This window comes from Nostoc sp. (assembly GCF_036917755.1).
Lineage (GTDB): Bacteria > Cyanobacteriota > Cyanobacteriia > Cyanobacteriales > Nostocaceae > Nostoc.
In genome coordinates, this window is sequence record NZ_JBALFC010000142.1 from 1 (window position 1) to 57671 (window position 57671).

52 protein-coding genes and 1 pseudogene (1 of these 53 running past the window's edge) are annotated in these 57671 nt (G+C 42.2%); 28 read left to right on the forward strand and 25 right to left on the reverse strand.

Going from position 1 to position 57671, the window contains the following annotated elements; all coding sequences use genetic code 11:
- Positions 1–99 precede the first annotated feature (99 nt).
- Entirely contained in the window at positions 100–618 is a 519-nt protein-coding gene (purE, locus tag V7L05_RS29750) for a 5-(carboxyamino)imidazole ribonucleotide mutase (protein ID WP_335169585.1), read from the reverse strand.
- A 152-nt stretch (positions 619–770) separates the two neighbouring features.
- Here purE and nagA point away from each other — a divergent pair, with 152 nt between their 5' ends.
- Positions 771–1976: an N-acetylglucosamine-6-phosphate deacetylase gene (gene nagA / locus V7L05_RS29755; RefSeq protein ID WP_335169685.1), complete on the forward strand. Its 1206-nt coding sequence runs from the start codon at positions 771–773 to the stop codon at positions 1974–1976.
- 91 nt (positions 1977–2067) lie between these two features.
- Here nagA and V7L05_RS29760 read toward each other — a convergent pair whose 3' ends face one another.
- The 4 genes from V7L05_RS29760 to V7L05_RS29775 form a co-directional block, all read right to left on the reverse strand.
- Entirely contained in the window at positions 2068–3192 is a 1125-nt protein-coding gene (locus tag V7L05_RS29760) for a site-2 protease family protein (protein WP_335169686.1), read from the reverse strand.
- 420 nt (positions 3193–3612) lie between these two features.
- Positions 3613–5325 (reverse strand): putative bifunctional diguanylate cyclase/phosphodiesterase, encoded by a 1713-nt coding sequence (locus tag V7L05_RS29765; RefSeq protein ID WP_335169587.1) that lies wholly within the window; start codon positions 5323–5325, stop codon positions 3613–3615.
- Between the two features lie 659 nt (positions 5326–5984).
- Positions 5985–6674 carry a 5'-methylthioadenosine/S-adenosylhomocysteine nucleosidase family protein gene (locus V7L05_RS29770; protein ID WP_335169589.1) on the reverse strand — a complete coding sequence of 230 codons (690 nt, stop codon included), beginning with the start codon at positions 6672–6674 and terminating at the stop codon, positions 5985–5987.
- Positions 6667–6870 carry a hypothetical protein gene (locus tag V7L05_RS29775; RefSeq protein ID WP_335169690.1) on the reverse strand — a complete coding sequence of 68 codons (204 nt, stop codon included), beginning with the start codon at positions 6868–6870 and terminating at the stop codon, positions 6667–6669. Before V7L05_RS29775 ends, V7L05_RS29770 begins: the two co-directional genes overlap by 8 nt.
- Here V7L05_RS29775 and V7L05_RS29780 point away from each other — a divergent pair.
- The 4 genes from V7L05_RS29780 (at position 6840) to radC (ending at position 13060) form a co-directional block, all read left to right on the forward strand.
- Positions 6840–9581 (forward strand): efflux RND transporter permease subunit, encoded by a 2742-nt coding sequence (locus V7L05_RS29780; protein ID WP_335169591.1) that lies wholly within the window; start codon positions 6840–6842, stop codon positions 9579–9581. The genes V7L05_RS29775 and V7L05_RS29780 overlap by 31 nt on opposite strands.
- Positions 9581–10564 carry a hopanoid-associated sugar epimerase gene (gene hpnA / locus V7L05_RS29785; protein ID WP_335169593.1) on the forward strand — a complete coding sequence of 328 codons (984 nt, stop codon included), beginning with the start codon at positions 9581–9583 and terminating at the stop codon, positions 10562–10564. The genes V7L05_RS29780 and hpnA overlap by 1 nt, the downstream gene beginning before the upstream one ends.
- Before the next feature lie 387 nt (positions 10565–10951).
- On the forward strand, positions 10952–11971 hold the full coding sequence (gene hpnH, locus V7L05_RS29790) for an adenosyl-hopene transferase HpnH (protein ID WP_335169595.1): 1020 nt from the start codon (positions 10952–10954) through the stop codon (positions 11969–11971).
- Positions 11972–12328: 357 nt separating this feature from the next.
- Positions 12329–13060, forward strand: coding sequence for a RadC family protein (gene radC / locus V7L05_RS29795; RefSeq protein WP_334947159.1), 732 nt, complete (start codon positions 12329–12331; stop codon positions 13058–13060).
- 231 nt (positions 13061–13291) lie between these two features.
- Here the strand turns inward: radC and V7L05_RS29800 are convergent, their stop codons facing one another.
- Positions 13292–14836 carry a hypothetical protein gene (locus V7L05_RS29800; RefSeq protein WP_335169598.1) on the reverse strand — a complete coding sequence of 515 codons (1545 nt, stop codon included), beginning with the start codon at positions 14834–14836 and terminating at the stop codon, positions 13292–13294.
- A gap of 265 nt (positions 14837–15101) precedes the next feature.
- The gene (locus tag V7L05_RS29805) at positions 15102–15272 is read right to left on the reverse strand and encodes a hypothetical protein (RefSeq protein ID WP_335169600.1); all 171 of its coding nucleotides are present in this window, start codon (positions 15270–15272) and stop codon (positions 15102–15104) included.
- 270 nt (positions 15273–15542) lie between these two features.
- Here V7L05_RS29805 and V7L05_RS29810 point away from each other — a divergent pair, with 270 nt between their 5' ends.
- The 5 genes from V7L05_RS29810 (at position 15543) to pstB (ending at position 20562) form a co-directional block, all read left to right on the forward strand.
- Positions 15543–16700, forward strand: coding sequence for a sulfate ABC transporter substrate-binding protein (locus V7L05_RS29810; RefSeq protein WP_335169602.1), 1158 nt, complete (start codon positions 15543–15545; stop codon positions 16698–16700).
- Between the two features lie 84 nt (positions 16701–16784).
- A complete protein-coding gene (locus V7L05_RS29815) occupies positions 16785–17786 on the forward strand; it encodes a PstS family phosphate ABC transporter substrate-binding protein (RefSeq protein ID WP_335169604.1) in 1002 nt (333 codons plus the stop codon).
- 49 nt (positions 17787–17835) lie between these two features.
- Positions 17836–18777 carry a phosphate ABC transporter permease subunit PstC gene (pstC, locus tag V7L05_RS29820; protein ID WP_292768598.1) on the forward strand — a complete coding sequence of 314 codons (942 nt, stop codon included), beginning with the start codon at positions 17836–17838 and terminating at the stop codon, positions 18775–18777.
- 6 nt (positions 18778–18783) lie between these two features.
- A complete protein-coding gene (gene pstA, locus V7L05_RS29825) occupies positions 18784–19683 on the forward strand; it encodes a phosphate ABC transporter permease PstA (RefSeq protein WP_335169606.1) in 900 nt (299 codons plus the stop codon).
- Positions 19684–19734: 51 nt separating this feature from the next.
- The gene (pstB, locus tag V7L05_RS29830) at positions 19735–20562 is read left to right on the forward strand and encodes a phosphate ABC transporter ATP-binding protein PstB (protein WP_335169608.1); all 828 of its coding nucleotides are present in this window, start codon (positions 19735–19737) and stop codon (positions 20560–20562) included.
- Positions 20563–20767: 205 nt separating this feature from the next.
- Here pstB and V7L05_RS29835 read toward each other — a convergent pair whose 3' ends face one another.
- Together V7L05_RS29835 and V7L05_RS29840 are read right to left on the reverse strand one after the other, a co-directional pair.
- The gene (locus V7L05_RS29835) at positions 20768–20932 is read right to left on the reverse strand and encodes a UPF0175 family protein (protein ID WP_335169610.1); all 165 of its coding nucleotides are present in this window, start codon (positions 20930–20932) and stop codon (positions 20768–20770) included.
- A 17-nt stretch (positions 20933–20949) separates the two neighbouring features.
- Positions 20950–21120, reverse strand: coding sequence for a hypothetical protein (locus V7L05_RS29840; protein WP_335169612.1), 171 nt, complete (start codon positions 21118–21120; stop codon positions 20950–20952).
- A gap of 205 nt (positions 21121–21325) precedes the next feature.
- On the opposite strand from V7L05_RS29840, the gene V7L05_RS29845 reads away from it, so the two are divergent.
- Positions 21326–21751, forward strand: a complete 426-nt coding sequence (locus V7L05_RS29845; protein WP_335169614.1) for a hypothetical protein — start codon at positions 21326–21328, stop codon at positions 21749–21751.
- Between the two features lie 114 nt (positions 21752–21865).
- Positions 21866–23965 (forward strand): single-stranded-DNA-specific exonuclease RecJ, encoded by a 2100-nt coding sequence (locus V7L05_RS29850; RefSeq protein ID WP_335169615.1) that lies wholly within the window; start codon positions 21866–21868, stop codon positions 23963–23965.
- 85 nt (positions 23966–24050) lie between these two features.
- Here the strand turns inward: V7L05_RS29850 and psb30 are convergent, their stop codons facing one another.
- A complete protein-coding gene (gene psb30 / locus V7L05_RS29855) occupies positions 24051–24182 on the reverse strand; it encodes a photosystem II reaction center protein Ycf12/Psb30 (RefSeq protein ID WP_335169616.1) in 132 nt (43 codons plus the stop codon).
- A 240-nt stretch (positions 24183–24422) separates the two neighbouring features.
- Between psb30 and V7L05_RS29860 the strand changes: the two genes are divergently transcribed.
- The 3 genes from V7L05_RS29860 (at position 24423) to V7L05_RS29870 (ending at position 26078) form a co-directional block, all read left to right on the forward strand.
- Positions 24423–24773 carry a YkgJ family cysteine cluster protein gene (locus V7L05_RS29860; RefSeq protein WP_335169617.1) on the forward strand — a complete coding sequence of 117 codons (351 nt, stop codon included), beginning with the start codon at positions 24423–24425 and terminating at the stop codon, positions 24771–24773.
- Between the two features lie 386 nt (positions 24774–25159).
- Positions 25160–25591 (forward strand): TMEM165/GDT1 family protein, encoded by a 432-nt coding sequence (locus V7L05_RS29865; protein ID WP_335169618.1) that lies wholly within the window; start codon positions 25160–25162, stop codon positions 25589–25591.
- A gap of 184 nt (positions 25592–25775) precedes the next feature.
- Positions 25776–26078 carry a TMEM165/GDT1 family protein gene (locus tag V7L05_RS29870; protein WP_335169620.1) on the forward strand — a complete coding sequence of 101 codons (303 nt, stop codon included), beginning with the start codon at positions 25776–25778 and terminating at the stop codon, positions 26076–26078.
- Positions 26079–26269: 191 nt separating this feature from the next.
- On the opposite strand, the gene V7L05_RS29875 is transcribed toward V7L05_RS29870, so the two are convergent.
- A complete protein-coding gene (locus V7L05_RS29875; RefSeq protein WP_335169622.1) occupies positions 26270–27196 on the reverse strand; it encodes a cobalamin-binding protein in 927 nt (308 codons plus the stop codon).
- Between the two features lie 252 nt (positions 27197–27448).
- Between V7L05_RS29875 and V7L05_RS29880 the strand changes: the two are divergent.
- Positions 27449–28684 (forward strand): annotated as a pseudogene (locus V7L05_RS29880) (sensor histidine kinase); the annotation flags it as partial.
- A 113-nt stretch (positions 28685–28797) separates the two neighbouring features.
- On the opposite strand, the gene V7L05_RS29885 reads toward V7L05_RS29880, so the two are convergent.
- Both V7L05_RS29885 and pruA read right to left on the reverse strand, forming a co-directional pair.
- Positions 28798–29244, reverse strand: coding sequence for a GNAT family N-acetyltransferase (locus tag V7L05_RS29885; protein ID WP_335169624.1), 447 nt, complete (start codon positions 29242–29244; stop codon positions 28798–28800).
- A 342-nt stretch (positions 29245–29586) separates the two neighbouring features.
- On the reverse strand, positions 29587–32556 hold the full coding sequence (gene pruA / locus V7L05_RS29890; protein WP_335169626.1) for an L-glutamate gamma-semialdehyde dehydrogenase: 2970 nt from the start codon (positions 32554–32556) through the stop codon (positions 29587–29589).
- Between the two features lie 86 nt (positions 32557–32642).
- On the opposite strand from pruA, the gene V7L05_RS29895 reads away from it, so the two are divergent.
- Both V7L05_RS29895 and V7L05_RS29900 read left to right on the forward strand, forming a co-directional pair.
- Complete coding sequence (locus V7L05_RS29895) at positions 32643–32810, forward strand: hypothetical protein (protein WP_335169628.1); 168 nt, start codon at positions 32643–32645, stop codon at positions 32808–32810.
- A 31-nt stretch (positions 32811–32841) separates the two neighbouring features.
- Positions 32842–33492, forward strand: a complete 651-nt coding sequence (locus V7L05_RS29900; protein WP_335169687.1) for an HD domain-containing protein — start codon at positions 32842–32844, stop codon at positions 33490–33492.
- Positions 33493–33616: 124 nt separating this feature from the next.
- Here the strand turns inward: V7L05_RS29900 and V7L05_RS29905 are convergent, their stop codons facing one another.
- From V7L05_RS29905 to V7L05_RS29935, 7 genes are all read right to left on the reverse strand, one after another.
- Complete coding sequence (locus V7L05_RS29905; RefSeq protein WP_335169630.1) at positions 33617–34345, reverse strand: HEAT repeat domain-containing protein; 729 nt, start codon at positions 34343–34345, stop codon at positions 33617–33619.
- A gap of 169 nt (positions 34346–34514) precedes the next feature.
- Positions 34515–35360: a HEAT repeat domain-containing protein gene (locus V7L05_RS29910; protein ID WP_335169632.1), complete on the reverse strand. Its 846-nt coding sequence runs from the start codon at positions 35358–35360 to the stop codon at positions 34515–34517.
- Between the two features lie 20 nt (positions 35361–35380).
- Positions 35381–35617, reverse strand: a complete 237-nt coding sequence (locus V7L05_RS29915; RefSeq protein ID WP_335169634.1) for a phycobilisome linker polypeptide — start codon at positions 35615–35617, stop codon at positions 35381–35383.
- A gap of 134 nt (positions 35618–35751) precedes the next feature.
- Positions 35752–36621, reverse strand: coding sequence for a phycobilisome linker polypeptide (locus tag V7L05_RS29920; protein WP_335169636.1), 870 nt, complete (start codon positions 36619–36621; stop codon positions 35752–35754).
- Positions 36622–36738: 117 nt separating this feature from the next.
- Entirely contained in the window at positions 36739–37551 is an 813-nt protein-coding gene (locus tag V7L05_RS29925; RefSeq protein WP_335169637.1) for a phycobilisome linker polypeptide, read from the reverse strand.
- Between the two features lie 166 nt (positions 37552–37717).
- Positions 37718–38209, reverse strand: a complete 492-nt coding sequence (cpcA, locus tag V7L05_RS29930; protein WP_334947110.1) for a phycocyanin subunit alpha — start codon at positions 38207–38209, stop codon at positions 37718–37720.
- An 86-nt stretch (positions 38210–38295) separates the two neighbouring features.
- Positions 38296–38817, reverse strand: a complete 522-nt coding sequence (locus tag V7L05_RS29935) for a phycocyanin subunit beta (protein ID WP_265273265.1) — start codon at positions 38815–38817, stop codon at positions 38296–38298.
- 586 nt (positions 38818–39403) lie between these two features.
- On the opposite strand from V7L05_RS29935, the gene V7L05_RS29940 reads away from it, so the two are divergent.
- Positions 39404–40060 (forward strand): class I SAM-dependent methyltransferase family protein, encoded by a 657-nt coding sequence (locus V7L05_RS29940; RefSeq protein ID WP_335169639.1) that lies wholly within the window; start codon positions 39404–39406, stop codon positions 40058–40060.
- Positions 40061–40277: 217 nt separating this feature from the next.
- Here V7L05_RS29940 and V7L05_RS29945 read toward each other — a convergent pair whose 3' ends face one another.
- From V7L05_RS29945 to V7L05_RS29955, 3 genes are all read right to left on the reverse strand, one after another.
- Positions 40278–40925 (reverse strand): hypothetical protein, encoded by a 648-nt coding sequence (locus V7L05_RS29945; RefSeq protein WP_335169641.1) that lies wholly within the window; start codon positions 40923–40925, stop codon positions 40278–40280.
- A gap of 236 nt (positions 40926–41161) precedes the next feature.
- Positions 41162–42250, reverse strand: coding sequence for a DNA-methyltransferase (locus tag V7L05_RS29950; protein ID WP_335169643.1), 1089 nt, complete (start codon positions 42248–42250; stop codon positions 41162–41164).
- 4 nt (positions 42251–42254) lie between these two features.
- Positions 42255–43442, reverse strand: coding sequence for a cysteine desulfurase family protein (locus V7L05_RS29955; RefSeq protein WP_335169688.1), 1188 nt, complete (start codon positions 43440–43442; stop codon positions 42255–42257).
- Between the two features lie 371 nt (positions 43443–43813).
- Between V7L05_RS29955 and V7L05_RS29960 the strand changes: the two genes are divergently transcribed.
- Positions 43814–45445 (forward strand): DUF655 domain-containing protein, encoded by a 1632-nt coding sequence (locus V7L05_RS29960; protein ID WP_335169645.1) that lies wholly within the window; start codon positions 43814–43816, stop codon positions 45443–45445.
- A 285-nt stretch (positions 45446–45730) separates the two neighbouring features.
- On the opposite strand, the gene V7L05_RS29965 is transcribed toward V7L05_RS29960, so the two are convergent.
- On the reverse strand, positions 45731–46816 hold the full coding sequence (locus V7L05_RS29965; protein ID WP_335169647.1) for a glycosyltransferase family 4 protein: 1086 nt from the start codon (positions 46814–46816) through the stop codon (positions 45731–45733).
- Positions 46817–47692: 876 nt separating this feature from the next.
- Here V7L05_RS29965 and V7L05_RS29970 point away from each other — a divergent pair.
- The 5 genes from V7L05_RS29970 to V7L05_RS29990 all read left to right on the forward strand — a co-directional run bounded on the left by V7L05_RS29970 (position 47693) and on the right by V7L05_RS29990 (position 52597).
- Positions 47693–48427, forward strand: coding sequence for an ABC transporter permease (locus tag V7L05_RS29970; RefSeq protein WP_335169648.1), 735 nt, complete (start codon positions 47693–47695; stop codon positions 48425–48427).
- Between the two features lie 357 nt (positions 48428–48784).
- Positions 48785–50623: a bifunctional serine/threonine-protein kinase/formylglycine-generating enzyme family protein gene (locus V7L05_RS29975; RefSeq protein WP_335169649.1), complete on the forward strand. Its 1839-nt coding sequence runs from the start codon at positions 48785–48787 to the stop codon at positions 50621–50623.
- Between the two features lie 27 nt (positions 50624–50650).
- Positions 50651–51112, forward strand: coding sequence for a hypothetical protein (locus V7L05_RS29980; protein WP_335169651.1), 462 nt, complete (start codon positions 50651–50653; stop codon positions 51110–51112).
- Positions 51113–51228: 116 nt separating this feature from the next.
- Entirely contained in the window at positions 51229–51378 is a 150-nt protein-coding gene (locus tag V7L05_RS29985) for a hypothetical protein (protein ID WP_335169652.1), read from the forward strand.
- A gap of 544 nt (positions 51379–51922) precedes the next feature.
- Positions 51923–52597, forward strand: coding sequence for a hypothetical protein (locus V7L05_RS29990; protein ID WP_335169653.1), 675 nt, complete (start codon positions 51923–51925; stop codon positions 52595–52597).
- Here the strand turns inward: V7L05_RS29990 and V7L05_RS29995 are convergent.
- Entirely contained in the window at positions 52584–54125 is a 1542-nt protein-coding gene (locus V7L05_RS29995; RefSeq protein WP_335169655.1) for a phytoene desaturase family protein, read from the reverse strand. The genes V7L05_RS29990 and V7L05_RS29995 overlap by 14 nt on opposite strands.
- Positions 54126–54507: 382 nt before the next feature.
- On the opposite strand from V7L05_RS29995, the gene V7L05_RS30000 reads away from it, so the two are divergent.
- The 3 genes from V7L05_RS30000 to V7L05_RS30010 all read left to right on the forward strand — a co-directional run.
- Positions 54508–55356 carry a prohibitin family protein gene (locus V7L05_RS30000; protein WP_292760917.1) on the forward strand — a complete coding sequence of 283 codons (849 nt, stop codon included), beginning with the start codon at positions 54508–54510 and terminating at the stop codon, positions 55354–55356.
- 209 nt (positions 55357–55565) lie between these two features.
- Positions 55566–55982, forward strand: a complete 417-nt coding sequence (locus V7L05_RS30005) for a DUF1824 family protein (protein ID WP_335169656.1) — start codon at positions 55566–55568, stop codon at positions 55980–55982.
- Between the two features lie 72 nt (positions 55983–56054).
- Positions 56055–57671 carry the 5' portion of an ABC-F family ATP-binding cassette domain-containing protein gene (locus V7L05_RS30010; protein ID WP_335169658.1) on the forward strand. The gene runs 309 nt beyond the window's last position, so 1617 of the gene's 1926 nt are visible here — the first part of the coding sequence; the start codon lies at positions 56055–56057; its stop codon lies beyond the right edge, outside the window.

Below are 57671 nucleotides of genomic sequence, written 5' to 3' on the forward strand. Positions count from 1 at the left end.
AAACACTAGGCTTATGGCACTAACTTCTGTAGTTTTATTGATGGTTGCTTTATTTATTCATGTTATTTTAACATAACTACTCTTGGAGAGCCAGATTTATTAAAACATTTGCTCTAAATATTGCTCATAGCCTAGTTGTTCTAGTTTTGCTTGCTTTGCAATTACTGATTCAGATAGAGTTTGGCGATATTGTTGCACTCTTTCTAGCAATTCTGGTTGCTGAGTTGCGAGGATTTGTACAGCTAAAAGTCCGGCATTTTTGGCATTACCGATCGCCACTGTTGCCACCGGGATACCCGCAGGCATTTGTAAAATAGAATACAAAGAATCAACACCTTGTAAGTTACGGGTGGGTACAGGAACACCGATCACAGGAAGTGGAGTTAAAGACGCGACCATTCCAGGCAGATGGGCAGCACCACCGGCACCAGCAATAATTACTTTAATGCCGCGTTGGTGTGCAAGTTGAGCATATTGCACCATGCGTTCTGGGGTACGATGAGCAGAAACGATCGCCACTTCGCTCTCAACGCCAAATTCTTCACAAACTGCGATCGCATCTTTCATGGTGGGCAAATCAGAATCGCTGCCCATGATAATACCAACTAGGGGAGTCATAATAATTCAAAATTCAAAATTCAAAATTGTTTGAGCTAGATATCGAAGCTGTGCAATGCCGATCATCATCTCATCTATTGGCATTGCTTTATATTGATTCATCGGTATTCGTTGCATCTAAAATCAGATTTAGCTATCTTTTCGCCAATGTGATGACCCAAGCAACACAAAATCCTGTAGATATTATCAATGCTAGAGTACCAGGGTACAAAGATTTGCAGATGCTCTTGATTAATCATGAGGGCATAATTGAGCAAATCTTGCCAATGGGTACAGCAGGATTACACAGCCGTGCATCGATAATAGATGTAGCAGGCGACTGGATTTCATTGGGTGGCGTTGATTTGCAAATTAACGGGGCTTTGGGATTGGCATTTCCTGATTTTACGGCTGAAAATGCTCATATACTCCAGAAAATAAGGCAATTTTTGTGGGATGTCGGGGTAGATGGATTTTTACCGACACTTGTGACAACTTCAGTCGAAAACATTCAGCGATCGCTTGCTATTATTGCTGAAGTTCTCCCCAGTCAACAAGCAGATGCCAAGATTCTGGGAGTACATCTAGAAGGCCCATTTTTGAATTTCCAAAAGCGCGGCGCACACCCAGCAGAGTACCTCTTACCCTTAACAATTGACGAGGTAAAGCGGGTTTTGGGTAATTATGCTCATGTGGTCAAAGTGATCACCTTAGCACCAGAGTTAGATTTCACTGGTGAAGTAATTCCATATTTGCGTTCTCTGGGGATTATTGTCAGTTTAGGGCATTCTCAAGCAACATCTGCCCAAGCGCAACGTGCCTTTGAGGAGGGTGCAACGATGGTAACTCATGCTTTCAACGCCATGCCAGCATTACATCACCGCGAACCAGGATTATTAGGGGCAGCAATTACTCATCCTGATGTGATGTGTGGTTTTATTGCTGATGGTAAACACGTTTCGCCCACAATACTGCAAATTTTACTTCGCGCTAGCTATCAAGAAAAAGGGCTGTTTCTTGTTAGCGATGCCCTTGCACCTTTGGGGCTACCCGATGGCGTATATCCTTGGGATAGTCGGCAAATTGAAGTTAAAAACGGTACGGCACAACTGGCCGATGGCACTTTGTCGGGGACGACTTTACCGTTGTTGGTGGGAGTGCAGAATTTGGTAAAATGGGGGATTTGTGATGTAGAAAGTGCGATCGCTTTAGCTACTAATGCACCTAGACAAGCGATTGGTTTACCAGGAATTGCCAAGAGTCAACCCGCTAATTTATTACGCTGGCATTGGGATGAGACTACAAAAGAATTGACTTGGCAACGATTATTTACAGCGTTGCTCAATTGCAGTATGAATAAAAATGTAGAGACGCGATAAATCGCTTCTCTACAAGGGTTTAAAAATTTTCTAAATCAGCAAGGCCGTTTTTTGAGACTCTAGTCATGCGAGGTTGAATCTCATAATTGAACTATGCAGGGTTAGGTTGAGTTCGGCTTTGAAGTAGCTGGATAATTGCAGCTTTTTCTAAGATTCCAACTAGGACGCCATTCTTCCGAATCACGGGGAGGACAGACAGCTTTTGTTGTTCGAGTAACTGCATGACTTCCAGCAGAGGTTGATCGGATTGGACTGTGGTAGATTCGGTAATTGGTCGCATAACTTCTTTGACTTGAGTTTCTGACCACAGTGCTGTTGGAATAGTTCGTAAATTATCAACTGCGATCGCACCTACTAATTGTCCATGATCATCAGTCACTAAGAACCGATGCCAGTTTTGCCCACTTATGACTCGCTCATCGGCAAACTCTCTCAAGCTAAGATTAGCAGATACAATCGGGCTATCATGAGTTACAGCATCCTCGGCTGTCAAACCTGTGAGCTTTTCTTGCACTCTGGCAAATTGAGCCGCATTACCAGCATTTTGTAACAAGAAGAAGCCAACTAACAAGTTCCAGAAGTTACCGAAGCTGCCAAATAATAGTAGGGGAACTATACCTGAAAGAATTGCTACCCAACCAAATATTTGCCCAACTCGACTAGCAAAGGTTACACCTTTATAAGGATTACCTGTAATTTTCCAAACAATGGCTTTCAGTATATTTCCACCATCTAAGGGCAAGCCAGGAATAAGATTAAACAGGGCTAATGCCAAGTTAACAGACGCTAGAACACCAAGAATTGCAGCTAACGGCCCTGATGCAGCAGTAGTAATACCAATAGCTGTAAGGATACCGCATAGTAGTAAACTAACTAATGGCCCAGCGATCGCTACCCAGAATGCTTCACCTGGAGTTTTGGACTCTTTTTCTAAGCTAGCCAAACCGCCAAATATAAACAGTGTGATCGATTTGACATCAATACCCTGACCAATCGCAACGAAACTGTGGCCTAATTCATGGGCGACGACAGAGGCAAATAACATTAGCGCTGTCATCAGTCCTAGTAGCAAAGCTAATCCCACAGACAATTGGGGAAATTGCGCCGCCAGTCCACTGCTATAGCTCCAAGTTACCAAACCCAGAACTAAAAACCATGACGGATGGATATAGAAGGGAATTCCGAAGAGATTTCCAACGCGAATTGTGCCATTCATGTCGTTCACCTTTGATTTCAGCTTCGAGAGGTTTGCTTTCGTCCTTCTCGATGTCTTTAGTGTAACGAGATGTTAAGAGATTTTAATCTTGATGACGGTAGTGGTGTCCGTCCGTAAAGGTGCGGTTATTGGGCAACTGCCGTGAGTAATACCATTTCACACAAACCCTGATACATATAGATTTCTCGTAGGGGCACAGCATTGCTGTGCCCCTACCAACGTATCTGCCTTTTTCCGGTCAACCAATTTTGGATTTTAGATTTGCGATTTTGGATTGACCCCGACCACGAGGGTGCGGGGCTTGGGGATTTTGGATAATAGAATTTGAATTTATTCCGCTTGACTTCGGGCGGGGCATGAACCGAAATAATCTAAAATCTAAAATCCAAAATCGTTAGGTCAATGGTATTAGGCATCCACCTATGCTGCAATTACCTCCATCTGCTGAGAACTTTTCTGCAACATCGGGGTAATTATATCAGCAGGGACAGGACGACTGAAGTAATAACCCTGACCTTCGTCACATCCACGCATTTGCAGGTAGTCAAGCTGTTCTTTGGTTTCCACACCCTCTGCCGTGATTTTCAACCGGAGGCTCTTGGCGAGGGCAATGATCGCATCGGTGATGGCGGCGCTATCAGGATTGGACGTGACATCCTGCACAAATGACCGATCAATCTTGAGCATATTCACAGGAAAGCGCTTCAAGTAGTTGAGGGAGGAATAACCGGTGCCGAAGTCATCTAGAGCCAACCATATACCCAGTTCTCGTAATTGTTTTAAGGTTTTAACCGATCGCTCAATGTCACCCATCAAGAAGCTTTCCGTCACTTCCAGTTCCAGGTAAGATGTTTTGAGTCCAGTCTCCTGAATAATTTGGCTGACGACTTCAACCAGATTCGGTTGTTCAAACTGTCGAGATGACAGATTTACAGATATCCGAATTGGGCTAAATCCAGCAAGTTGCCAAGCACGGTTTTGGGCACAAGCAGTTCGCAAGACCCATTGATCAATTGGCACAATCAAACCATTGGCTTCGGCAATGGGAATAAACTTTGCTGGAGAAATCAAACCTAAGGTAGGATGCTGCCAGCGAACCAACGCTTCCATTCCTGTAATTTCTCCGTTGTCTAAATCAATCAGAGGTTGATAATAAACCAGCATTTCGTTGCGCCCAAGCGCTCCATGTAACTCATTTTCTAAGGTCAGTCGCTCCTGCAACTGAGCATTAATTTCCGGCGAATAGTATTGGTATTGGCTACGCCCTTGCTGTTTGGCCTGGTACAGTGCCATGTGAGCCTGTTGCAAGAGTTGATCTACGCTATTAGAATCATTTAGGTCATTAATTGTGATGCCGATGCTGGCGGTGATATGAATCGATTTACCTTCTAAAAAAAAAGGTTTTTTCAACGTACTCGATAGCAGCTGAGACAGCTTAATCACACTTTCAAAAGAAATAATCTCCATGCGGGCAAGGACAAATTCATCTCCACTCAAATGGGCAAGAATATCTGTTTGCGCCATGCAAGTTGATAACCTCTGAGCAACTGCTCTTAACAACAAATTTGTTGTTTCATGCTCCAACCCATGACTCATACCAGTGAAATCATCAATAGCCAGCAAAAATACAGCTACAAGGCGCTGGTTGTTTTCAGGTTGAGATAGAATCTGATGGAGGCGATCGCGGAATAAATCACGATTGGGTAATCCAGTTAGATCATCATAATGAGTGATGTAGTGAATTAACTCATCTAATTTGTGAAGAGTTTGTGAAGTATCCGCCATCAATGTCCCCGCTTCATCAACAAATTCTGTGGGCAATTCCGGTAGGGTTTTGGTGGTCAGATAATTTTGCAATGCAGCAGATGTCAAAATAACCGGTTTGAGGAGGTGGTTTAGGGCGTAGAGGGTGGCAGCCGTACCCGCTAACGTCGCCAATAGAGCAACGATCATAACTCGCGCCGCCATCTCGAAAGAATAGGAGTTTGAGATGAGGAAACTCAAGAGTAAGGTGAGGAGTGGTACATGAGTGCCCAAAAATGCCACCAACATGATTTTAGCGGTGTAACTTTTCTTCAGCCATCCGAAATGAGCTAGGAACGAGTACAGGTAGAGGTTGTGATTGAGTTTCATAAATTCTGTTTCATAGTTGGCGAATTAGTTCCGAGCTATCCTGGCAAAAGAATATTTTTGATTCACAATCCAGTGGAATCAGCTCTCGTGGAAACCAACTCTTGTTAGGTTATATTTTATGCTTCCCAATTTAGGCTTATACTTGATCTATCTAACGATAAAGTTTCTGTAAAACTTATTGCACAAGCAATTTCACAATTAAGAGGCAATTGTGTTTATTGTTACCCTATTAGTAGTTCTTAGTTTGTCTTAAGGTGATATAAGAGCAAAAAAATCTGATTTGTGTTGGCGTAGCCTGCCGTAGGCATAAAATAATTTTTTATAACGAACCGCAGAGACGCAGAGAACGCAGAGAGAATAAAGAGAGATTTTTACGAATGATTAAGTAGGGTTATATGTTGTAGGGGCACAGCAATGCCCATGCGTGTCAACTTAAGCCAAAACCCTTTTAAAACCTCGTTTCCAGCCTCTGGCTGGAAATGCAGATCGTTGCGGCTCTGCCGCAAGTCTTGAGGCGGCAGCCCTCTCGGAATGCATTAAGAGTCGGAGACTGGGAACGAGACAATCTCTAAAAGCTGATTCTAGACTGGTTTTCACCTTAAGTTGACACCAATGTGGGTGGTCTATTTAAGTGAAAATTGCTGTAAAGACGCAACAGATCATTTCTGGCTATAGCCAGAAATGAGCCGATTTGTCACTTGCTCTAACACCTTTAATGCTGTTAATGAACCTCGAATCAGCCGAGTCGCAGCAAGGGGTTGTCGAAGCATTGCCATCGCTAAAGGCAAAGGCTTTAGGGAGCCATCAGAGTTAATTGCTGGTGTGAGATCAGGGATATTATGCTGACAATCGTCGCTGACTACTCGCAGTATTGCCACGTCCACGCCAGCTGCATTGAAAAACTCTAGGGCGGTAAATCCTTCCATATCAACAACATCAGCCGCCAAAGTCTCACCTAAACGGCGTTTTTCACCAGCAGACCAAATGAGGCGATCGCTTGTTAATGACTTTACTAATGATACTTTATCTGATATGCAAGAATGCAATTGTGCTGTGAAAGTGCGATCGCATTCTTGCTGCTTCTCCTGATAAACACAATCTTGATACAGCACAATATCACCAACTGTATGGCGATCGCTCAAGCTGCCACATATACCCATAATCAACACTCTGGATTTTGCAGCCAGAAATTGTCCTTGTTGCAGATATTTGCGTAAAGGCTTCATCCCAACAGGTATGGCTACTACTGTGGGAATGGAGCCAGTAACGCCGCGAAAGGCGCGACACACAGCTTTATATTCTGCTCCCTGAGGTACCAGAATTGTGTTGATGGGCAAAAAATTAGGCACTATCCCTCTCGACAGTTTTGAAGTTTCCTTTTGTATTAAAGATTGGGTCATATCTGAGTGACAATAAGTAATGTTGCCGTTTTGTGATACCCAAAACTCGCAAACCCAAGCCGATTGCTGTAGCATGACTAAATAATTGTGTCACCCACACGATAATTTTCCAAGATGGTAAAGCTTCATAACTCCAAATCCGCACGAGAACTCTTCAATATTTCCAAATTGGCGATTCAATTTTCGTGGCTGACGGTGAGTTTTTGGATTGCCGTAACCGTAGCTGGTGTTCTGGCTTTCAGTTCCCTTAAATATGCCTTGTTTCCAGATATTACCTTTCCAGTGGTGGTTGTGAATGCTACAGCCCCCCTGACAACTGCTCTGGATACGGAGGCGAAGCTCACCAAACCCGTGGAAGAACGTCTCCGCTCTCTAGAAGGACTGGAAAATGTCCGCTCATCCACCTATCCTGGTCAAACTGCTGTTAGTCTTTCTTTTGCTGTTGGGACGAATTTAGAAACATCGACCAAAAAGGTTGAAACTGCCCTCAAACAGTTAACTCTACCTCCGGGAGCAACCGACAAAATTATTCCCCTGAATCTAAACGAGTCAGCCGCCATTAGTTATGCCATAGAGAGTTCCACGCGGAATCTCAAAGATTTGACAAAGTTGGCGCAAGATGAGATCGTGAGTGCGATCGCTAAACTACCTGGAGTCCTGAAAGTCTCACTACTAGGCGCTGCGACTGCAACTCCTCCCCTAAATCCGGCGAATGCGAGTGCAACTGCTCTCCCCCAAGGTGGGGCGACATTAGTCCGGTTTAATGGTGAAGATGCACTCGCATTTCAGGTAATCAAACGCGGTAATGCTAACACCTTGGAAGTAGTGAGTCGAGTTGAGAAAGAAGTCCAAAGGCTACGCTCTACCCTCAAGGATGTCAAGCTCACTTTAGCTGCCACCCAAGCAGAATATATCCGCCAAGCTACCCAGTCAACAATCGATGCGCTGATGGAAGCAGTCTTGTTGTCAATCGTGGTAATTTTTCCTTTTTTATGGAATTGGCGGGCAACTCTCATCTCTGCCTTGGCGATTCCGACATCTTTGTTGGCGACGTTTATCGTCATGGCGATTTTCGGCTTTAACCTGGAAACAATCACCCTGCTGGCTTTAGCTTTGGTAATTGGTAGTATTGTTGATGATGCGATCGTGGATGTGGAAAACATCATGCGACACGTTGAAGATGGGGAAACTCCTCGGCAAGCGGCGCTTTTAGCGACAAATGAGATTGGTTTAACAGTCACCGCCGCCACCTTGACAGCAGTAGCAGTTTTTCTACCCATAGGTTTGATGGGTGGGGTAATCGGTCAGTTCTTCAAGCCTTTCGGCATCACTGTTTCAGCCGCGATGCTTGCTTCTATGCTAGTTGCTCGGACTTTATCTCCAGTTCTGGCTATCTACTGGCTGAAACCTAAATCCTCACTCTCCCGGCGTCAGGAAGCAAAAATCTGGGTAGCGTTTACCCAATCTTACAGAAATTTGCTGAGTTGGTCTTTGAATCACCGCAAGATAGTTATCGGGTTAGCTGTCCTCAGTTTCATCGCAGGTATAGCACTGATTCCACTAATTCCCAAAGGGTTTATTCCCAAACTCGATCGCGGCGAATTTAATATTGCTTATACGGCTCCTTTGCCAAGTATCCCCGAAGGAGCTCAAGATATCTTGAGCAGAGGAGCAGAGGGGCAGAGGAGAAACCCCAATGCCCAATTCCCACTCCCCAGTACAGAGGCGATTAATCGCGTCTCTGCCAACTCCCCACTTCCTATTCCCAATCCCTTAAAGGATTCTCTTGAGGTTGCGAAGAAACTAGAAGAAGTTGTGAGAAAATCACCGGCAGTTGAAACGGTATTTACCACTGTTGGTTCTCGTGAGGGTGAGCCGAATAAAGGGACACTATATGTAAAGTTAAAGGAAAACCGGACAATCACAACTGGGGAACTACAAGATCAATTGCGCTCCTCCTTACCTGCTCTTTCTGGGGTAACTACCAGTGTTGAAGATATTCAATTTGTCGATTCCGGCGGTCAAAAACCCTTGCAAATAGCATTACAAGGTAATGATCTCCAAGCTCTGAGCAAAGCAGTCAAAGCGATTAAAGAGAGGATTCAGAGGCTACCGGGATTCGCTGATGTCACAGTTACAGGTGAAACGAATCCGCAGGGCAAGGTTTTTCAGATCGAGCGTCTGAATAATCAGCGCGTGGCCTACATCAGTGCTAATCTTGGCCAGGATCTGTCCTTGGGTGATGCCACTGACAAAGTAGTAGCTGAAGCAAAGGCGGTGTTACCCTCTGATGTTTCCTTAAATTTAGGGGGAGACTCTGCCCGTCAAGATGAAGTTTTTGGCAGTTTCGGCACTACTCTAGCTCTATCTGCCCTGTGCATTGTTGTGGTACTAATTTTGCTGTTCAAAAGCTGGGTAGACCCTCTGGTTATTGGTGTATCTTTGCCTTTGGCACTGGTGGGAGCAATGTTGGCGCTATTAATCACCAAGAGCGACTTTGGCATGATCTCACTGATCGGTTTCGTCTTTTTGCTGGGGCTGGCAAATAAAAATGCTATTTTGCTTGTAGATTTCATTAACCAGTTACGCAACGCTGGCTTAGAGCGCACCGAGGCGATCCTCAACACCGGACTAGTGCGCCTCAGACCAATTATGATGACCACGGCCTCGACTATTTTAGGAATGCTACCGATCGCACTAGGTTTTGGTGCTGGTTCAGAATTGCGATCGCCTATGGCTGTAGCGATCGCTGGTGGACTAGTAACTTCAACTATCCTCAGTTTGATTGTTGTGCCAGTAGTTTACACCATTTTGGATGATTGGTTTCCCCGATTTCAGAAGAGGGGGATAAGTTAATGCAAGTTTTTGTCACGGGGGGGACGGGTTTTATTGGTGCCCATTTGGTACGGTTGTTGCTGCAACAGGGTTACACAGTCAAAGCACTGGTACGCTCAAGCAGTAATTTGGAGAATCTACGCGGTTTGGAGGTGGAAATTGTCAAAGGCGATTTAAATTCACCAAATCTCTGGCAACAGATGGTAGGTTGTCAATACTTATTTCATGTGGCAGCCCATTATTCTCTGTGGCAAACAGACCGAGAATTACTCCATCTTCACAATGTCCTGGGTACGCGCAATGTGTTGGCAGCAGCTCGCAAAGCTAATATTGAGCGCACCGTCTACACCAGTTCAGTGGCAGCAATTGGGGTAGGATCATCTGGTCAAGTCGTCGATGAAACACATCAGAGTCCCTTAGAAAAGTTGGTGGGTGACTACAAAAAGTCTAAGTTTCTGGCTGAACAAGAAGCTATGCAAGCCGTTGCTACAGGTCAGGAGGTAGTTATTGTCAATCCCAGCAGTCCGATTGGCTCGTTGGATATCAAACCTACCCCCACGGGTGATATAATCTTGCGGTTTCTACGACGACAAATGCCTTTTTACTTAGATACTGGTTTGAATTTTATCGATGTGCGGGATGTGGCATGGGGGCATTTACTAGCTTTGCAGCGAGGTAAATCAGGCGATCGCTATATCTTAGGTCATCAAAACCTCAGTCTCAAGCAACTACTCGAACAACTCGCCGATATCACAGGTCTAATAGCACCTCAACGAACTGTACCCGCTTGGTTGCCCCTTAGTGTTGCCTGGGTTGATGAAAAGATTCTCGCACCACTGGGAAAATTGCCCTCAGTGCCATTGGATGGAGTTCGGATGGCGAAACAACCTATGTATTACAATGCTGCTAAGGCTGTACGAGAGTTGGGTCTACCTCAATCTTCGCTGAATGGGGCACTCAAGGATGCTGTGGATTGGTTTGTTGCTCAGGGTTATGTTAAATGAGAAATATAGCGATTCATATATCAATACGGTTCAGTTAAGGCTTAACTCTTTGTCAAAGTCAATTTTTTTAACGAACCGCGTTCGCGTTAGCGTCTCCCCTTGGGAGAAGGACGCGTTCGCGTAGCGTCTTGTAGAGAAGGACGCAAAGGAAGAGAAGAAAGAGAAGGAAGAAATGCTTAACTGAACTGTATTGGTTCATATATGGATGCTTAGTACAGAATTTCATAAATTTATAGCGAATTAAAATTGGCAAAACTCAGCTTCCCTCTGCGCTTAAAAAAGCTACTAATTCTGGAAATGCTGTACTTAGCTGTGCTACTCTACGATGACTAACGTTTTGCCTTTTCCTGTGGTGTTTTTATATCTAAAAGAGGAGCGATCGCAACAATGGCAGTTAATATACAACAAGCTATGGATATTGGGAAGTATCTTGTTACGCAACGTTTGAAAGGACGTAAACGCTTCCCGTTAGTATTAATGTTGGAACCTCTTTTTCGGTGTAATCTAGCTTGTACTGGTTGTGGTAAGATCCAACATCCAAAGGAAATTTTAAAGCAAAATCTCACCCCAGAACAGTGTTTTGCCGCAGTGGAAGAGTGTGGCGCACCAGTTGTCTCAATTCCTGGGGGAGAACCTCTGCTGCACCCCCAGATTGATGAAATTGTCCAAGGATTAATTGAGCGCAAGAAATATATTTACTTGTGTACCAATGGTTTGTTGTTAGAAAAGAGTTTGGATAAGTTTCAACCTTCTCCTTACCTAACTTTTAGTGTGCATTTAGATGGGATGCGGGAGTTGCACGATCATTGTGTCGATCGCCAAGGTGTCTTTGATATTGCTGTCAAAGCCATTCGCGCCGCTAAAGCTAAAGGCTTTCGAGTTACTACTAACACCACTATCTTTGAGGGTACTCAACCCAAAGATATGCAAGAGTTCTTCGACTTTCTGGAAACACTAAATACTGACGGAATGATGATTTCTCCCGGTTACAGTTACGAGTGGGCACCAGATCAAGATCATTTTCTCCACCGTGAACAAACACGCGCCCTCTTCCGGGAAATTCTGGCTCCATACAAAGCTGGTGAAAAAAACTGGAACTTCAATCACAATCCGCTATTCTTAGATTTTCTCACTGGTGAGAAAGACTACGAATGCACGCCTTGGGGTAGCCCTAGTTATAGCGTTCTCGGTTGGCAAAAACCTTGCTATCTGCTGAACGAAGGTTATTACTCTACCTTCAAAGAATTACTCGCACAAACTGACTGGAGTCAATATGGACGCGCTAGTGGTAATCCCAAGTGTGCCGATTGTATGGTTCACTGCGGCTACGAACCCACCGCCGCAATTGATGCAATGCAGCCGCAAAATATGGCGCGTGCCCTTGGCAGTGTGTTTGGTAGAAACTAGTAGGTAGTAAATACTACATCTTTAAGGGTGCGATGTCTGCGGTGGTCACTGAGCCAAGTCGAAGTGCGGGCGTAGATGCAGCACCCTTGAAATGATGATTAGGGACTGACAAATAAAAAAATACTCAACTACTTCTTGTGGGGTGGGCATCTTGCCCGCCCTTAGCCAAAGGCGGACAAGATTGGATAATTTATTTGTTGTCAGTCCCTTAGACTAGAATGTGGATTATAAAGGGTAGGTTTGTCAATTTAGTGAGAGTCTAAAATTAAAGATTTTCTCAAATAAAGATGATTTTGAGAGCAAACAAGGGATAAATAAAGATAGTTACATCTTTAGTGACGATTCTCTTAGTTTTCTATGACCTATTGCCTCAGAATTGCCGACCTACCTACAAATGAGCGTCCGCGTGAACGACTAATGACGCATGGTGCCAAAATTTTAGCCACAGCAGAGTTAATTGCAATTCTTTTAGGCACTGGACAAGGGCCAGGGAAACTCTCTGCTGTGGGTTTGGGACAATATATCTTGAGCGAATTAGGCAAACACCAACGTGATCCTTTGGCAGTTATCCGAGAAGTTACCCCAGCTGAGTTGATGCAAATTTCTGGTGTTGGGCCAGCGAAGGCGACAAGTATCTTAGCAGCAATTGAATTGGGCAAACGCGCTTTTCAGTCTCGTCCCAATGACGGCACATTAATTGATAGCCCACTTGCTGCTGCTGCTACCCTCAGTCAAGATTTGATGTGGCAGATACAAGAACGTTTTGCAGTGGTGCTATTGGATGTTAAGAATCGCTTACTGGGTACTCAAGTAATTACCATTGGGACTGCAACCGAAACCCTAGCCTCTCCCCGTGAAATCTTTCGAGTAGTTATTCGTCAAGGTGCAACGCGGGTAATAGTTGCCCACAACCATCCTTCTGGGAACCTTGAACCCAGCCAGGAAGATATAGAATTGACGCGCCAGTTGTTAGCAGGGGCGCAGCTTTTGGGCATTCCGGTACTAGATCACCTGATTTTGGGTAATGGCAATCATCAAAGTTTACGGGAACTGACAACCTTGTGGGATGAGCATCCACAGGGAGATTAATCAATTAACAGGACGCGGTGATGCAGAGAGTTTTTCATGAATTTTGAATTGTTATACCATTTCTTTGTGAGGCTGCGCCAAACCCTTTTAACTTCTTTCTTTCTTTCTTTCTTTCTTTCTTTCTTTCTTTCTTTCTTTCTTTCTTTCTTTGTGTCCTTTGCGTCCTTTGCGGTTCGTTTTTCTTTCTTGTACTTAAATATGGTTTAGCGCATTTTCATACAGAATTGGTTATTAAGCTTCATCTACCCAATAAAGATAATATCGTTCACTATCAACCCAAGCTCTCTGAAAATCTTTGATCGGAACAATCTTCAAATCATTGCGGTTAACATTCAGTTTTTTATTTAAAATTAGCAAAATTTTCTTTTGCTCATCTTGATTTTTGAGTAGAGAATTAATTTGGCTTAATATCTCAGGTTGTTCGACATCTTGACGACCTTTTTTAAATAGGGTAAAGCTTCCCATTTTTTGAAGCTCAGGATAGTAAAATTTTCGATTTAGATAACCCGATAAAGGAGCCATATTTGCATCTCTACTGGCAACCATAAACTCATTAGCTAACCCAGCTTTTTGAATATATTCAGATGTTTCCCGACTGGCAGAAAATGGTACAACTAAATCTCTTGAAAAACTATAAATACCTCCCCCAAACTGAACATAAAGAATTAGCATCAAAGCGATATGATGCCATTTGTTCACAAATGTAATTGAATTTGGGCGAATAGAAAACTTGTTGAGTAAAACTGGAGACTCTTGATAATAATTTCCCAGCCATAAAGCCGCTATCAGAACTAAATAGAAATGTCCAAAATGCCGAGGCATACCGATAAATCTCAAGTATGTAAAGGCAAATATTACACAATTACCTATAATGTAGAAAAAGAGAGCAACTGGCTTTTTAGATAATTTAATCAAGGTTAAAATTACAATGAATAGAGCAATTACCGCACAAACAATTAAATCCAACAAATTTTTGTGTGCAGGAATAATTAATAAATAACTACCAAAGATTCTACCTATGCTTCTCAACAAATGACGGATATCTAATTGGATTACCCAACCATTCTTTAACCCCCCATAAAGATAACTATCTGTCGGAGGAGTAAGAATATAAATGGATAAAAGAAAAGAAAATGTGATAATTAAAATACTTATAAATAAGTCGTATTTTTGGCTTTGACTAAAATATTGCTGGCGATGTTCGCTATCAAAACAAAATTCAGCTAGCAAAGTCAATGATAAAGAGAATGATACTAATAAACCATAAGCACTACTATTTGCTAATAAACCCAATAAAATTGCCAAATAAATATAAGTTACTTTTCTGGATGAAAAAACCGTACAAAATGCAAAAACGAACAACATACTAAAGGCATAATTTCGAGAAATTAAAAGATATTCATAAAAAGGAAAGAAACCAAAGGAAAACAGAAATTTTTGTTGATAGTTAAAAGGGCTATATAGGCAAAAAATAATAACTGAAACAGCTGTAATTGCCAAATGAAAAATTTGCATAATCATCGGATTATCAACTATTTTTATCAGAAGTGCCAGAGAAAAATACCAGAGAATAGGATGACCTTCATAATGAATATTTGCAATTAAATCGCCCAAAGAATCACTATCTCTGACAATCAGCCAGGGATTTAGTTCATCTCGCCACATCGAATGGTTGAGAATACCTATTAAACCAAGCACAGAAAAAATAATGATAATAAACCAAGGAGAATGAAAAGGTAATTTTGAAGTATATTTGATGATTTTTTTGTTTAACATTGTTAGTTAAGAATGAAATTTATTTGGATCAATCAAATTTATATATGTACGGTCTGTCCAGCCATAGAGTCATACACTCCTCTGCTTCGAGAAATGGATAGATTACCACATTATCGTATTATTGGGATAGATTCTTGAATGAGTTTGTGAAATCTGAGGCGAGCATCTCAATGAGTGTAAAAAGCTTTGTAAAACCTCACCCCAACCCTCTCCGTGGGTTCGGAGAGGGAGCAAGAATCTTGTTTCTCATCTGGTATATTTGCTTTTACTGAGATGCTCCCAATCTGAGTGGATTACACAAGGGGATAATTGCTGTAGCAGTGGGTGCCCAGCTACGGTAGTAATGATATGTATATTTTTCAAAGTTTTGGTTGATATCGCAGCGATCGCATCCCAAATGTGTAAAATACCCTTCATATTGGAAGTCTGGTAACATTAAGTTGACTATTTGGTATTACTCATCACATATTTTTTGACAAATATATATTAAGTATGAATGTTAGCGAATTTTTTCGCTTCACAGTAGAAACAAGCCGTATTTTTCAAACGCCTTGATAAATTCAGATTTAGTTGCTACTTTCGACGATCAACTGCTCACTTAATAAAAAAAATTGAAGCCAGATGATAAATACTACTCTATATACCCTATAATTCTCTTAATTACGGTATCAGCTTAGAAATACCGTAGATTTAGGGGTAAATTCTGATGAGCAAGTCGCAACAACCAACACAATTGGGTAAATTTCTAATTGAAGGAATGCAAGTTTATGCTGTGAAAGCTTTGCAGTCCATACAGCTTTCGTATCAACACACAATTAGAAGTTGGTTGAATGGACGCAGTGTACAAAGCTTTGTGAGTTTGTTTCTCATCGGTGCTTTTTTGAGTATAGCAGTTGTCTCCTGCTCTGGAAGCAGTTCAGCTACCAAGGGTGATGTCAAGCTCAGACTCGTTTCTTTCTCTGTCACCAAAGCAGCTCATGACCAGATAATTCCTAAATTTGTCCAAATGTGGAAGCAAGAACATAACCAAAATGTGACATTTGAGCAAAGCTATGGGGGTTCTGGCGCTCAAGCGGCTGCTGTTATTGCCGGTTCGCAAGAAGCAGACATAGTACATTTAGCACTTGCTTTAGATGTCAACAAAATTCAACAAGCAGGTTTAATTAAATCAGGTTGGGAAATAAAATCACCGAGAAGTGGTATTGTTAGTAGATCGGTTGCTGCGATCGTGACCCGCGAAGGCAATCCCAAAGGCATCAATACTTGGGCAGACTTGGCAAAAGATGGCGTGAAAGTGATTGCAGCTAACCCAAAAACTTCTGGTATTGCTATCTGGGAATTCTTGGCTTTTTGGGGTTCGGTGAGTCTAACAGGCGGTGATGAGGCGACAGCATTAGATTATGTCACCAAAGTTTATAAAAATACGCCTATTCTAACGAAAGATGCCCGTGAAGCCAGCGATTTATTCTTCCAAAAAGGTCAGGGAGATGTCTTAATCAATTACGAAAATGAGGTGATTTTGGCTGGTAAAAATGGGACGAAGTTGCCTTATGTTGTACCCCAAGTCAATATTTCCATTGATAATCCTGTAGCGGTAGTCGATAAAAACGTCGATAATCACGGTACTAGAGAAGTTGCACAAGCATTTGTTGATTTTCTTTACTCGACAGAAGCTCAACGGGAATTTGCAAAATTACAATATCGTCCTGTTAACCCCACCGTTACCCAAGAAGTAGCATCACAACATCCGCCAATTCAAACTTTATTCACATCTCAAGATTTAGGTGGCTGGGATATTATCCAGAAAAAGTTTTTTGGAGATGGGGCAATCTTTGACAAAGTGCAAGCTGCGAAGAAAGCATGATATCTATTTGATCATGCAGCATTCTCTACTTGCAGAGAGCCAAGCATAAGCAATTTGCAGTAACTTTATATCAATTGATAATTTATGAGCTTTAGTAGCCGATTTAAGGATAGCCTTTTCCTGACATTTTTAATGATTATTGCCAGCAGTATCACTGCTTGTAGCAGTAATGAGGAAAAGAAAAGTCAGGTGAGTATTGATGGTGCAGCTGTAGGTTTTCCTATTTCTTTAGCAGTTGCAGAAGAATACGGTAAAGTCAAACCTGAAGCTAAAGTAAGCGTTGCCTCAAGTGGTACTGGTGGTGGTTTCAGTAAATTTTGTAATGGCGATCTTGATATAGCCGGTGCTTCTCGTACCATTAGAGATGAAGAAATCAAAAAATGTAAAAGCAAGAATATTGAATTTGTCGAGTTGCCTATAGCTTTAGATGGCATCGCTGTGATTGCCAACCGTCAAAATAACTTTGCCAAATGTCTAACTATTAAGGAACTGGGTACGATTTGGGGCGGCAAATCAGACGGCAAAATATTGACATGGAATCAAGTTAATCCCAAGTTTCCTAACCAAAAGCTGAAGCTGTATGCTCCATCTTCTGATACGGGAACATTCGATTATATGACTCAAGCGGTGACTGGTAAAGCCAAGAATGGCCGTACAGACTACACTGCCACTCAGAATCAAAACCTTCTCGTACAAGGAGTGTCAGGTGATGTATCAGCCTTGGCTTATGTAGGGATATCTTACTACATTCAAAATCAAGATAAACTGAATCTAGTTGCTGTAGAAAGTCTTAAAGGAAAGTGTGAAAAACCAGTTCCAGTGGATAATGTAATTAAAAATATCTATACACCTTTGTCTCGTCCTCTCTTCATCTATGTTAGTAAAAAATCCTTAGATACTAAGCCAGCAGTAAAAGAATTTGTAGATTTTTATCTAGAAAATTCTTGGAAGTGGGTAGATAGTGTTGGTTATGTAGCATTACCTGATGAAGCTTACCTCAAAGTCAAACAAAAATTTGCTACTGGTGAAACTGGGACAAAATTCAAAAAAGCAAAACCAGGTGAACCAATCACAAACTTTATTTAAATAAAGTCTCAGTCATTGTAGTCTGAGTGTAGTTAAAACTTAACTGTTTATGCAAAATACCAATTTTCAAGACGATCCTTATCTATTATCCAGACAGTCACTAGAGAAAAATGCCTCTGAAGATATCTCAGAGAAGATTGTTGCGGCGATTTTATTTGCTTGTGCTTTAGTCTCGGTTTTGACTACCTTTGGTATTGTCGTAATTATCTTTCAGGAGACATTCGGTTTTTTCCAAGAAGTTTCCTTTGCCCAATTCTTTCTTGATACTAAATGGACACCGTTATTTGCCAATAGACATTTTGGTGTTTGGCCTTTGATTAATGGCACTTTCTTGACTACAGCTATTGCAATGGCAGTTGCTATTCCTCTAGGTTTATCTTCTGCGATTTATTTAAGTGAGTATGCCCAACCCAAAGTAGCAGCAATTTTACGTCCAGCAGTGGAACTTTTAGCGGGAATACCTACAGTAGTATATGGTTACTTTGCGCTGTTGTTCCTGACACCATTGCTGCGGAATTTTATCCCTCTGGAAATATTCAACGCTCTGAGTGCAGGGTTAATGATGGGGGTAATGATTACTCCTACTGTTGGTTCTATCAGCTTAGATGCTATTCGAGCAGTTCCGCGTTCTTTGCGAGAAGGATCTTATGCTTTAGGTATCACTAAACTGGAAACCATTTTTAAAGTAGTTCTACCAGCCGCGCTTTCTGGAATCATCGCTTCAATTATATTGGGTATTTCTCGCGCTGTGGGTGAAACAATGACAGTCCTCATTGCCGCCGGACAACAACCAAGACTAACTGTTAATTTTGCGGAATCAGTAGAAACAATGACAGCCTACATGGCACAAATTTCTGGTGGAGATAGTCCGCGTGGTAGTCTGAATTTCAAAACATTATATGCTGTAGGCGCTGTTCTTTTTCTACTTACCCTTGCTTTGAATATTGTTAGTTACTGGATTGCTAATCGCTTTAAAGAAAAATACGACTAAATAGATATGGCTACAAGTTATCAACAAGATGATTCTCTAGATTCTGCGGCAGAATTTACCGATAATGTTGAGAGTAGGGAGACATTAGGGAAAGTATTTGAAGTACTTTTTTTGTTAGGATTGCTGATTGGTTTATTTATCCTAGCATTGCTACTTTTTGATATTTTTCGAGACGGATTAGGCAGATTTTTGTCACCCGGCTTTCTCACGGAAACTCCTTCTCGTTTTCCTGACCAAGGTGGTATTCGTCCTGCGATTATTAGCAGCATTCTTTTGGGAGCTATTGTAATTTTCGTCACTGTCCCCATTGGTGTCGGAGCAGCTTTATATCTAGAAGAGTATGCACCTAAAGCTTGGTGGACAGCGATTATTGAGATTAATATCAGTAATCTAGCGGGTGTGCCTTCTATTGTCTATGGATTGCTGGGTTTAGGGGTTTTCAATTATTTGCTTGGGTTTGGCCCCGCTTTGATTTCCGGTGCATTGACTTTATCTTTGTTGTCTTTACCAGTAATTATTGTGACAGCTAGAGAAGCAATTCGCGCTGTCCCAGATTCCCTGAGAAATGCTTCTTACGGATTAGGTGTCACAAAATGGCGAACTATCAGCAATCATGTCATACCCTATGCTATTCCCGGTATTCTGACGGGGGTGATTATCTCTGTATCCCGCGCTATAGGTGATGCAGCCTCTCTGATTGTTGTAGGTGCTGTGGGTTTTCTCACCTTTAACCCTGGTTTGTTTCAGAGGTTTATGGCATTACCCATTCAAATTTACAGTTATATAACTCGTCCTGAACCGGGTTTTGCTAGTGCAGCAGCAGCGACAATTATTGCATTGTTACTCTTGATTTTAGTTTTAAATGGTGTAGCAATTTATATTCGACAACGCTTCTCAATAAGTTAGGTAATTAAATATCTAATTGGATATATTCACAGAGATTAGGAGATACGGAAAATGACTTATAGCAATAGTAAAAGTCAATTAGATAGTGCCACAATCGACCAAGATAATGGCGTTTTCAATGTTGAAGGTGTGAAGGTCTACTATGGGGGATTTTTGGCACTTTTAGATGTCTACCTGAAGATTCCTGATAAACAAATTATTGCTTTTATTGGACCTTCAGGATGTGGTAAAAGTACCTTATTGCGTTGCTTCAACCGGATGAATGATTTAATTCCTGGTGCTAAGGTTGAGGGTAGACTGAATTACCGCGATCGCAATATTTACGATCCTAAGATAAATTCTGTAAAATTGCGGCGACAAGTCGGAATGGTTTTTCAAAGACCGAATCCTTTCCCTAAGTCAATATACGAAAATATTTCTTTTGGCCCGCGTGCTAACGGTTACAAAGGTAACATTGATGAATTGGTGGAAGATTCCCTCAGACGCGCTGCTATCTGGGATGAAGTCAAAGACAAACTCAAAGAGAAGGGAACTGCATTATCTGGCGGACAACAGCAACGACTTTGCATTGCGCGTGCGATCGCCATGAAGCCTGATGTATTATTGATGGATGAACCATGTTCTGCTCTCGACCCAATTTCTAGCCGTCAAGTAGAAGAACTCTGCTTAGAACTCAAGGAGCAATACACCATTATTATGGTGACTCACAATATGCAGCAAGCTTCGAGAGTGGCAGATTTCACGGCTTTCTTCAATACAGAAATTGATGAGCATGGCAAACGTCGTGGAAAATTAGTTGAGTTTAATCCTACAGTCAAAATGTTCAGTTCTCCTCAAACTAAAGAAGCTGAAGATTATATCAGTGGACGCTTCGGTTAAAGAGCCTCTCCTAAGTATTTAGGATAATAGACAACCTTGTACAATAAGGTAAAACTTTGTACAAGGTTTTGTTTTGTGATACCAGACTCACTAAAATAGCGATCGCACTACGACTCAATCTATAATGCGTAGGAGGGGTAAAAGTTCCAGTTGCGCGATAATTGCCAAGGAAATGAGGGGGCTGCTATCGGCAACGATGACAGAGTTAATCATCGCGCAATTCGTCGGCGATTTGGTCATCATCTAAGTTGATAACAGGAATTTGCAAACGTCCTAGTTCGTACATGAACTGCGGTTTGTTCATGCTGCAAAAGGCGGCGGCTTTACCAAGCGATAGTCGGCGTAGCTCAAATAGTTTGACTGCGAGCAAAAATGTGAGTTCTGCTTCTAACGCTTGGGGTGATTTACCGGAGGTATAGCAACGGACAGGTAGCTTAGGACAGCAATAAAATCACAAAGTACGCTGTTGAAGGCGCGTTTACCGCCAACTGTCCTAACGGCTTTGGCGACTGCTATAATAAGTAAGTCATCGGGATAATGAAGGGATAGGATGTGCATGATTCACTTCTGTGTTCCTGATTCCTAATTCTGTCTTGATTATGGCTTACACTAGTCCAACTAGCATAGCGAAGCGATCGCACCCAGTAGTGACTCAACAAAAACTCGACGACTGGCTAAATCACAATTAATTCTGGAAAATATGCTGAGGCTTAATAGTCCGAAATTGAAGTAATATTTCAGTTTAGTACTTATACTGTGTATTATGTTTAAGCCTCTGTCATTTGCTTTAGTTGCAGCTACGATTCTAGTTGCATCAATCAATAATCCCAGTGCTACCTTAGCTGGAACTTGTGCCTCTAAATGTGGGCGGCACCCAATTCAGTTTACACCTGGGCAACACATCCGAGTTGAAGTCGTAAATAGTACGCCTAACCTGATAAAAATCCAAAAACCCTCTGGGACTGATGCAATATCCTTGAGTCCAGGACAGAAATTAAATTTAGAACAAATAGAGGGTACTGAGCCAAATACATCTCTGATATTTTGGAGCGAAACGGGTTTATCACTACAAGCAATTGTCTCGAAACCTAACTTTGGTACATTGCGGCTCGAACTCCGTCCTACTTTGCGTTCTTCGGGCGATCGCTCGTTATATATTATGGATGATGGTAGGATAAACGTGTTTTAGATAGCAAATAATGTTATTAGTTATGAGTTAAGAAACAAGTTTCAATTCAACACTCATAACTCCTGTACAGACGCGATTAATCGCGTCTCTACTTCTAACTCGTAAATTTATACTGTGCTAGATCGACCTGTATCTGAACTCTCAAAACCTCGCAGGCGCTTACCTAATCAGCGCTGGCAGATTTATCTGCAAAAACCAGAATTTGCCCAAAATTTGGCGGGTTTGACAAATATTTCACCGATTGTCAGCCAATTGTTGATTAATCGGGGTATGGAAACACCAGAACAGGTACAAGCATTTTTAAATCCAGAGTCTTTAATTTTGCCTTCACCGTTGGAAGATTTCCCAGATTTGGCGATTAGTTTGGAGTTATTGCAAAATGCGATCGCTTCTCAAACTAAAATTGCTATTTGTGGTGATTACGATGCTGATGGGATGACCAGCACTGCTCTACTTTTGCGTAGTCTCCGCACTTTAGGCGCACAAGTAGATTATGCTATTCCCAGCCGGATGCACGAAGGCTACGGTATTAATAAACGCATAGTCGAAGAATTTCACAGCGAAGGTGTAGGGCTAATTCTGACTGTAGATAATGGCATCTCTGCGTTTGAACCAGTTGCTAGAGCTAGAGAACTTGGTCTTGCAGTTATTATCACCGACCACCATGATATCCCCCAAAAGTTACCGCCAGCTAACGCTATCCTCAATCCCAAACTAATAGCTGAATCCTCACCTTATCGGGGTGTTGCTGGTGTTGGGGTTGCCTACATTTTGGCAGTGTCTCTAGCACAACAGCTAGGGGAGACTAAGGGCTTGATCCAGCCGATGCTAGCACTATTTACACTGGGAACGATCGCAGATTTAGCTCCCTTAACTGGCGTAAATCGCCGTTGGGTGAAACGTGGTTTACAGCATTTACCCAAATCGAACTTACCTGGAGTGCGGGCATTAATTCAGGTAGGTGGCGTGCAGACGAGGGAAAATGAGAGAGCAGGGAAAGATGAAGAGAAACTTCAAAATCCAAAATCCAAAATCCAAAATCCAAAATCCCTCAAGCCTGAAGATATCGGTTTTCGCTTGGGGCCGCGAATTAATGCTATTGGTCGAATTGGTAATCCCCAAACTGTGATTGAATTGCTGACTACAGATGATATGGGGGTGGCGCTGGAACTAGCGAAGCAGTGCGAACAAACTAATACTAGTCGCCAGTTAATGTGTGAGCAAATTGAACAAGAAGCGATCGCTTATGTAGAGACAGAATTTGTTACATCTCTACAAAAAGACCGTGTATTAGTTGTTGTTCAACCCAATTGGCACCACGGCGTTATTGGGATTGTCGCCTCCCGCTTGGTGGAACGTTACGGCGTTCCCGTGTTCATCGGTACTTATGAGGATGAGAAACATATACGCGGTTCAGCACGAGGAATTCCAGAGTTTCATGTGTTTGAAGCTTTGGAATATTGTCACGATTTACTAGGCAAATTTGGCGGACACAAAGCAGCCGGGGGATTCTCTCTACCAGCAGAGAATTTAGAGATGTTGCAATCGCGTTTGATTGAGTTTGCTAACCAGTGTCTTGAACCCCAACATCTCAAGCCTCTGCTCAAAATTGATGCCGAAGTCAACCTCAATCACATCAATCAGCAGCTTTATCAACAGCTTAATGCTCTACATCCCTGCGGTATGGATAACCCCGATCCAGTTTTCTGGACACCTAATGTCCAAGTGGTTGAGCAAAAAATCGTTGGCAAGGGTCACATTAAACTGACAATTGCCCAAACTGTCGATAATCAGCAATATAAAATCAAAGCGATCGCTTGGCGTTGGGGCGACTATTTCCAGCTACCACCACGAGTGGATGTCGCTTACAAACTGCGAGAAAATTACTTTAACGGTAACACCACCATCGAGCTAGAGTTAATCGGTGTCAGACTGCCAATTCAGCTTCAACAATTTTTTGCTTCGCCACCTACCCCGTCAAGCACCACCTTTGAGTACAACCAGCGACATTATACTTGTGGTTTCTATAAAAACGGTATTGAAGCAGAATTAAGAATTAAAAATTCTGAAGGCAAAGTCTTAGCCATGCAACCAGGACATATAATTGGTTTGCTGGGTACTAATCGTCAAAACGCCAAAGAGGTTGATATTTCTCAACCACAGTATGACAATATTATCCAAGCGGCTCTTCAGGCGTTATCAGTTAAGAGTTAGGAGTTATAAAATTTAATTCCTCACTCCTAACCCTTCGGCAGGCTCAGGGCATCGCTCGTCACTCCTAACTCAGCACTCAGTACTATTAAAGGTTGCCGTTGCGAAATGCCAGTACAAAGATTACTGCTGGGCCAGCAATCACGATTAGCGCCACGGACAACAATTGGAAAATAACTTCCCAATTAATACTGGTAAAAGCGTTGAACAAGTCAGACATTTTTCCTTTTCTCCTTCCTATTGTCTTAAAAAATTTAATAACTTAATTACAAAACCTGCTATCGATCATATCTGGCTATGGTCTGTTAGATTTAATTTACTTAATAAAATTATAAGAAAAGATATAAAAACCTAAAATAATGGCATTGGACATTGGTTCATCTCCCCCATCTCCCTCATCTCCCTCATCTCCCCCATCTCCCCCACTCCCCACTCCCCACTCCCCACTCCCTAATCCAAAATGTCAACTTGGCAATGTGTAAAGCAATGTGGAGCCTGCTGTAATCTTGATCCAGCAGAGCGTCCAGATTTGGAAGAATATCTCTCACCACCAGAACTAGAACTCTACCTCAGCATGGTAGGCGAAGGGGGATGGTGCGTTAATTTCGACCATACCACGCGAGAATGTCGCATCTACTCAAATCGTCCTCGCTTCTGCCGTGTGGAATCAGAAGTGTTTCAAGAGATGTATGGGGTTGAACCAGAAGAAGTCAACGATTTTGCGATTGACTGCTGTCGCCAGCAAATAGAAGGAGTATATGGCGATCGCAGTTTGGAAATACTACGCTTCGACAAAGCTGTTGGGGTATAAATCTTCCGCTTCGTTGCCATCCCGCCTTGGAATAAATTCCGAGGCTAATAGCTAAAGTCCTCTCAAGAGGACTAAATACAAGATTTTAAGCGATGTAGATAGCTATACTCTGTAAAAACGAAAATTCCAGTCCACTTGAGTGGACTTGAGCTATTAGCCCTGAACTTCAGTTCTGGGCGTGATTGCCTGTCTACGCGACACTTTGACTGTTACAAAAATGTGGGTAATGACAAGGACTTAATTGCTGGGGTCAATCTAAAATCTAAAATCTAAAATCTAAAATTGTGTGACACTCCATCGCTTTTTTTTCTATAGGGTTGCAATTTATTAACAATCTGAGAATATGATAGAAATATGAAAACAACCTAGCAACAAAACTACTGCCTGTGAAACTTGACTCTGCACCTTTGGACATTTCTGGCATATCTCAGACTGAGATTGAGCTAGAACTCAAAGACAGCACTGATTTTAACTTAACTCCTGCGATCGCTGTTGAGCCAGTTCAGCCTGTAGTTGTCGATAGTCCTCAAAAGCAGCAATCAGTGCTAGTAGTTTTTGGTACAACTTTTGTAACCATTTTTCTAGCAGAAATTGGAGATAAGACTCAGCTATCCACCCTGTTAATGAGTGCAGAATCTCATTCGCCGTGGGTAGTATTTATTGGATCTGCGGCGGCGCTGATAACCACCAGCTTATTAGGTGTGCTTTTAGGTAGTTGGATAGCCAACCGACTCAGCCCGAAAACTGTAGAAAAATCAGCAGGCGTGATGTTGTTGGTGATTTCCCTAATGCTGTTTTGGGATATATTTCAAGGTTAGGAATAAGAATTAAATAATACGGCTTATGTCCCTGGCTTACCTCACCCTCAATCCCTCTCCTTATAAAGGAGAGGGAAGCTAGAGACAGGATGAAGTTTTGCATTTTATTTAATTCACGTTCCTTAGTTAGCAGTTAGTAGTTATTCTCCCTCATCTCCCTCATCCCCCTCATCCCTTTAATTATATGGACTGGCATCTTTTAGGACTGAGCTTTATTACAGTTTTTTTATCAGAATTGGGTGATAAAAGTCAGCTAGCAGCGATCGCACTTTCAGGGCGTTGTAATTCTGGGCGTGCAGTATTTTTTGGCGCAGCAGGCGCATTGTTGTTGACAAGCCTGTTGGGATCATTAGCAGGGGGTGCAGTAGCCGAATTATTACCTACACGTATGTTAAAAGCGATCGCTGCTGTGGGATTTGCCATCCTCGCTGCACGTTTGCTGTTATTTAACAATGAACCATCGGCAGATTCTGAACAAACACCTTAAAGAAGAATTCAGAATCCAGAATCCAGGAATCAGAATTATTCTTCGTGCGGGATTGGAACCCGCCAAGATTTTAAACCAATATCACTCAGGACTTCGGCAAGCTCAGTAACCATCGGACTCGAATTCATACGCTCATTCTGACGCCAAGCCGAGGAGCGTCTCCGGCTCCGCTCCTGAGTTCTGAATTCTTCTTATAAAGGTTCCCAACCGGTTCCTTTGTAGCCGTATTGAAAAATTTCTGGATGCAAAGTTTCTGCCAAAATTTCTAGAGAATCTACCAGCCGTGGCCCTGGACGATTGAAGTAAGAATTGCCATCAGTGATGTAGACTCTACCAGCTTTGGTAGCGTGCAATTTTTCCCAGTCTGAATGTTGAGTTAACGAATTGGCTTCTTGGCGAGTGCGATTTAAATCAAAGCCACAAGGCATAAAAACAATTACATCTGGATTAGTTGTTAATAGTGTTTCCCACGGCAAGATCGGAGAAGGCTGACCTGTAACACAAAATACAGAGTGTCCTCCTGCTAAGTTAACTAATTCAGGAATCCAATTGGCGGCGATCATCAAAGGATCAGTCCACTCAATGCAGGCGACAGTAGGCACTTCATTTAAAGAAAGTCCTTGGATTCTTTGCTGACAAATTTTGACGCGAGCTTCTAAGTTTTCTAAGATTTTTACCGAGTCTACGCCAAAGATTTTGCCGACTCGCTCAATGTCAGCCCAAACATCCTTGAGACTATTGGGTTGTAAAGAAATAATCTGGGGTTTACTGTGAATAAGTGTAGCAACTGCCTTTTCAACTTCGTGTAAGCTGACAGCACAAACATCGCACTGGTCTTGAGTGAGAATGTGGGTAGGCTGCAACTGCTCTAAAACATCTGTTTTGATTTGATAAATACTCAGAGCAGCTTGCAATAAATTGTTCACCTCATTGTTAATTTCGCTGCTGGAGGCATTGGAGTTTAAACGTGCTTCGGTGCAAATGGGGCGATTTTGGATTTCTGGAGGGTAATCACATTCGTGCGATCGCCCCACAATAGCATCAACCAACCCTAGTGTCGCTAAAATCTCTGTTCCACCGGGAATTAAAGAAACAATTCTCACACTATTATCCGTCATCGTTCCACCTCCACAACAGCTGCCGTTACCTTGATTTTGGCAAAATTTAAGGCTTTAGACATCTTTCTCTAGGGGAATCAACGGTATTTTGGTAGTCAGTATTAAACAAAGATTATATTAAAAAAATTATACTTTACAGTTAGGGAAACACTTATAACGCAATTGTAGTTATACAAAGACGGTTATACTTTTTGCGTAGAGCTGCAAAGCAAAATTATTTCTTCTTGAGGGTAACTAATGCAGGTGGTGTCGGCTAGAGAGATTACAGAGCAGAAACAGGCCCAAGAGGCTTTACAATTCCGGGCGATTTTTGAGCATTCCTCTATCGGCATTGGGCTTATAGATATGAAAGCGCAGATAGTCGATACTAATCTGGCACTGTGCGAGATTTTTGGATACAGCCGAGAAGAACTATACGGCAAGCCCTTTACAGATTACATTCCCACAGAAAGGGGGGGGTTAAAACTTTACAAACAACTGATGTCAGGAATTCGTACAGACTTAAAGAGAACTTCGAGGGTCGGCTTCCAACCCTCCGAACATCAGGAACAGCTTGTCGCTAGACATCACATTGAGATGGAAAGACGCTGCCTGCATCAAAATGGTAGCTTAGTTTGGACTCATATCTCTGTTTCTGTTATACCAGGCTGCAATGGTGAACCGGAATTTTTTCTAGCGATGATTGAGGACATTACTGAACGCAAGCAAACAGAGTTGAAACTGCGTATTTCTCAAGAAGCAGCAGAAGCAGCTAGTCGGGCAAAAAGTGAATTTTTAGCAACCATGAGCCATGAGTTGCGGACGCCTCTGAATGCGATTATGGGTTTGTCGCAGTTGCTGCAACAAGAAATAGTTAGCTCACTCAATGAAAAGCAGAACGAATATGTAAATTCTATATATAGAAATGGTGAACATCTGCTGGCACTGATTAACGATATCCTTGATTTATCTAAGGTAGAAGCAGGCAAAGAAGAACTGTTACTCTCACCTTTGCCAGTGTCAGATTTATGTAATTATGCCATATGGACAGTGTGCGATCGCGCCTTAGAAAAGGGATTGCAACTCACGCATGAAATTGACCTAGAAGTGGATATTTGTATTGCTGATGAGCGGCGCATCAAGCAAATGCTACTCAACCTGCTCACCAATGCCATTAAATTCACCCCAGCCGGTCAGGTATCGCTGGTAGTCAAAAAAGTAGCGCCAGGGATAACGTTTACAGTTTCAGATACCGGAATTGGGATAGACTCAAATCAGTTTCAGTTTCTATTTGAACCGTTTAAACAGCTTGATAGTCGGTTAAATCGGCAGTATGAAGGCACTGGTTTGGGTTTAGCTTTAACACGCAAATTAGCGCGTTTGCATGGTGGAGATGTTACCTTTACATCGATTCTGGGAAAAGGTAGTCAGTTCATTCTGTTTCTACCAAATCCAGTACATGTGCGAGATGGGACAGAAATCAATTCAAAATTCAAAATTCAAAATTGAATAAAAAATTTGGATAATTCAGCTAGAGTCAGTACTGATGCGATATTTGAGTTAATTGGTCATAAAAATACATTTTTTCATGACCAATTAGTGAAAAAATATACTATATATTTTTACTTTGATGGAAAGAAACTTTTCCTCATTTTCACATGGGGAATACTGGCTTCTTCAAAGATTTCTCCGTATTCTACAAAATCCAATTTTTTGTATAAATCTTTCACATATTCTTGGGCATGAATCACTACTTCTGGAATATTTTTATTAGCTATAACCTCTAGTGCTTTTATCATAATTTTCTTACCAATACCTTGTCCTCTAGCTGTAGACAAAACAGCAAGCCTTTCTATTTTGGCAGTTCTCTCATCTAAATATCTAATTCTGGTAGTACCCACGACTTCCCCATTTAAATAAGCAATTAGATGATCAGAGATTTCATCTTTGCCATCAAACTCTAAAGCGGGATCTACCCCTTGTTCTTGCTGAAATACTGCTATTCTAATTGCTTGAATTCCTGGAAATTCTTGAGGTAATTCAGCAACTTTTATCACTAAATTGGTCATAAAGCTTTGTTTATATTATTTAATGACAAAAAAGGTGGGCAATGCTGTCCACCTTACCTGTTTTAACGTGAGTTCGATGAACCTCTCCCTCCCAGCCTCCCTCTCCGAAACGGAAAGGGAGGGGCAACGAAAAATTAAGCTTTTTAATCCCCTCTCGGCTTGCCTAACGGCAGGCTGACACCAACGGAGAGGGGTTGGGGGAGAGGTCAAACAAGATTTGTCGAACTCACGTTGTTTTAACAAAGTTTGGGGGTTATAATTTCCCTGCCTAACGACAGCAGAAAGTTTTGTGGCTGGGTCTAAATCCCCGTTACAAAACTGTACTTCCGACTTGCGACTTCTTTAATCAGCACCTTCAATTGGTGCAAAACCTTGGCGCTGAATATTTTCTGTCACGGCGCGTGGTTCCAAAAATTGCAGGAGGTAATCAGGACCGCCTGCTTTAGAACCTACTCCAGAAAGTTTGAATCCACCAAAAGGTTGCCGTCCAACGATCGCTCCTGTAATATTGCGGTTAATGTACAAATTCCCGACTTCAAAATCTGTTTGCGCCTGCTGAATGTGCGAAGGCGTTCTAGAATAAAGTCCGCCAGTCAAGGCATAATTTGTACCGTTGGCGACTGCTAACGCTTCCTGGAAATCTTTCACCCGAATTACCGCTAACACCGGCCCAAAAATTTCTTCCTGGGAAATTACCGCATTTGGCGATACTTCACTAAAGATCACAGGGCCGATAAAATATCCTTGTTCGGGTGCTGCTAATTCCAACGCCACTTCTGCTTCTGCCTTACCCTTCTCAATATACTCGCGGATGCGATCGCGGGCATTAGCATCAATTACCGGCCCAACTTGTGTACTCGGTAACTCTGCTTCTCCAATGTTCAAGGATTTTGTCGCTTCCACCAACCGTTGCACAAAGGTATCATAAATTGGTTGCAGCACAATTACCCTGGAAGCGGCAGAACATTTTTGTCCACTGTAACCAAATGCCGACTGCACTACACCCACAACTGCTTGGTCTAAATCAGCACTTTCATCGACAATGATGGCATTCTTGCCACCCATTTCAGCAATCACCCGCTTCATGTGCTTTTGTCCAGGTTTCAAAATTGCCGCCTCTGCGTAAATTCGACAGCCGACTTCCTGGGAACCTGTAAAAGCAATTACATGAGTATCTGGATGATTTACCAAATAAGCGCCGACTTGTGAACCCTTACCGGGTACGTATTGAAATACACCTTTAGGGATGCCAGCCTCAATTAAGATTTCTGTAAGTTTCGCGGTAATTACAGAAGATGTTTCGGCAGGTTTGAGGAGAGTACAATTGCCTGAAACCAAAGCTGCAACAGTCATTCCACAGGCGATCGCTAGCGGAAAATTCCAGGGAGAAATAACTACAACAATACCCCGTGGCTGGTAAATATAACGATTATTTTCACCAGGAATGTCGTAATTAACACCTTTATCTAAACGTTCCATCTCGTCAGCGTAGTACCGACAGAAGTCTATCGCCTCAGAAACCTCTCCATCAGCTTCCTTAACTGGTTTTCCAACTTCCAAAACCATCCAAGCTGAAAGTTCGGCGCGGCGGAGTTCCATCAAATCACCCGCTTTCCGCAAAATATCAGCGCGTTCTTTAGCTGGTGTTTTCTTCCAACCAGGAAACGCCGCTTTCGCAGCTTGCATCGCCTGTTCTGCTTGTTCAATGCTAATCAATCCAACTTTACCAACTACCTCACTGAAATTAGAAGGATTCAGAGAATCAACAAATTCCGGCGTATTGACATATTCGCCATTAATCAGGGGTAAATAAGTTCTACCCAACTGTTGGCGAACGCTTTGGAAAGCTTGAGCAGATTTTCTTGTCATCTCTTCCTCAGCATAATCGGTATCAGCAGCACCAAGGAAATGAGAGACGCGATTAATCGCGTCTTCTTCTTTGACAATCGGCGGCGCTAACAATTCTTCAATCGGTCGATTTTCGAGATTTTGCCGTAAAAAAGAACTATTAGCGGTATTTTCTAACAACCGCCGAATTAAATACGCCATCCCAGGCAATAATTCACCATAAGGACAGTAAACTCTGACGCGATAACCCTTGTCAACCAACGCCTTGGCAACTTTATCACCCATACCGTAGAGGACTTGTAATTCAAAGCGACGGCGAGGGACATTTAAACTTTCAGCTATAGCAATCGCGCGAGAGTGCGATCGCACATTATGGCTACCAATGGCAGAATACACATATTGATGATTTTCTAGCAATAACTGAGTGATGGTTTCAAAGTTAGCATCAGTTGCCGCTTTCTCGTTGTAAACTGGCTGTGGCCAATGCTTCTGCGCTGCTTTGATAGTTTCCTGATCCCAATATGCGCCTTTCACCAAACGGATTGTCAGGGGATAACCGCGCTGTTTTAACCAAGAAATTAAATCTTTGGTATCTTGCTCACTATCACGCAGATATGCTTGAATTGTCATGCCAATATCTGTGCGTTGGCGAAACTCTTCTTCCAATAACAGTTTTTTCAGGATGCTGAGAGTTATGTCCTTATAGGCATACTGTTCCATATCAAAATGCACAGCTGCGCCTAACTCTTTAGCACGACGTAAGAGAATACGAATGCGATCGCTAACTCGCTCCTCACTACCTTTAGCATCTAATGGGTCAAATTGGGAATAAAACGCCGTTAACTTCACAGAAACCTGAACTTTTGGTATTGATTCGCCATCAGCCTCATCAATAGCTGGGATAGCTGTCCAATTTTTCGATGCTTCCACCAATTGTTGCATTAATTCTAGATAGCGTTCTAGATAAGACTGCGCTTCAGCTTCGGTAATTACCGCTTCACCAAGTAAGTCGATGGTGAAAGCCATTTTTTCTTTTCGCAGTCGTTCAACTGTTTTGATGACTTGTTTAATATTTTCCCCTGAAATATATTTATGAGCAAGAGTCTCAACCGCAGTACCAACGGTTGTAGCAGCAACTTGTCCTGGCATAGAGTCGGGGTTAGCAAAGTTGAGCATTCCCTTCAAAGCTGCCGGTAATTCTACAGATTCATCACCAAGATATTCTTGTAAATGGGAGGCAATTTCTGATTTACTATGCAAAGCAGGTAGCGTATCTATAAAGCGAAATAATTGTACCCGCAACCCAGGATTACTCATCGCCCAAGCGAGTAATTTATCATCCCAGCGCATTTGATCCCGCAGGGAAGAAAAAAACGAACGATTTTCCTGGGTTGCTGCTAGAAGTTGTTTAGCAATTTCTTGGGTTTTAGCTTCGTAGGTGCTTGTTTGTACTTGTAATACCACTGATAATAAACTCCGTTAATCAAGGCAAGGCTTTTTGTACAAAGCCTGTGTCTTCTATTTTGACGCTTTCATATATTTAGTGGGGAGTGGGGAGTGGGGAGTGGGGAGATGAGGGAGATGAGGGAGATGAGGGGGGACAAGAATTAATAACCAATAACCAATGCCCAATGCCCAATGCCCAATGCCCAATGTCCAATGCCCAATTCAATCACAAGTGTTATCCTTTTGTTGATCTATTTCTAACGTCATATTAAGAGTGCAAATACTATTGTGAATACTATGTTTATGCCTACAGAAAACCTCACGCATATCTTATTTTCTAACTGGCAACACACACTCCAACCCTTTGGTGTTGAACAGATAGCGGCTGAGAAAGCCTTTAATTGCTTGGTTGCAGCTTACTCTACCCCTGATCGCTACTACCATACACTGAAACATATTGATCAGGTTCTCAGCATAATTCAGATTTTGCAAGGCTACACCAATAACCTAGCTGCTGTTCAATTAGCTGCCTGGTTTCACGATGTAGTGTATAACTCTCAAGCTGAAGATAATGAAGAACGAAGCGCAGACTATGCTTTGGAATTGCTAAGTAATTTGGGTATTCCAGAGAGTACCATAACTACTGTCACCCGTCTGATTCTCAACACTAAAAACCACCAAGCTGCGGTGGATGACTATGATAGCCAAGTTCTACTTGATGCAGATTTAGCGATCTTGGCTACTAACCTAGTCGAATATGCAGAATATGCCCATGCGATTCGCCAGGAATATGGCTGGGTGGCAGAGGCAGAGTATATCACAGGTCGTCGGCAGGTTTTAGAGGAATTTTTACAGCGATCGCATATCTACTTTACGCCTTTAATGTCAGAGTTCGCCGAACCATCTGCCCGTGGTAATATCCAGGGAGAAATTCAGTCTTTATTATCTGGTTAGTTTTACACTTAAATAAAATACAAAACTTCATCCTATATCTAGCTTCCCTCTCCAATATATCGGAGAGGGATTGAGGGTGAGGTAAGGCCCGGACATAAATTGTATGTTATTTAATTCTTATTTCTTAGCGTCTGCCACTACCACGATAAGGTATTTCAGGCACTTCAATGTCTTGTAGCTTTTTTTTAGGTGCAAACACTTCTTGATGTTGTGGCGGCTGAATTTTTTCCTGTGCAAATCTTACACGGGTGCGAACTCCCAGATCGGCATCTGTATCGAGCATTTGCTGAAGTTGATTTGTAATCCGCGACGCTTGATCGGGTAAAGTGACGGCTATTGCAATCGCTAGTGTTTCTAAACTCGTTACTGCTGCATAGCGCACTACCCACTCTGGATCTTGACAAATTAGTAATAGCGCCTCTAATACCTGAATTTGAACAGATTCCAGTTTCTCAGATGGTAGTTGATGCCAGCGCAAAGTGCCTAATCCCCTGGCTGCTGCCCGCCGCACACTTAAGGAAAAATCGGTTTTTGCTGCCTCTAACAAGGTATCTAGCGCCCGGACATCGCCAATTCCCGCTAAGGCACGAATAGCCCAGGCTCTAGCACCGTAGTTGTAGTCATCAATTAGTTCTAATAGTGGCGGTACTGCGGCTTCCCCGATCGCAATTAGTCCATCTACCGCCGCCACCGCCGCCCCTGGATTGTTGTAGCCCAAAGCTGCAATCAGTGTGGGAACAGATTCTTCTATACCAGCTGCTGCTAACTCTTGAACTGCGTCTACTAGGCGCTCTGAGGAGTCTGCTTCTTGGACAGCACGGATCAATATCTGGGCAAGCTCACTGTTATTCATAATAATTTTTCATGAGTCATTAGTCGTCAGATAATTGTAGCTTAGGTTATCCGTAGTTTACATCATACATAAACCCCTAACCTTGATTTTGCAGTTAGGTTAGGGGTTTATGTGTAGTAAACATTTAGTTTAAACGTATTAATTAAAACTAATTACTAGAAAATTATGACTACAACAACGAATCCATCAAATTCATCACTTTAATCGCACCTGCTGAAAAAGTGCTTGTTGCTGTATGGTTAACTTGATGTTCTAGTAATCCTTTAAGAGAAATTAGCTTCAGACTATTTTCGGCTAGAGTCTCGGCGATCGCATCTGCTGCGGGTAGATATCCAATTGCTCCCAAATCTGCAAGCACTGCTCGACGCAATTGCAATTTCTCTCCCCCTAAAGCCTTTACCAACCGTTCTCCATAAACTGGTTCTTGAGTTAATTGATACATGGCTCGTGCGGCAGCATATTGCACCAATTCGATTGGATGCTCTAAGAATGGCTTTACCAAAGGGATACACTCAGTTGCCTTCAAGGTTCCCAAGGCTTCTAAGATGGCGTCATAAGGTTGAGATAAATCAGGCTGTTTTGATCTGAGTTGCTCTCCCTGCAAACCTACTACTAATAGCTTGATCAGGGCAGGAATACAAACCGGATCACCCAACATCTCTAAAGATTGTGCCGCCGCTTCCCGGACATAAAAATCTGAACAGTCTAAACACGCAATTAAAGGTGATACTGCCTGGCGATCGCTTAGTTTCCCTAAAGCCCTAGCTGCGTTCCGTCGCAGAGGATATCCGCCTTCTGGTGTGCGATCGGCTTCATCCTCTAAAGCTTTAATCAATCCTGTAACCGCAGCTGGTTCATTTATCCGAAACCTGCCCAACCACCAAGCAGCATAAAAGCGCAGACCTAAATCTGCACTCTCAAGATTAGCTAGAGCTTGCTCTACTGTTAAAGATTCACCGTCGCCAAAGTCACCCGTCGGTGATAAATCTTCAAATTTCTGCGGACTGGAATTCATTATCAACAAGGAAGATTGCTTTATTCGCTATCTGTTTTAGTCTCAGCATTCAATGGCTGAATGCTGACTATTTTGCCACCCAAGCGAGTAATCCTCTGCATTTCTTGATTCATCCGGTTCTCAGGTACTGTGAAAAACACAGTGGCACTAGAACGAATGGGATAGTTGGTTTTTTCGGTTTCTTCGCTTTGGCGTAGACCTACTACTTCATACCGGAAGTAACGACTACTCGTTCTACTACTAATTGGTCCAACCATAAAATTTATTCCCAATTCTAAATTGTCATTAGTCTCAGTTCGCGCCGCATCTCCCTTAGGAGAAGTTCTGATCAGAGGAATCCTCCGCTCAGACTTCTCTTTTTGTCATTAATAATGACTCTTGACAAATGACACTAAAGAGGCTTCACACTCGCTATTTTACCACCTTGTTTTACCACTCTTTGGAAGTAGCTAGATAGTTCTTCATAAGGTATGATCACCGCTTGATTGACACGGCGGGTGCTAGGATAGCCAGCTCCAAAAACGCCTGCCACTTCAATGCGGTAGAGTCTGCCTTCTTTACCAAAAGTTCCCGCACCACCGAAAGTGCTGTTGGGGGTAACGCCTTTTTCCGAAGCAACGTATGAAAAGCCTGATTGTCCACCAGAGGGAGGAACAACGATGGATGCACTATTGCGACCTAGTTCGCTAGCAAGGCGGGAGGACTTGCCTTTGAGTTGGGAGGTATCGCTACTAGCATAGCCGCGATAAAGTTGGAATATCCGGCTAAATCCGACAGTTTTCTGTCCTGTTTGGGTTTTAAAGCCGCGATAGTAAGGCACTATATTTTCACCAAAGCTAGATTGATACTCTGGCGAATCAATATAAGAATCAATGTCGGCTTCATATCCCTTGGTTTGATACAAGTCTAAGTGATAGACCACTTCAGACTCATCATAGGGGGCACGACCCAACAAATGTTTATAGTTCAGTTCGATGAGGCGAGTTTGGAAACTGTCGTAGAAAAACTTGGATTTGTACAGTTCTGATTTAGCTACCTGACGCACAAACTCTTGCACTGTATTTTTTCCATCGACCAGGATAGATTCAGCACTTGTAAGGCGGTCAGATGTCAATATGTAGTTGTTGCCCAACACCTGACGATAGACGGCAGCAATTACTCTCTCAATGTCTTCTTTGCTTGCATTTGGACGCAATTCTATAGGAGCCTGATCACTAAAAGGCTCTGTCCCCAGGCGGGACGCTGCTGTTGTAATAGCCATTGGTAATTTTCCTTTTATAATTCGTAATTGGTAAGGGGAGTGGGGAATGGGGAGTCGGGAGTGGTGAAATTCCCTACTCCCTACTCCCTACTCCCTACTCCCCACCCCAGCCCCTATTTATACGGCTGTAATGCTAATCACTTTACTGCCCTTGCGATTCAACTGCTGCAATTTACTCGAAAGTTGCTCGTAGGGTACGATCAATTCCGCAGTACCGCGCCGTACTACAGTTGAGTTTGGAGAAGCTGCTTGTAGTAGTCTGATGCGGTATGTGTTACCGCGACCACCTGTAGAGAGTCCTGTTAAGGCTCCGGCGGAGACTGGATAAATGGGTGAAGCTAGATTCTTAGCCACTTCCCAGGTTAGCCGTCCTTGTTTTTGTCCTTGAGCGCGATCGCTATTGGCATAACCCCGATACAGTTGGAATAGTCGGCCAAATCCAACGTTTTTCAGTCCTACTTGACTTTTAAAGCCCCGATAGTAGGGCACAATATTTTCGCCAAAACTCTCTTGATATTCTAATGAGTCAATGTAGGAATTAATCTCAGCTTCATAACCTTGTGAGTTGTAAAGCTCAACATGGTACGAAATCTCTGACTCATCTTGTGGGGCACGCCCCAATAAATGCTTATAATTCAACTCGATAAACCGAGTTTGGGAGTTAGAGTGGAAAAACTTATCCCGATAGAGTTCCGATTGAGCAATGGCTAGCACAAATCCTCGAACGGAGATTTCACCTTGCTGCAACAGTGATTCTGCACTTACAAGACGCTCTCCTTCCAGTAGGTATTCATTACCCAAAACCTGACGGTAAGCTGCCCGGATAACCACTGCCACATCCGCTTCTGTTCTATCGGGACGTAGTTCTACCAGCGCTGAGTTTTCAAATGCTCCAATCCCTAATCTTGCTGCTTGTCCCAAAGCTGCCATCTTTAACCTCCTCAGTTTTAACTGCAAAACTGAAAACTTTTTAGAAAATTTTTTTCTAGTCTTTTAACAGTTTTTTGAAAATAAAACTGCCCGGAGAGGTAAACAACTCATAGAACTTACTTGTCAGTCATAAGAGCTGATTTCCTCTCCGGGCTAAAGAAACACTCTAGCTTAGAGTATTGATTACATAGTCGATGTAAGAATTGGCTTCAACAGCTGGATCGCCACTTAGACCGTGGTTAGCTTTGATGTACTTGAGAGCTTCAATGTACCAGCTAGGAGACAGATCAAAAGTCCGGTTGATTTCAGCCAAGCCAGAAATCAAGAAATCATCCAATGGACCTGTGCCACCGACAACTAAAGCGTATGTGATAATCCGCAAGTAGTAGCCGACATCACGTACACACTTGCCTTTGCCGCGTGCATCAGACGCGAAGTTGGGGCCTTGTTGTTGAGTGGTGTAAGGGAACTTGTTATACACAGCTTGAGCTGCACCTTCGGTCAACCGTTGAGCATTGGCGCTCAAGGCTTTTGCTGCTTGTAAGCTAGCTGGCGCTTGGCGGAAGCGACCAAAAGCAACTTGAATCTCGGTGCTGCTGAGGTAGCGCCCTTGAGAATCAGCCGATGAAATTGCTTCAGTTAGAGGTGTTTTTGTCATTTTGGTATTTCCCTTTTACAAACTTTTGGTTGAAATTTTGTTTTGTCCTATGGACAATATCTCAGTCAATCGCAGAAATTTCTGCCTTAAGCTACTGCTGAAGCAGCACGATCAAAATAGCTAGCTATTTCAGCAACTAGAGCGCTGCAATCGCCTCTGGTGATGTTGTTTGTATCGTTAACAATAGCCAGAGAAGCTTGTTTCAGCTTCTGAATACCAACAGCAACTGACGCTCCTGGAGTTCCCAATGCTAAATAGGTTTCCCGCAAACCATTGAGGGCACGGTCATCTAGCACGCTGGAATCGCCAGCAAAGATTGCATAGGTGATATAGCGAAGGATGATGTCCAAGTCTCTGATGCAAGCAGCTGCGCGACGGCTAGTGTAAGCATTACCACCGGGAGTGATCAATTGGGGTTGTTCTGCCCACAAATCACGAGCCGCAGCAGCAACAAGAGCTGAGGCATTGCTGGTAATCCGGTTAACAGCATCTGCACGCTTGTTACCATCTTTGACTAGTTCGCTCAATGCATCCAATTGTGCATCGGAGAGATATTCCCCACGTGTATCAGCTTGGGAAACTACTTTTGCAAATGCATCTAAAACCATTGCCTTAAATCTCCAAATTTGCTTGGTTAAGAATAATTGGACTCAAAACTGAATAGTTCAGTTTCTTTTTGATGTCAGCACTGCCTGACGAATTCCGAAAGGTTTAAAACAGACATCCAAGAAATAAGTTTACGATCTCCAGGCTTTCAGATTAAAACTTTTGTTAGAAAACTTAAAACTTCTACGAACGACTGGAAAACCTGATTAAGATGTTGTTTTTTCCCTCTAAGTTCTCTTTATACAATGCTGCCGCGTCATAATTTATTACAAATTATTGTTATGTTTGTTAATTTCCTTTACATAACTTTACATTTTGCAAAAGGCTAAAAAGCTGCCTTAAAGAATGAATGCGATGCCTGCGGCGGGCGTAGCTGCGGCGCAGGGAATTTGTGTAGCATTAGCTACTTCTTATGTGAAATTGCCAGATTCACAAACCAAAACAAAAAAGACTTGATTTTGGAGGAATTTTCATGATAGTCTGCGCTAAACCACAAAATACGGTTTCTTGATATGGTTATAGTATTTTAAAATTGCCCAGTGTGTTTGTCACAAACTCATAGTTAATGGAAAGGGAAATCACCTCATTATGGTAAAAGACTGGTTTGAATGGCACGACCTCTACAAGAACGAACCAAAATTGCAACAACGCCTGCAAATTGTGCAGGAATACATTTCCTATAGCTTGAATTTGTCCCAACCAGGGTTAATCCGTATAGTTAGTGTTTGCGCGGGCGATGGACGAGATTTGCTAGGAACGCTATCAAATCACCCACGGGCTAAAGATGTTTATGCCCGACTCATAGAGCTAAATCCACAACTAGTTGAACGTGGACAAGAAACAATAGAATCGTTGGGTTTGACAAAACAAATTGAGTTTATTAATGGTGATGCAACTATTTCCTCTAACTATGTAGGAGCAGTACCAGCAGACATTGTAATTGTATGTGGTGTATTCGGCAATCTCGCAGACGAAACTGAACTCAATCGCTTACTGGCAAACCTGAGTTTTCTGAGCAAACAAGGTGCTTTTGTAATTTGGACTCGTGGACACTCTCAGCGTATTCTCCACTCTGAGACTGTTCGTAAATTACTACGTGAAAATGGATTTGAAGAAGTGAACTTCAAACTCACTGCAACAGGAGACATGGGGGTAGGTATTCATCGTTACCTGGGTGAAAGTTTGGCTGCACCCAAAGAGCAACAGTTGTTCGCGTTTATTGGTGTTCCAAGTAAAGCCAGGTAAATAATGCCTCTTAACCAACTTTGGGGGTTTAAGTCCCCTGCTTCTACAAGCAGCGTGTTTTGTGTCGGGGTTTAAATCCCCGTCACAAAACGTAATTGCGAATTGCGAATTGCGAATTGCGAATTGTTTTAAGTTGGTGTTGAGGTTGACTACTTTTCCACGACCAACTGTGCTGGTAGGTTTGCGTTTTAAAGTCTTGGGTGAACTCGGTTCTGGGTTAGCTGTCATCAGTAACATCATCATGTGTGGAAACGGGTAATGGCTGTCCAACAAACAATAAGCTGCTTTGTTGTAACTTCTCCTCAATTTGCCTTAACATTACTTCTAGTTCCACTCTTGGGCTGGTTTGTAGACCAAGACACTGTGCAATTCCATTCGCATCTGTACTCCAACGCTTTGTAAGTTGAATACGATAACCTGAAGCTTCAGCAAGCAACTCGTAGGAGTGAAAATGCATAGGATTTCCAAGACGAGCATCTTGAATATGTTCAAAGGAAAATTCTCGTTGCATGTAATCAATAAGGCAATCTTGAACTACCAAAACAAGATGTTTGCTGAGATGTTCAAACGTGTGAATTTTGTGATGGAGTTGCATCAAGATTGTCTTTGCAGTCATTTTCCAGTTCATACCAAAACCTTTCCCCGATGCGACATCCACATCTCTCACTGAAACACCATGACGCTGGAGAAAACGTTGTCGTTCTGGCCAGACTGTTCCAGTAGTATCAAGAGTTTGCAGTTCAATGCCAATAAAATCGATGACTTTTCCTGAACGTACAGAAGCAAGACAGTAATCTATGCTGCCTCCTGGTACTGCAATTTCAGGAACAATCCGAAGTTCGTTACCAGGCTCATGAAGTGTCAATAAATGAATACAATCTGTAAAGATTTGACTACGCTCAAGAAGTCGAAACGGACAAATAATAATATTCCGGGCTTCTCTACCGTAAGAAACTGTGCATGAGCCGATAGTAAGATCAGGCTCACTTTTTCTATTCTTGAGACATTTGCGAGATAGGAAAGGACAGTTTTGACTAGAGGCAATATCACTCCAAATAAGTGATTGGTTTGTAGGATTCCCGTACAATTCGACAACTTTAGTCATGACAGTAGTCCACACCTTTCATGAGCAGCAGTAATGTATTCGCCTGAAATATCAATTCCAATCGAGCTTCGTCCCAGTTGAAATGCAACCAAATTCGTTGTGCCTGTTCCTGTAAATGGATCTAGTACAACACCGGATTGTGGACAGGTAGCCAGAATCGGAAGTTTACAGATATCTTCAGGATAAGGTGCAAAATGAAGTTTCCGTTTTTGAGTATCTTCTGGCAAAATATCCCAGACATCGCTAGGTTTACTACCATTTGGGTGATATTTAAGAAAATAGAAGCCGCGTTCAGTAAGTTCACGCGCTCGTCCAGAAACCTTTGCTGAATCGGAGTGCGTAGTTCGTTGCTGACCACGAATAATCATACGAAAGTCAGATAATTTACCTAGTCGCACTTCCTGTAATATTTCACCAAGAGCCTTCAGAGCATTTGTACGTTCCAAATCACTAAGTGCTGTAGATAATTCAATTTGTCGACGATAGCGTACACCAGAAACGCCTGTTGCAGAAACTACAGAACCATTGACAACCTTGGCTTGTCTTGGCTTCGAGCGAATTGCATCAACATCGTAAAAATAGCGGTCTGTCTTTACAAAATGGAAAACAGGTTCATACACATTTCGGAGTTTGTCTTTTGCATTATCAGGTGCGCCTTTTACTTTATTCCAAATGACGCTATTGCGAAGAATCCAACCTTGTTTATCGCTCATTGCTAGTGCAACTCGCCAGGGTATACCAATCAGAGATTTACGGTGATATGTATCTCCGAGATTGAGCCAAAAAGAGCCACTGGGTTTAAGAATTCGCTTTACTTCACAGAAGATTCCAAGCAAGTTATTGATATAATCTTCCCACTTGTCTTCAAGACCAATTCCTCCATTAATGTAAGCTCTTTGTCCCCAATAGGGGGGAGATGTGATTACACAATCGATACAATCACCAGGAAATAACTTTAGTAGGGCATAACTGTCAGCCTGTAAGAACAGTGGTGTGCTGTTTGATGAAGTGAGGTAATCCTTAACAGAACCTATATTCTTCAGAAGCTCGTTCTCCTCAATCATCGGAACACCTAGCGAATTCATCCTATTACTTTACTGGAATTTGAAGGAGTTGTTGCTTTAATGATTCACTTGTCAGCCTTTGCAAAACTTGCTTCAACACCATCACCGTCCAATCTATATCAGCTTCAGTCGTATCACGCCCCAATGTGATGCGAATTCCACCCAAAGCAGCTTTTTCGGAATAACCCATCGCTAACAATATCGGACTAGGGCTAAGTTTACCACTGTGGCAGGCAGCACCAGCACTGATGCCGATGCCAGCAAGGTTTAGCTGTCGTACCAATGTTTTACCACTAAGTTTTTTGCCATCAGCGTTTTTTAGGCACATACTTACATGGTGAGGTAAACGATCGCAGCCATCCCCTGTAGGAATTAAATCAGGAATCTCAGCTAGTTGGGCAAAGGCGCGATCGCGTAACTCAATTAATCGTGGTGTTTCTGTAGCCAATTCTTGCGCTGCTAATTCTGCTGCTACACCAAATCCCGCAATTATCGGTACTGCTTGCGTACCAGAACGCAGTCCCATTTCTTGTCCACCACCACCCAGCAAGGGCATCAAATCCACACCAGGATGTACATACAACGCCCCTGCACCTTGAGGCCCATATATTTTATGACTGGAAAGGCTAAGTAAGTCTACTGATAGTTCTTGTACATCTATAGGTAAGCGTCCGGCAACTTGTACCGCATCTGTATGGAACAAAGCACCATGCGATCGCACAATTTTACCCAGTTCTGCGATCGGTTGCACTGTCCCAACTTCACTTTGACCGTAAATTACAGAAACTAAGGCTGTGTTATGTCGCAATGCGGCTTTTAAATCTAGGGGGTTAACTCTGCCTTTCACATCTACACACAAGCGCGTAACTTCCCAACCCCACATTTCTAGCGATCGCACTGTCTCAGAAATTGCGGAATGCTCAACGCTGGAGATAATTACATGTTGAGGAACAGCATACAACCGAGCCACACCCATAATTGCCAAATTATCTGCCTCAGTGCCACCAGAGGTAAAGATGATCGATTCAGGGCTGGCGGCGTTAATTAAACCAGCAACTTGGACTCTGGCTTGTTCCACAACCGTTGCAGCGCGTTGTCCCCACTCATGTAAGCTGGAAGGATTGCCCCACTGTTCGGTGAGGACTGTTTGCATAACTGCGATCGCTTCTTTTCGAGTGGGAGTAGTGGCACTGTAATCTAGATAAATTTGCATACAACTGAATAATGGTGAGAACACACGCTGGTAATAGACTGCTGATTTTGTCAGCATATACAGTTTGAGTGGACAAATCCTGAAAAAAATCTCTGTAATTCTGCCTCTAGCAGTGGATTTTTCCCTTGCATAAAGAAAGCTATTTCTCTACTTAATTCAAAACACAAAATTTTGGGAATGATAAATATAGCGGTTCTCAATTGGGTGCAGTAGAGTTTTAACCTCACTTTCATTCCTCTTACCTACAAGGGTAGAGGCTTTGAGTTTTACTCCCCTTCCCTACAAGGGAAAGGGTTGGGAGTTAGGTTTTGTATTTAACTTAATTGAAAACCGCCTTATATCCACTCCCAATCCACTTTTAACAGATTACAGTGCAATTTATCTCTAGACAAAGATATTTTTTATATATCTTTTTACTGATCTTTCCCCTCGCTGGTTGTCAACGAGTGCAGTCCTACAATCAGCGTCCAGCACCATTACCACAAGATCCGTTAGTTCAAGTTTACTTTAACCATTCTGAGTCTTCAGAATACAAAGAAGCTTACCGTCAGCAAACTCGCCTGGGGGATGATTTAGAAAAACAGATTGTCGATGCTATTTCGCACGCTAAATCTACAGTAGATGTGGCAGTGCAAGAATTACGTTTACCCAAAGTTGCCCAAGCATTGGTTGATAGACAAAAAGCTGGGGTAAAAGTCAGGATCATTTTAGAAAATATCTATAGCCGACCTTGGAGTAGTTTAACATCTACTGAAGTCAGTAAGTTAGATAAAAGAGAACAGGAACGCTATCAAGAATTTCGCCAATTTATCGATATTAACCAAGATAATCAACTTAGTTCAGCAGAAATCAATCAAAGAGATGCTTTGATAATTTTGCAAAATGCCAAAATTCCCTGGATAGATGATCAAGCTGATGGTTCAGCCGGTAGCAGTTTGATGCATCACAAATTTGTGATTGTGGACGATCGCACTGTAATTATCACTTCGGCCAATTTTACTTTAAGTGATACTTCTGGTGATTTTACAAATTCCAGCAGTTTAGGTAATGCCAATAATTTATTGCAGATTGACAGCCCGGAATTAGCATCTTTATTTACAGAAGAGTTTAACGTTATGTGGGGAGATGGCCCAGGAGGTAAGCCAGATAGTCAATTTGGTTTAAAAAAGCCGATGCGATCGCCTAAACAAATAACTTTAGGTAACACCCAAATTACTGTGCAATTTTCGCCTACTTCTCCAACTCAACCTTGGAGTAACAGTAGTAATGGTTTAATTGGTAAAACTTTAGATTCAGCAACCAAATCTATTGATATGGCGTTATTTGTTTTTTCCGAACAGCGTCTTGCCAATATTTTAGAAAAACGCCATCAACAAAGTGTGGAAATTCGCGCTTTAATTGAACCACAATTTGCCTATCGTCCCTATAGCGAAGCATTAGATATGATGGGAGTTGCTCTCAGTAACAAATGTAAATATGAAGTTGATAACCATCCTTGGTCAAATCCAATTACTACTGTAGGTGTACCTGTGTTACCCAAAGGCGATTTATTGCATCACAAATTTGGTGTTATTGATAGTCAAACAGTAATTACAGGTTCTCATAATTGGTCAGATGCTGCCAATAGTGGTAACGATGAGACACTTGTAGTAATTGAAAGTCCCATAGTAGCTGCCCATTATCTGCGAGAATTTGCTCGTCTTTATACCAAAATTAAACCGGGCTTACCACCAGGAATTCAAGAAAAAATTAAATTAGAACAAACACGATGTCCCCAGATAAAAACTTCTTCATCAACTGAGCTACAAGCAATTAAAAAAGTAAATATCAACACCGCAAGTCTAGAAGAATTAGCAACTCTTCCTGGTGTGGGTAAGAAGTTTGCACAGAGGATAATTATTAGCCGTCAACAGCAAAAGTTTACATCTTTACAAGACTTAGAACGAGTTTCAGGAGTTAGTGCTAAAACATTAGAAAAATGGAGCGTAGGCGTAACTTGGTAAGGCGCACAGCATTCTTTATTAGCCCACCTACATGGGCTTTGTTTGTGTAGCCGCGTACTCCTACGGAGAAGCAAGCTACGCGTCAGCATGCCGGAGGCTCTATTCTATTCCCCAGGGCTACAATATTATATGTAATGCGATATTTAAATGCGATCGCACAAGTTACCGAATAACGAACCGCAGAGGCACAGAGAAGGCAGTGCGTTGGGCGGGTTCCCCGACTTGTAGCAACTGGCGCGGCACGGAGAAATCAGAGTTTGAGAGATATTTTGCGTAAGTCCTAATTTAAATGCGATCGCTAGCTAAATCAACCAAACTGCGGAAATGCCCATTCTGAGAAAATCGTTCTGTTATTATTTGTTGATAAACCGCCTCATAGCCATCAGTCATGTGTTCAACGCTGAAAAGGTTTTCGACATACTGGCGACAGGCATAGCGGTCTAACTCTATTACGCGATCGATCGCACTGATGCACTCTTGAATATCATTGCAGAGGAAACCCGTCTCGCCGTGGGAAATTACCTCTTCAGTAGACCCCAATTTCATCGCAATCACTGGCGTACCCGAAGCCATTGACTCAATCATCACCAATCCAAAGGGTTCTCGCCAAGTTATCGGGAACAGAGTTGCGACTGCATCTCCCATCAGAGTATTTTTTTGAGCATGGTTAGCTTCACCCAAATACTCAATTTGCTTCCCATCAATGTGCGGTTTAATTTCCTTCTCAAAGTATTCCACATCAACGGCATCTATCTTACCTGCCATTTTCAAATGCCAACCAGCTTCTTTTGCAATTTCTATGGCTAAGTGCGCTCCCTTCTCTGGAGACATCCGACCTAAAAACGCCAGGTAGGGCGGATCTTCTGGTTGGGAGTGAAAATTATAACTGCTAACATCAATCCCGTTGTAGACCGTTGCTATACAGTTCAACCCTAACCTTGGTTCTCGTTGTGAATTGGAAATATTAACGTAGGGTTGTTTTTTACCAAAACTAAACATCTTTTCGTTGTCAGGGGTAAAAATACCGTGCAACGTGTGAACCGTAGGGGTTGTGACGAGATTCGCGTAAGCTAGTGCCCCATGCCCGATATGGGAGTGAATAATATCAAACTCTTCTGCACGTTCATACACCGAAGCTAGATTCAGCATCTCATAAATGCTGAAATCTTTGATAGTCGGATCGAGTCTGAGGGCACGGGGATGAACTGACGTTAGTTTTGCCAGACTAATAGAATCTCCAGATGCAAATAAAGTTACTTCGTGTCCGCGTCGGACTAATTCATCGGTCAGTAACCCTACTACTAACTCTATACCACCATAAGCTGGAGGTGGAACTCTCTCCCACAATGGAGCTAATTGAGCAATTTTCATCACAAACCTCCTAAAAAATAAAACTTGAATTAGAAGTTTTTTCTTTCTGTTGTTGTAGTGCTTGTAATTGATAGGACTTACGCAAAGGGAACGGAAAACGAACCACAGAGGACGCAGAGGTCACGGAGGAATGAGAGTTTGAGAGGGTTTTTGCGTAAGTCCTAATTGATTCACTCTGCATTAGAAAGTAACTTCAGATACTAAACTTATTAACAATTTCCTTCAAATCTTATGCTGTTACTTCTATATTTTTCGTCTATCCTAGTACGGAAATTACCCACTTCTAAAGAGGTAAATACATTCTAATTTATTAATTTTTGTATGATTTGGTACAAGAGCCACTGCGTTGGGCGGCGAGCCACTCTTGTTGCATGTGGCGTCAGAGACTTTGAATTTTCCCCCTTAGAGTGTCGGGAAGGGCGCTAGGGACTGTTTTCAAACTCGAAGATCCCCCCCCTTAAAAAAGGGGGAAAAGAAACTCTAAAAGCCCCCCTTTTTAAGGGAGGTTGGGGGGATCTCCAAAGACTCAGGTGCTTCAAAAGCTAAAAACATTTGTTTTAAAAACAAATTAGGCTTCCTGCTACTGTTCTTTTTTGTACTGTCTTGGTCTTGATTGTTTTTAGTTTTTAAGTAATCAGAATTAGGAGTTTCTATGAACTTCTCTCGTCTTTCAGTAAATTAATTTTATCCGATTACTTACCGCGAACGTTCCTCGCAATGACAAATGCATGAATTAAATCATTGACTTATTACATTAAATATGATATTTTATATTGCTATCAACAAAAATCGCATATAAACGTGAATATCTCTTCATCTCTCAAAAAACCGCGTGTCTCATGGCAGGCGGTTTTCTCACTGCTGATATTTGTGTTCATGTACCTGCCCATACTAGTACTTGGCTTTTATAGCTTCAATCAGTCGCCCTACAGTGCAACTTGGCAAGGATTCACTCTCGATTGGTATGGCAAGTTGTTCAGTGACGATCGCATCTTATCAGCTTTCCAAAACAGTATGATCGTTGCTGGTTTTGCAGTGGCAATTTCAGCAGTGCTGGGAACCTTGATGGCGGTTGGGTTGGCGCGTTACGAATTTCCTGGTAAGAAATTGTATCGTGGTGTTGCTTACCTACCGTTAATTATTCCCGATATTGCGATCGCAGTAGCTACCCTAGTATGTCTAGCGGCATTTGCAATACCTTTGAGTTTGTGGACGATAGTTGCAGCCCATGTGGTGTTTTGTCTGGCCTACGTCGGACTTGTAGTTGCTTCACGACTAACTAATTTAGATCCTCACTTAGAAGAAGCAGCACTAGATTTAGGCGCTACACCAACGCAAGCTTTTATCAAAGTATTGTTACCTCAATTAATGCCTGGGATTGTCGCTGGTTGTCTCTTGGCTTTTGTTCTCAGCTTAGATGACTTTCTCATTGCCAGTTTTACTGCTGGTAGCGGTTCTAACACCCTGCCAATGGAAATTTTTAGCCGCATTAGAACAGGAGTTAAACCTGATATTAATGCTCTCAGTGTGATGCTAATTTCAGTATCTGCGATCGTTGCTCTTGTAGCTGAATTAATACGCGCTTCTGGAGAGAATAAAACTTTTAAATAAGAGTCGCTATTGTCAATAAAAATTATGGGTGATTTGGTTCTTCGTGAACTTTTTTAGGTGAGTAACAACAGCTATCTTGAAGAAGCCATAATTCATAATTCACAAGTAGGGTGCGTTATGCCGTTATCCTAACGTACCATGTTACCCAGCCAAATTGTTGCTCCAAACTCCAAACTCCTGTACAGACGCGATTAATCGCTCCAAACTCCTGTACAGACGCGATTAATCGCGTCTCATAACATATTTTTATAATTTTTAAGCACATATAAAAAATTCCGTGTTCGCTTCTCTACATGACTGTTTTCAAATAGATAATATTGGGGCTAACTTTGGAGAAGATGCTATTTCCCCCTCATTATGCAAATCTGCCAAAATCCCAATTGCTCAAATCCATTCAACTCTGATAGCAATAGATTTTGCGTGAGTTGCGGACAAAGCAACTTTGGCAAATTTCTCAGAAACCGTTACCGCGTATTAAGACTCTTAGGTGAAGGTGGGTTTAGTAGAACCTATGCAACAGAAGATGTAGACAGACTAAATGCGCCTTGCGTCATCAAGCAATTTTTCCCACAATTTCAGGGAACAGGACAACGCACTAAAGCAGCAGAATTTTTCAAAGAAGAGGCTTTTCGGTTGTATGAACTGGGAGAAAATCATACCCAAATTCCCAGATTACTAGCTTATTTTGAACAAGGTTCTAGCTTGTATCTTGTGCAAGAATTTATTCAAGGAAAAACTCTCTTACAAGAAGTTCAGCAACAAATCTATGGTGAAAAACAAATCTGGGAACTTTTAGCCGATTTATTACCAGTTCTGGAATTCATTCATACTCATAACGTCATTCATCGGGATATCAAACCAGAAAATATTATCCGCCGTGCAAGTGATGAAAAACCCGTATTAATTGACTTTGGCGGTGCTAAACAGGTAACACAAACCAGTTTAGGAAGACAAGCTACAGTAATTTATACCCTTGGTTATGCCCCAACTGAACAAATGGCTGGATTTGCTTGTCACGGCAGTGATTTGTATGCTTTGGGTGTAACTTGTGTGCGTCTTTTAACTCAATGTTTGCCTTTCCAAGATGCTTCTGGACAAATTAATGACCCTATTTATGATGCCATGAATGCTAAGTGGTTGTGGCGCGAACGGTTACTGAAAAAAGGTATTAGCATCAGCGACGACTTAGGGAGAATTTTAGATAAATTACTCAAACATCTACCGAGTGAAAGGTATCAAACAGCAGTAGAAGTTATCAACGATTTGAAGTTTACAAAATCGAACATTGAACCTGTTGCCCTAAAACTTGTTTCGATGTCTCAACCTAGATTACCGCCGCTACCACAAAAAGTAATAGTACCATTACCTCCCTTAGAAACCTTTGAATTTGACGTAGTGACAGTAGACACAGGTGGTAGAGAAGTAAACCGCATCAGCTGCAATGCCAACTTCTTTGCTGAAGAATTGGGTAAGTCTGTCACATTAGAAATGGTATCGATTCCTGGTGGTACTTACATGATGGGTTCACCAGAGTTTGAAGGGGATGCTGACGAACGTCCTCGACATAAAGTTAGCATTGAACCATTCTTTATGGGGAAATTTCCCGTAACTCAAGCACAGTGGAAAGTAGTAGCAGCTTTACCCAAAGTCAAACAAGCTTTAAATCCTAATCCGTCGAAATTCAAAGGTCTAGATAGACCAGTGGAAAATGTATCTTGGTATGAGGCTGTAGAATTCTGTCTCAGGCTATCACAAAAAACTGGACGCGACTATCGTTTACCGAGTGAAGCTGAATGGGAATATGCTTGTCGTGCTGGAACTACAACCTCCTTCCACTTTGGCGAAACAATTACCTCTGAGTTAGTCAGTTGCACTATCGAACCAAAAAGCAAATTCCGTAAAGAAACAACAAACGTCGGTAGTTTTGAAGTCGCCAACGCCTTTGGATTGTACGATATGCACGGGCTAGTTTGGGAATGGTGCGCTGATTCGTGGCACAACAATTACAATTATGCACCCTTAGATGGAACAGCTTGGGAAGTTGGCGGTGATATTCATCGCCGGGTGCTGCGCGGTGGTTCTTGGAGTTTCAGTGCAGAACTTTGTCGCAGCGCGAGTCGTAGCTGGAATGAGTCAGACGGTGGACTGAGGATTTGTGGTTTTAGAGTAGTATTTTCCGTAGAGGAGATTATTTAGTAATTTAATTCAAGAGCTGTATAAATTATGAGCGACAGAATTGAGAAAGGTGACATAGTACTTATAAATAAAAGTGGAATATACCACAAGCAAATTGGTGAAGTAAGTGACATTGATTACAATATTTTCTTCGTCAAAATAGTGATAGTAAAGTTAGGTAATCAAGAAGCAAACTTTGAAGTAAAAGATTTACAATTACAAACTAAAAAGCCGAATCTGCAAGAAGTCATTGCATCAATAGACGAAATTATAGAACAAATTAAGCAGATTCACCACTTGCCGACAACAGAGAAAGTAGAGTTACCTAACCGTCTGAAATATCTTAAATTAGATATTCCTAAACTAGATAAGCAGTTGATTCAAAAAAACTTTGACAGTATAGAGAAAATACTCGTAGCCACAAGAGAAGCAGATTCATCAGCAAGCTTTTGGCAGGAAATAGTTCCTAATTTGGAAAAAATAAGCTGGTGGATTAGAACAAGTTTGTAAACCAAGAAATCAGCTTTCTCTCGTTCCCAGACTCTGGCCATGCGTGTCAACTTAACGTGAAAGCCAGCCTAGAACTAGCATTTAGAGATTATCTCGTTCCCAGTCAGAGACTGGGAATGCCTAATGGGAGGCTCCGCCTCAAGACTAGCGGCAGAGCCGCTTTTGAGCAGCATTTCCAGCCTCTGGCTGGAAACGAGGTTTTAAAAGGGTTTTGGCTTAAGTTGACACCAATGGGCAGTGCCGTGCCCCTACACCTCGCAATATAATCTTGTACCGCATCTGAGTGGGAACCGCTATAAGTTGACACGCATAAGCATTGCTGTGCCCCTACAAACCTATTTGTATCGCCAACGGAGAGAGGAATGGAAGCTGGGTTTATAGTATATTTTGCGACTTTTCAAACAACCTCTAAAACAGTGCTTCACCTCTTAACTTAAACTTATCAAAAATTAGAGGTAAAACTTATGTTTTATTTGACCAGATCATAATTGTTAGGTTGAAGGCTAAATAATTGGTATTGGACATAATTAAACGTAACTATATTTTTGTCATCTTTTATCCCTAATACCTTATTTCTCAGACCCTACGCTCTATCCTGAGTAGTAATGTTTATTTTTACCCACCTCATTAACTTTGTATTTGTAGCTATATACCTTAAAGTTTAATATTAACTTGATACTTGCTTTCTATAAACTTGAAAAAAGTATTTTTAATCTTTTGAAGCTAGTTTATTAGCGGTAATATCTAAGTTTTTAGATTAATAATTTTCACTTTTTTAGATAAAATAAACTACAAAGATAAGGGGGATCTATGCGTTTTTCTCAGTTTGTAGGGATTCTTGGTTGTACGACAGCAGCTTTTATATCAATTGCACCCATACAGGTAGAAGCTGCAACTTTTAAAGTGATATCTGGAGTGACCAGCATTGATCATGACCACGAGGATATTCTTAGAAATATCGGGCTAACCTTGACAGGCAGTAATGATACAGTCGCACCAATTCCCAGCAATTATTTGGTTGGCTTCAACATCGACTCAGCCACCAACTTTACGTTCAGTGACGAAGGCGGTTTTACTCCGATCGCAGGTACAATTGAGCATACTGGTACTGTTACCTTCAACGATCAAATTACTGTTGGTGACTTTTCAATTGGTTTTGCTCCGGGACGTACTGCCAAAGATGCTAGCGGACTTGTTTTAAAAGACACATTTTCTTTAAATACAATTTTGTTTGATTTAAGCACTCCGGGACTTGTGACATTTGATGGCCAAACTTTAACCATCCCTGATGTTAAATTGTTGATTTCTCCAGAGTTTGCTAGTATAGTAGGCGAGGCTAATTTGACTGGTTTGTTTGCTGGAACTGCGCGAATTGATGCTCAAGTTGCTGCCGTACCTGAACCTGACAGTGTACTAGCAATTTTGGTAGCAGGTGCGGCTCTCTTGGCAACTAGATTTTATACGCAAAAAATTAAATGCAGCTGATATCCTGAAGCATAGCTAAATGCTTATTAATAGGTGCAAGTGTATTCGCGGCAATCATCCCACTGGCGGCGACTGCTGGTAAACCAATGCCGGGAAATGTCGAGTCTCCACAGCACATCAATCCTGGTAGAGGTGTGCCAGGGCCAGGAAACATACTAGAACCAGCCGCAATTGCTGGGCCGTAAGAACCTTGGTGACGGCCCAGAAAACGCTCGTGGGTTAGAGGTGTACCAACAAGTGTGACTTCGCAACGAGAGCGAATATCTGGAATAATCCGCTGTAGCGCTTGCCACATTACTTCTGCACGCGATCGCTTTTGTTCAGTATATTCTTGGTTTCTTCGATCCATTCCCTGCCATAAAGCATACGGCTCATTACCTGGAGTATACACATGAATCACATGCTTACCTGGTGGTGCTAGGGATGGGTCGAGAATTGAAGGGATTGATATCACTACAACATTCTGAGGTGCTGTGATGCCCAATTCCCAGTTATTGACCACGATGTAATGACAACGCAAATTTGACTCTAATCCTTGAGCATCTATGCCTAGATGTAGATGCATGAAGCTATCACACTCAGGTGTTGCCTGTCGTTTGGTACGGTACTGTTTAGGTACTGCCTTTTCTGGTAGTAACTTCAGTGTGTCCCAAACCGAGGCATTAGAAATCACTGCCCGCCGCGCTCGAATTTCTTGGCGATCGCGCAGACGCACACCCACAGCGCGATTACCTTCTACAAGCACTTGCTCCACATGAGCGCCTAATATCAGCTTCCCACCATGTCGTTCCAGTCCTTGTACAAGGGTGTCAACTAAAGCACCACTACCACCAATCGGATATTCAAGTACTGCATCTGGTCGATACCAATCCGCAAACATAAATGCTACCTCTGCGGCGCTAGTGCCATCTGCTGGTAGCCCAGAAAGCAGAAAACACAGCAAATTCAGCCAGTTTCGGGTAAACTGATCTTTGACAACGCCATCCATAATCCGGCTGAAGGGGCCTGTCAGCTTGATGATATCTGCCAGATGTTTTGTCAGAGATGGCACAAAGGGACCCACAGTTCTAACTGCACCAAGATCAAAGCGTAATGCGGCTGGTGGTATGGAAGTTGCTGCACTAGCGAACGGTTGCATAACGCGCTGGAGTTCCTGCCATTCGGCTACAGCATCATGACCACGGAATTTCATCAACACTTCACAAAATTGCTCGGCACCAACCGACGTGTCAAAATCACCTTCTGGCAGACAACAACCCCAAGTATCGTAGGTTACACATGGTAATTCCGAGCCAATTGCATCTAGCACTTGTCGCAGGGGATTGGCAGAGGGGCTGTAAGACAGTCCAGAGTAGAGGGACGGGCCAGAGTCAAATTTGAAACCATTGCGCTCAAAAGCATGGGCGGCACCACCAGCAATGGAGTGACTTTCGCAGACTATGACATCAAAGCCATATCGTGCTAAAACAGCAGCACAACTCAAACCGCCAATACCGCTACCAATCACAACTACATCTGTAATTTGCATATCCCTTATGTTTGCAACGATGGTTTCTTAAGGTTTGCTAACTCTAGGGTTAGCACGTCTCAAAACCTATTGACAGGGGGATTCTAGTTTTGTGCAACTGATATTACCACGGAACAAAGTCCTGAGTCTGAAGATTAAAGACTTGATTTAGACAAACTGATGAGAAACTTAAACTAGTAACTGAGTTTACTCAAGTCAAAGCAAAACTTCTTACTCAGCACTGGAGACTAGGGACTAGGGACTGGGGAGTAGAAAGGAAGACAAGGAGAAAAATAATAACTCTTAATGACCAATGACCAATGACCAATGACCAATGACTAATGACTAATGACCAATGACCAATGACCAATGACCAATGACTAACTCACATGGAGAGAGGAATTTGAAAAATCAGCAATTGGGAAATTGGCAAACCACAGTTTTCGGAATTGTGTTAGCAATACTAGTGATTATCGGACTAAATTCCTTTATCATTATCACCCCTGGACAAGCAGGAGTGATCAGCATCTTAGGTAAAGCCAGAGATGGCGCTTTATTGGAAGGGATTCACGTAAAACCGCCTTTTATCACCGTGATAGATGTGTATGATTTGACAGTGCAAAAGTTTGAAGTGCCAGCAGAGAGTTCTACTAAGGATTTGCAAAATTTATCTGCGAGATTTGCGATTAATTTTCGCCTCGACCCCATAAAGGTAGTTGAAGTTAGAAGGAAACAAGGAACCTTAGAAAATATTGTCTCGAAAATCATCGCCCCGCAGACACAAGAAGCATTTAAAATTGCAGCCGCTAGAAGAACAGTAGAAGAAGCAATTACCAAAAGAAGTGAATTGAAAGAAGACTTTGATAATGCGTTAGGCGATCGCTTAGACAAATATGGGATAATTGTGTTAGATACTAGCGTAGTTGACTTAGCGTTCTCACCAGAATTTGCCAAAGCAGTGGAAGAAAAACAAATTGCTGAACAACGGGCGCAAAGAGCCGTTTATGTAGCACGGGAAGCTGAACAAGAAGCACAAGCAGATGTGAATCGCGCCAAAGGTAAGGCAGAATCTCAAAGACTCTTAGCAGAGACACTCAAAGCCCAAGGAGGACAGTTGGTTCTACAAAAAGAAGCAATTGAAGCTTGGAAGAGTGGCGGCGCTCAGATGCCAAAAGTCCTCGTTATGGGTGGTGACTCAAAAAGCGGTGTTCCCTTCATATTCAACCTTGGGAATGTACAAAATCAACCGTAATTCGAGTAAATTATACTTAGGAATGTGGATTAAATAAAATGCAAAACTTCATCTTGTCTCTAGCCTCCCTCTCCAATATATCGGAGAGGGATTGAGGGTGAGGTAAGCCAGGGCATAAATTGTATGTTATTTAATTCTTATTCCTTAGTAAGTTTACCTAGTCCTAACTCAAGCATAACAGCAAAACTAACAAGTAATAATTGGAGTTTATGTCAACCCCCAATCATCAAAATCTCACCGCCGAAGAAGCGAAAAAATTACTGAATAAATTCAACTGCCTAGACATCGCCCCTATCCTCAAGCCATCAGAAAAAGCAGTAATTCGTAGTGCTTTAATTTTGCTCACCAAACTTGCTGATTATCAAATTTTAGGGATTTGTGCTGATACGGCAGAAGAAGGAATATTGGCGATGAAAACTTATTCTCTGGCTTTGGGTTATGAACCACCAAACAATTTACTTACACCTGAAGGACCAGTTTATATCAAATTAAATGGTAAAAATGGCTTGTGTTATCTCGATTCCTATGCTGGACATCATCGTGGTGTATTAGTATCTTGTCAGTCTGACGACGAAGAGGGAATCAACGAGATGTATGGACATTTACCCTTGGATTTATTTGTATAAAATTCGGCGAATGTAGGTAGGGTATCTGCCTTGCCTACTCACTAATGAAAAACAATTAATGACTGAAACCTTATGAGTATTATTACACTACAATCAGTAAAAAAAGACTTTGGCATCAAGGAAATTTTAAAAGATGCTAGTTTTAGCCTCGATGCTACCGATAAAGTTGGTTTAATTGGTACTAATGGTTCTGGGAAATCAACCATATTAAAAATGATTGCTGGTCTAGAATCGATTGATAGCGGTCAAATTTTAATCAACTCTGGCTCTAAAATTATCTACTTACCACAGCAGCCAGATTTAGATGAAAATCACACAGTTTTAGAGCAAGTTTTTGCCGACAGTGGCGAACACATGGCTTTGGTGCGTGAGTATGAGGAACTTTCCGATAAATTAGTTCACTATCCAGATGATAGCCAACTGATGTCTCGCCTTTCTGTGGTGATGCAACGCATGGATACAAGTGGTGCTTGGGAACTAGAAACTAATGCCAAAATCATCCTGACAAAATTAGGAATTTCTGATTTTGATGCCAAAATAAGCACTTTATCTGGAGGCTATCGCAAGCGGATTGCTTTAGCATCAGCGTTGCTATCAGAACCCGATGTTTTGCTCATGGATGAGCCAACAAACCATCTTGACGCTCTTTCTGTAGAATGGTTACAAAGTTATTTAAATCGCTATCGCGGCGCACTTTTTTTAATAACTCACGATCGCTACTTTCTAGATCGCGTTACCAATCGGATCATTGAAATTGACCGAGGCGACATTTACACTTATACAGGTAACTATTCATATTACCTGGAAAAGAAAGCTTTAGCTGAAGAATCTGCCGTAAGTAGTCAACGTAAACATCAAGGCTTGTTGCGGCGCGAGTTAGAATGGCTCAAAAAAGGGCCGAAAGCCAGAAGTACTAAGCAAAAAGCTAGAATTGACCGCGCTCATGCTCTGCGCGATACTGAGTTTAAACAAGTTCAGGGTAAAGTTGATATTTCTACAGTTGGTCGTCGCATTGGCAAAAAAGTTATTGAATTAAATCAAATTTCTAAAGCCTATGATGGACGTACCCTGATTAATAATTTTAGCTACGAATTTAGCCGAGAAGACCGCATCGGCATCATCGGCGCTAATGGTGCTGGTAAATCCACTTTAATGGATATGATTACTGGGCGGGTTAAGCCAGATTCTGGCATTGCAGAAATTGGTACTACAATTCATATCGGTTATTTTGACCAGCATTCTGAAGAATTGCTCACAAAAATGAATGAAAATCAGCGCGTGATTGACTACATCAAAGAGGAAGGAGAATTTGTCAAAATTACCGATGGTACTCAGATTACTGCTTCCCAAATGTTGGAGCGGTTTCTGTTTCCTGGTAATCAGCAGTATGCCCCAATTCATAAACTTTCAGGTGGGGAAAAAAGACGTTTATTTCTGTTGCGAGTTTTGATGGGTGCGCCCAATGTGTTGATTTTAGATGAACCGACAAATGATTTAGATGTGCAGACATTGGCAGTATTAGAGGATTATTTAGAGGATTTTGCCGGGTGTGTAATTGTAGTTTCTCACGATCGCTACTTTCTCGATCGCACCATCGACACAGTATTTTCCTTTGAAGAAGGCGGTAATCTCCGGCTATATCCAGGGAATTACTCAGTTTATCTGGACTTTAAGAAGGCTGAAGAAGCA

Bases quoted from the DNA above. Each gene is read 5' to 3' on its own strand.
- purE (WP_335169585.1), bottom strand. From the start codon at position 618: ATGACTCCCCTAGTTGGTATTATCATGGGCAGCGATTCTGATTTGCCC.
- nagA (WP_335169685.1), top strand. From the start codon at position 771: ATGACCCAAGCAACACAAAATCCTGTAGATATTATCAATGCTAGAGTA.
- V7L05_RS29760 (WP_335169686.1), bottom strand. From the start codon at position 3,192: ATGAATGGCACAATTCGCGTTGGAAATCTCTTCGGAATTCCCTTCTAT.
- V7L05_RS29765 (WP_335169587.1), bottom strand. From the start codon at position 5,325: ATGAAACTCAATCACAACCTCTACCTGTACTCGTTCCTAGCTCATTTC.
- V7L05_RS29780 (WP_335169591.1), top strand. From the start codon at position 6,840: ATGGTAAAGCTTCATAACTCCAAATCCGCACGAGAACTCTTCAATATT.
- hpnA (WP_335169593.1), top strand. From the start codon at position 9,581: ATGCAAGTTTTTGTCACGGGGGGGACGGGTTTTATTGGTGCCCATTTG.
- hpnH (WP_335169595.1), top strand. From the start codon at position 10,952: ATGGCAGTTAATATACAACAAGCTATGGATATTGGGAAGTATCTTGTT.
- radC (WP_334947159.1), top strand. From the start codon at position 12,329: ATGACCTATTGCCTCAGAATTGCCGACCTACCTACAAATGAGCGTCCG.
- V7L05_RS29800 (WP_335169598.1), bottom strand. From the start codon at position 14,836: ATGTTAAACAAAAAAATCATCAAATATACTTCAAAATTACCTTTTCAT.
- V7L05_RS29805 (WP_335169600.1), bottom strand. From the start codon at position 15,272: ATGTTACCAGACTTCCAATATGAAGGGTATTTTACACATTTGGGATGC.
- V7L05_RS29810 (WP_335169602.1), top strand. From the start codon at position 15,543: ATGAGCAAGTCGCAACAACCAACACAATTGGGTAAATTTCTAATTGAA.
- V7L05_RS29815 (WP_335169604.1), top strand. From the start codon at position 16,785: ATGAGCTTTAGTAGCCGATTTAAGGATAGCCTTTTCCTGACATTTTTA.
- pstC (WP_292768598.1), top strand. From the start codon at position 17,836: ATGCAAAATACCAATTTTCAAGACGATCCTTATCTATTATCCAGACAG.
- pstA (WP_335169606.1), top strand. From the start codon at position 18,784: ATGGCTACAAGTTATCAACAAGATGATTCTCTAGATTCTGCGGCAGAA.
- pstB (WP_335169608.1), top strand. From the start codon at position 19,735: ATGACTTATAGCAATAGTAAAAGTCAATTAGATAGTGCCACAATCGAC.
- V7L05_RS29840 (WP_335169612.1), bottom strand. From the start codon at position 21,120: ATGCACATCCTATCCCTTCATTATCCCGATGACTTACTTATTATAGCA.
- V7L05_RS29845 (WP_335169614.1), top strand. From the start codon at position 21,326: ATGTTTAAGCCTCTGTCATTTGCTTTAGTTGCAGCTACGATTCTAGTT.
- psb30 (WP_335169616.1), bottom strand. From the start codon at position 24,182: ATGTCTGACTTGTTCAACGCTTTTACCAGTATTAATTGGGAAGTTATT.
- V7L05_RS29860 (WP_335169617.1), top strand. From the start codon at position 24,423: ATGTCAACTTGGCAATGTGTAAAGCAATGTGGAGCCTGCTGTAATCTT.
- V7L05_RS29870 (WP_335169620.1), top strand. From the start codon at position 25,776: ATGGACTGGCATCTTTTAGGACTGAGCTTTATTACAGTTTTTTTATCA.
- V7L05_RS29875 (WP_335169622.1), bottom strand. From the start codon at position 27,196: ATGACGGATAATAGTGTGAGAATTGTTTCTTTAATTCCCGGTGGAACA.
- V7L05_RS29885 (WP_335169624.1), bottom strand. From the start codon at position 29,244: ATGACCAATTTAGTGATAAAAGTTGCTGAATTACCTCAAGAATTTCCA.
- V7L05_RS29900 (WP_335169687.1), top strand. From the start codon at position 32,842: ATGCCTACAGAAAACCTCACGCATATCTTATTTTCTAACTGGCAACAC.
- V7L05_RS29905 (WP_335169630.1), bottom strand. From the start codon at position 34,345: ATGAATAACAGTGAGCTTGCCCAGATATTGATCCGTGCTGTCCAAGAA.
- V7L05_RS29910 (WP_335169632.1), bottom strand. From the start codon at position 35,360: ATGAATTCCAGTCCGCAGAAATTTGAAGATTTATCACCGACGGGTGAC.
- V7L05_RS29915 (WP_335169634.1), bottom strand. From the start codon at position 35,617: ATGGTTGGACCAATTAGTAGTAGAACGAGTAGTCGTTACTTCCGGTAT.
- V7L05_RS29920 (WP_335169636.1), bottom strand. From the start codon at position 36,621: ATGGCTATTACAACAGCAGCGTCCCGCCTGGGGACAGAGCCTTTTAGT.
- V7L05_RS29925 (WP_335169637.1), bottom strand. From the start codon at position 37,551: ATGGCAGCTTTGGGACAAGCAGCAAGATTAGGGATTGGAGCATTTGAA.
- cpcA (WP_334947110.1), bottom strand. From the start codon at position 38,209: ATGACAAAAACACCTCTAACTGAAGCAATTTCATCGGCTGATTCTCAA.
- V7L05_RS29935 (WP_265273265.1), bottom strand. From the start codon at position 38,817: ATGGTTTTAGATGCATTTGCAAAAGTAGTTTCCCAAGCTGATACACGT.
- V7L05_RS29940 (WP_335169639.1), top strand. From the start codon at position 39,404: ATGGTAAAAGACTGGTTTGAATGGCACGACCTCTACAAGAACGAACCA.
- V7L05_RS29950 (WP_335169643.1), bottom strand. From the start codon at position 42,250: ATGAATTCGCTAGGTGTTCCGATGATTGAGGAGAACGAGCTTCTGAAG.
- V7L05_RS29955 (WP_335169688.1), bottom strand. From the start codon at position 43,442: ATGCAAATTTATCTAGATTACAGTGCCACTACTCCCACTCGAAAAGAA.
- V7L05_RS29965 (WP_335169647.1), bottom strand. From the start codon at position 46,816: ATGAAAATTGCTCAATTAGCTCCATTGTGGGAGAGAGTTCCACCTCCA.
- V7L05_RS29970 (WP_335169648.1), top strand. From the start codon at position 47,693: ATGTACCTGCCCATACTAGTACTTGGCTTTTATAGCTTCAATCAGTCG.
- V7L05_RS29975 (WP_335169649.1), top strand. From the start codon at position 48,785: ATGCAAATCTGCCAAAATCCCAATTGCTCAAATCCATTCAACTCTGAT.
- V7L05_RS29980 (WP_335169651.1), top strand. From the start codon at position 50,651: ATGAGCGACAGAATTGAGAAAGGTGACATAGTACTTATAAATAAAAGT.
- V7L05_RS29985 (WP_335169652.1), top strand. From the start codon at position 51,229: ATGCCTAATGGGAGGCTCCGCCTCAAGACTAGCGGCAGAGCCGCTTTT.
- V7L05_RS29990 (WP_335169653.1), top strand. From the start codon at position 51,923: ATGCGTTTTTCTCAGTTTGTAGGGATTCTTGGTTGTACGACAGCAGCT.
- V7L05_RS29995 (WP_335169655.1), bottom strand. From the start codon at position 54,125: ATGCAAATTACAGATGTAGTTGTGATTGGTAGCGGTATTGGCGGTTTG.
- V7L05_RS30005 (WP_335169656.1), top strand. From the start codon at position 55,566: ATGTCAACCCCCAATCATCAAAATCTCACCGCCGAAGAAGCGAAAAAA.